The organism is Mycoplasma testudineum (assembly GCF_002245785.1).
In the GTDB taxonomy this organism is placed as follows: domain Bacteria; phylum Bacillota_I; class Bacilli_A; order Mycoplasmatales; family Metamycoplasmataceae; genus Mycoplasmopsis_B; species Mycoplasmopsis_B testudinea.
Window position 1 is genome coordinate 1 of the sequence record NZ_NNCE01000004.1, and the last position, 57,671, is coordinate 57,671.

Here is a 57,671-nt window from a genome sequence, read left to right on the forward strand (position 1 = left end):
AACACCTTTATCGATCATCTCGATTATTTTGATTTTGTCTTCATATGTTAGTTTCATAAGAAAAACCCCTTAAGTTTGGATCTGGTCCTACTTAAAGGGTTCTCTACAGTTTAACTTTTTTCAAATTTTCAACGTAGTTAAAATAGCTTTTAAACATAAAAAATGTTGCTTTGATTCAGCAAAAATTTCTTAAAGTTTTTGTAATTAAAATTTATTAAAGATTAGTTCTCTTCTTTTGTAGATTTTTCATGTGTTTGATCAATCAATTCATCAAGAGTTTTCTTAGGAGCAACTTTTTCTTTTACTGGTTTATCTTCAGGAAGTTTTAAATTCTTAGCAATGTAGTCAATTTCTTCGGCAACAATTGTTTCTTTTTGCAACAATGCTTCTTTAATTAATTCTAATAGTTCTTTATTTTCAGAAATAATTTTAAAAGCTGCTTCTTGAGATTTTTGAATTATATTTCGGACTTCAACATCTATTTCATGGGCAATTTTGTTAGAGAATGTTCCTTTTGCAATATCGCGACCTAAGAAAGGATTTTCTGAATTTTCTTCATACTTGATTGGTCCTAATGAGGACATACCTCATTCTGTAACCATTCTTCTAGCAATTTTAGTTGCTTTAGCAATATCGTCTGCCGCTCCAGTAGAAACGTTATTATCACCATAAATGATTTCTTCAGCAGCTCTTCCACCCATAAATGAGGCAATTGTTGCTAGTAATTCTTCTTTAGTGGCATTATATTTTTCTTTTTCAGGAAGCATTAAATTATATCCACCAGCATTACCACGAGGAATAATAGTAATTTTTTGAACTTTGTTACCACCAGGAATTTTTATCCCTGCAACTGCATGACCAGCTTCATGGTAAGCAACCATTGTAAGCTCTTCTTTTGAAATGACTCTATTTTTCTTCGCAGGTCCCGCCATTACTCTATCAATAGCTTCATCAATCTGACTTGAGATAATTACGCCTGATTTTTCACGTACCGAAAGTAAGGAAGCTTCATTAATAACGTTTTCTAGTTGAGCCCCTGAAAATCCAGGAGTCCTTTTAGCAACACGTGCTAAATCAATTTCTTTTGAAAGTCTTTTACCTTTAGCATGCAAAATTAAAATTTCTTCACGTTCTTTAACATCTGGTAAACCAACTGTGATATTTCTATCAAAACGCCCTGGTCTTAATAGAGCTGGATCAAGTACGTCTGAACGGTTAGTTGCGGCCATAATTAAAATTCCAGAATTTTCAGTAATCCCATCCATTTCAACTAGTATTTGGTTAAGTGTTTGTTCACGTTCATCGTTTCCACCACCAACACCAGAACCACGACTTCTACCAACAGCATCTAATTCATCAATAAAAATGATTGCTCTTCCAAGTTTACGCGCTTCTTTAAACATCTCTCTAACTCTTTTAGCACCTAGACCAACATATAATTCAACAAATGAAGATGCAGATATGAAAAAGAAAGGAACATTTGCTTCACCAGCAGTTGCTTTAGCTAGAAGTGTTTTACCAGTACCTGGAGGCCCGCCTAATAAAATTCCTTTTGGGAATCTTGCTCCACTAGCAGCATACTTTTTAGGGTTTTTTAAATAATCAACTAATTCAAAAATTTCTTCTTTAGCTTCAGCATTACCTGCAACATCTGAAAATTTCTTGTCAGATTTAACAACAACAGCTTGATTTTTGCCAATATTGAAAATTCCACTTGAACCGCCGCTTTGTGCTCTCATTTGGAAGTAGAAAATACCAACAAATAATAAAATTAGCAATAATGTTGGGCCGATTTGAATTAAGAAAGATAACGCTCTAGTAGCTGGTAAGTTAGCTACTGTTGTTAATTTACCTAATTGACTTGAATTAGGAATTACTAAAGCTTGTTCAATAGCAGCTAAATATGTTCCGCCAGCAAGAGCTCCTGTTGAATTACCCTGAACGGTAGCAGGAACTTGCATTGTGGTAATTAAATCATTGAATCAACTTACAGTAGCACCTACTTTATAAGATTGCTCAATACCGTTTTGAACAAATTTTACAACTATATTATTATATAAAGGTGTAAAAGAAATATCACTAATATAAGTGGTATCTGTTGTGCTTTGTGCTGCTCTAATAATGTCGTTTTGCAGTTCTAAAGTAGTTTTAATTGGCAGCGCATTTATCCCTGTGTATGTTTCTGCAAAAAATCAAATAAGTCAACCGGCTACAAGAATTAATAATATTGCATAAATCCAGTTGAATTTAAAACGCCTTCGTTTTTTGTTTTGGTTATCCATAGATGAATCCCTTTCATTTTTTGAATTGATAAAATCTATTATATTACTTTTTGAACACTTGAATAGTTTTATTTTTCTTGAGCAATGAGTAGTTTTCGTTAAGTAAATATTCTTTATTATTTTGCTTTTGAGAGTTTATAAAATTAACAATTTGTTCCAATTTATTTTCAGAAATTTTTACATTTGTCTTTTCACTTAATAAACTAAAAATAATTTCTTTTTGATATTTAAACTTATCAAAAGACGCAATTAAATAATTTGTGTTTTTTCACTTTTGAAATTCGGATTGAATTTTTTTTCTTTTTGGAAAATTAATGAAATTTAAGAAATTCAATTGGAACAACAATTTATATTTTAGAAAAGTGTTTCGCTTCAAAATTTTGTTATTTTTATTTCTAGTATATTTTTCATTTTCATTTGATTCGTCAATACCAAAGTCAATATTATTTTTAGACATATAGTTGATAATTTTTTGTTTTGATAATTTTAGTAAAGGTCTAATAACAAGCATATCTTGTATTACTGTGACTTTATTTATACCTTTATAAATCGGTTTTCTTTTTGAATTTTTTTGAAAAAGAAATGTAGCAATTTTATCGTCTAAATGATGTCCTGTCATTAAAACATCAAAGTTTCCAGAAGTGTAAATTTTACTAAAAAAATCATATCTTTTTTTTCTTGCTCAAGATTGAAAATTCACATTATCTTTTGGTGGATTTAATTTTAATAATCTGAATTTTATATTTCAAACATTACAAAAATTTTCAACAATTTTTTGATCTCTATATGCTGTGTCTCTCATGTTGTAATTTACATGTGCTACTTCAATATTTTGATTTTTAAATTTATTCAAAAGATACATTGAATCTGGACCGCCAGAAACAGCTAATAAAATTTTTTGTTTATTTTTTTTCAAGATGATTCACAGCAACTTTTATATCGTTAAAAATGTATGTTAAAACAGTTTCAGAAACACTGTCTAACACTAAGTTCATTTTAGTTTGTTGTTCTTCAGTAAATTTAGATAACACATAATTGGAAACATCATGATTTTCACCTGGTCTTCCAATACCTATTCTAATTCTTTTAATATCTTGTGTGCCCAAGTGTTTGATTATACTATCCATTCCTTTTTGACCTCCGCTTGAACCACTTCCTTTGATAACTGCTTTTCCAACCGGAAAATCCATGTCATCATAAACTACTAAAACATCATTAATATCAATGTTATAAAAATTACAAATTGCTTTTACAAATTTGCCTGAATTGTTCATATAAGTTTGTGGTTTAGCAAGAATTACATTGTGTCCTTTGTAATAAAGTCCTTCAAATTTTTCTTTATTTATTTCCACATTTAATTTTTTAGCAACTAAATCTAAAACATTGAACCCAACATTATGCTTTGTGTTTAAATATTCATTTCCTGGGTTACCTAATCCAATAACTAATTTCATATTTTTATTTTAACTATATTTATTTCAAATAAATAATTTTAAGTTTGTTTCTACTTTCTTATTTTTTAAATTAGGAATCAATTCATAAATAAAGTAATTCATATCCCCAACTATAATGAGCTTTTTCTTTGCTCTTGATATTGCAGTGTATATCATTTTCATTGTATTTAAATAATTATATTCTTTACTAATAACTACAATAATATAGTCATTTTCCGAACCCTGAAATTTATGTATTGTATTAGCATATGCTAAATCAATTTCGCTTCATTTATTAGTTTTAGTTTTTGTAATATTTACACTTTTATGTTTAAATTTTAAAAAAAGTTTTTCATCTTTTTCATCCTGATCTAAAATTGCTACTTGCCCATTAAAAATTTCATCTTCGTAATTATTTACAGTTTGATTTACTTTATCTCCAACATAAAATTTTTTATATTTTGTTTTTTTAATTGGCTCTTTATTTTTGAAAATTAATTCTTGTATTTTTTTATTTATTTCAAATACACCATAATCGCCACTTTTAATTGGAATTATAATATCTTTATCAAGAACATCAACAGTAGCTAAATTTTTTAAATAAACATTAATTATTGTTGCTTGTAAATTTTCAGTATTACTGTGAACTAGTTTTACGTTTTTAAAATTAGTAATTTCAGAATCATTTTTTAATACTTTGCTTATTGTTTCAAAAATGTCAGGCGCTAAAATTGCTCTATAATTTTTAGTTAAATTTGTGTTTTCAATAATACTTCATTCTGAAATGTCTGTAAGCAAATTCCCTGCACCGATTGCTGGTAATTGATTTATGTCACCAACTAAAATTAATTTTTCTAAATTGGTTAACTTAGTAATTACATCATAAAAAACTGATATATTTACCATTGAAAACTCATCAATTATCAACACTTTCAAATAGCTAAAATTTATGGGTTCTTCATCAATTTTAGCCAATAAATCAAAGTAGCTATGAATTGTTTTGCTTTCAAAATCAGTTTTTTGCATTAAATTTGATGCGGCCTTACCGGTAGGTGTAACTAGAGCAATATTTTTGCTATCGAATTTTTTTAATAAATTATTTACAATTTCTTTTACAACAAATGTTTTACCACTTCCTGGCAATCCTGTGACTAATGATACGGAATTTTGAAGAGCTTTTTTTACGGCTTCATTTTGTTCTTCTGAGCAAATATCCGATGGTTCAAAATTTATTTTCTTTTGTTTAACTGAATTCAATTTAAACAAAAAATCATAGATGTATCTTTCTTTTTTATATGTCGAAGATAGGGTTAATTTAGAGCCTATTTTTCTTAGTTTATCTGTGTCTAAAAGCTTGTTTAAATAATTTTCATACGTTAGGTCATCAATATGCAAATTTTTAGTAACTTTTCATTTAAGTATATTGGGTATTATCAGTGTTGAATTGGAGTTTTCCACTTTTTTCGTTTCATAGAGAATTAGGTTAGAAATTCTTAATTCAGATTCTTTATCGCCTTTCAAAAATTGCAAATAAAATTGATCGATTGATTCAAAGCTAATTGAAGTTTCATATTCTTCGAATAATAAATAAGGATTTTCTAAAAATTCATAGTTACTTACTATAGAAGGGCGAATAAGTGATTTGATCATTACTAATAATTCTAGAAAAAATGTTTTAAGTTTGTATTTTTCAAAAATTTCAAAATTAAACAATCTTAATAACTCTGTTTCTCAACTAGTTAACTTTTTTTCATCAATAGAATTTTTTATTGCCCGAGCAAGTTTAGATACAATAAGTTTTCACCCTCATGATTCTGATAATTCAGATGCAATAAGTTCATTTGTCATTATTGATTGAATTCATTTTTTAGGTTCTTTTTCAAAATAAGGAAACATTCATTTTATTGTTGCTTTATCATTGTTATCAAACTCTATATTTGCAAAATAATGTAAGTTATCAACAAAAATAAAATCTGTATCAACAATTTCGATAACTTTTTTTTCATTATTTTCAAAAGTCAATATTTCATATCAAAAACCGTTAGAATCACTATTTTTAATTAAATAAACTATATTTTTCATATTCTCTTTTGTTCATAATTGTGTTTATAAATACCACTTATTAACTTTTATTCTACATTTTATTGTTGATAGTTGATAATTAATTTATTATTTTGATATGGAAAATATTGAACTTCTTTCTCTTACATTAGATCAACAAACAAAAAAACTTAGAGCTGTTCTTGAAAAAAGCACAAATGATGGTTTTATTTTAAATACAATTTTGCCTGCTATAAGAATAACTGAGGTACATAATGATTTTGTTTTTTTGTCTTTTTATGAAGAGTCAACAATACACGATGATGTAAAAATTAACGATTATCGCAGTTGAATAAAGCCCGCAATAACTGAATTATATGGTCCTCAATATGATTTAGGTATTATGGCAACTGATCAAGATATAAAAACAGGCAGACGCAAAATATCAAGAAATTTAAGCGAAAATGATGAAATTGATCAAATTTTAAATAAATACCGAACTGCACATAGTTTTGATACATATTTAGCACTTTCTTATAATAATGAAGTAAGTGAAGCTGCAAATTCATTAATTGCAGAATCTTTTCCTTTTAGTTCACTTTATGTATATGGAGAAAGCGGATTGGGAAAAACGCATGCAATGGCTGCTGTTAAAAATTATTATTCAGATGTATTACCTGATAAAAATGCTTATTTTTTAGCGTCATCATTTTTTTCAAGTTATATTGCAAAAAGATTGCAAGAAAATAATCCCGAGTTTAAATTAGAGCTTCAAAATCGATTAATTGAAGCTGATTTAGTTATTTTTGATGATTTTCAACTTTATTTTGAAGGCGACAAAATTCAAACACTTAATTTTATTTTCGGGATCATAGATGCAAGGATAAGCGAAAATAGGAAAACTGTTTATATTTCAGATAAGAGAATAGAAAATTTGCCCCCTATGAGTGAAAGAATGCTAACTAGACTAATATCTGGTTTAAGTGTTGAAATAAAACATCCTACTCAAAAAGAAATAAAGCAACTTTATAAATTTAAAATTAAAAAATCTCAACTTAAAGATATAAAAATTGATGAAGATGCATTAGATTTTTTGACTAGAAACACAAAACACAGCATCAGAGAAATTGAAGGAAATTTAAACAAAATAATTTGAAGAATTTCTAAATTAAACAAAGATTTCTCAGGTGAATTTTCGCTATCACTTATGAAAGAAATTTTTTCAGGAAAAGAAATTGAAACTAAAGATATTACCCCTGAAAGAATTGTGAGCATTATTTCTTCACATTATGGTGTAAAAATTAGCGAAATGAAAAGCAATAACCGTGAGAAGAAAATTTTTTGGGCTAGAGCAATGGCAATGTATTTAATGAGAAGTATTTTAAGTGATATAACATTACAACAAATCGGGAATCATTTTGGGAAAAATCACTCAACAGTTAAACATTCACTTTCTAAGGTAAAAGAAGAAATAATTAGTAAAAGTGGTGAAAAAACATATCAACAATTGTTAGACAAAATAAGAACATTTAATTAACATTTTATCAGCGCTAAAATTGTTAGTAGAACCTTTATTAAATAGCATTTTCTAAAACTTATGAACATGTCAACAAGATATAATAATATTAATAGATAGGATATATATGAAAATAAACATTCAAAAAAACAAGTTTTTAAAAGCAATTGAAAACAATTTAAAAATTGTTGATCATGCTAGTATGACAATAGAATTAAGATGTCTTTTGTTTGATGTAAGGTTAAATAAAATTATCATTAAATCTTCGAATGGTGAAATTTCAATACAAAATGAATATGAATTAGATGGAATAAATAATAAAGCAGATTCAACAGGTGTATTTTTAGTTTCTGCAAAACAAATAAAAGGAGTACTGAATAGAACAGATGAAAATGTTGAAATCACTGTTGTAAAAGGAAATATTAAAATATCATCCAATTCTTATATAAGCGATTTTGCCACAATTGATTCAACGAACTTTCCTGACATCAATTTCACGCTTTCAAGTAACTATTTTAAATTAGGCAGTCATGATTTCTTTAAAGCCCTTAAAAACGTTGGATATATCGCTTTAAATAATCCAAGTAGAGAAGAAATCGCTTTAAATGTTGTGAGAATAGATTGTAAAGATAAAAAACTAGAATTTCTTTCAAGTGATAGAAAAAGAATAGCGCACGAAACAATTGATATTGACTATGATCATGTATTTGATTTATCTTTTCATTACAAAACATTGAAAGACTTATTATCCTTAAATTATGAAAAAGAAATTAATTTTTATCCTGGATCTTTTGAAGCAAAAATATTAACAGGTAAAATGGTTGTGACTGCAAAAATAGTTACATTAGCAACAATTAATTTATCTCAAAATAATCCGTTTACACAAGAATTTCATAGTTTCATAAAGATAGATAAATCAGAACTACTTGACTTAATTGACAAAGTAACTGTATTTACTGATTCGATGACTAAAAAAATCAGACTAAAAACATCTAGAAAAAATAATGAAGCATTTTTAAAATTAGAAACATATATTGATGATGCTGGTAATTCAGAAGCAAGTACTAATAACATAATTTTTGAAGGACCTGAATTCACTGCATTATACAATGCTAATTATGTAAAAGAAGCTATGTCTCCTTTTGGCGAAACAGTACATTTGTTTTTTGCCCCAAATAATGGACCGCTAATGATAAGAAGTGATGAATATCCAACAAACAAGCAACTTATAGCATCAATTAAGGACCACTAATGAATATAGAAATAACAGGCGAAGATATTAAAATTGGTCAACTTTTAAAAAAATTAGGACATATATCAACTGGCGGTAGAGCTTCAATTTTTTTAGAAAATCACGTAGTTAAAATTAACGGAAGTAGAATTACTACACGCTCAACTAAAGTAAAAATTGGCGATATTGTTTGAATAGATGAACAATTAATCAAGATAATATCTAAAAAAGAGTAAAATGTTTATAAGGGGTGCTGTAAAAGGCTGAGATTATACTCTAAAACTGATCTAGGTAATTCTAGCGTAGTGATAATAATTTTTTAAAACCCCTTATTTTATAAAAAGGGGTTTTTTTGTTTTTGAAAATAGATAACGTAACTAGTGAAACAAAAGATAGAAAAGTATTACTTTCAGATATTAATCTCAAATTTAAAGAAACAGATTTCATTGCAGTTATAGGTTCTTCCGGCGCTGGGAAAACTAGTTTAATTAATTTGATTTTAAAAGATAGTAATTTCAAAAATGGTTATATTTCCTTTCAAGGTAAAAAAATAGTAAGTAAAAAAGATAAAAAAGTTTTTTTGAAAAATGTTAGTTTATTATCACAAAACCCTAATCTTATTTATGACGATTCTGTATTTGATAATTTAAAAAGATTTGTAAAAGATAACAGCAAATGATATTTGAAAATCGTTAATTATTTCACTTTAAAAAAGGCTAATGAAATTTTGAAAGTTTTAAAAAAACTAGGGATTAATGATTACATATTTTCTTTAGTTAAAGAACTTTCAGGTGGTCAAATTCAAAGGGTTGAAATAGCAAAAAATTTGTTAATTAAAAAGCAAATTATTTTAGCTGATGAACCAACATCAAATCTTGATTTTAAAAATGCGGAAAACGTTCTTTATTTACTAAAAGAAATCGCAACAGAAAACAAATCATTAACATTAGTTAATATTCATGATGTTGGATTAATTGAAAATGAATTATTTAATAGAGTCATTGGTATAAAGAACGGAAAAATAGTTTTTGACAAGAAAACAATAACGAAAGAAGAAATAAAGCAAATTTATGAATAAAATAAAAAGAATATTATCATCAATGTTAGGAATTGGTATTTTAGTTACTTCAGCCACAGTGGCAATTTCATGTGCTCAGGAAGTACAAAGAAGTGATAATTTTGAATTATCAACAAAATGATTTGTTGCTAAATTAGGCACTGAAGCAATTACTAATTATGAAAAAGTATTTAATGAAAAATATGATCAATTAAAATCTGAAAATGCTTCAAAATACCCAAATGCAATAAACATATCTATGAAAGTAGTTTCTAATGATAATTCGGATGCTCGTTTACAAAATGTTTTGACTGGTAAAAGTGGAATGACAATAACTAATGTTGCAAATGTGATTAATTTAAATAATCCTAATATAACAGTAGGTGCGCAAATATTAACAAGAGCATTCAAAAATGACACAACTATAAAATATTACTCTGATTCAGATGGTCCAAAATATCTAAGTGAAACGGCAATTACTGAGACTAATGAACTTTTAAAAAACACTCCATTCCAAAGTTGAGACGATGTTAAACAAAAATGAGATGGTGCAAAATACGAATTTCTTTATTCAGACCCGAATGACAAAATAAATTTTTATAGAGGAATGATTTTGATAAGCGGAACTGATGCAATCATTAGAGATATAAAAGATGCTTGAAATACTAAGAATTTTGAAAAGTTCATAAGTTATGGAATTATTCACGGAAAAATAAGTAGTCAAGGAAAATACAAATTGCAAGACAAACTATTAAGAGACCATTTTGGAAAAGGGATAAATGAAATACCTGGAGATTTGAGAATTCAAGATTCTGAAAAATTAAATTTAATAGGTAGTGATAATAAATATAGAATTGCTTTTGATGACATGTATTCTTTTGCTTGACAAAATAATAGTGATGGGAATGTAAAGAAAGACATTTTCAAAACTAAAGATAATGAATACTTGCAAGTTCTTTCTCTTACCAATCCACTTCTATACGATGTACTAATATTCAATAATAAGATTTTAAATGCTGACACAATTAATTTAATAATAGACACATTTATATCTTTATCTATTGATAATACTACAGATACTTATGGTATTTATAACGGATACAACGGGTATAAAAAGATTGATAATTTTAATGACGAAATAGTAATACCTTTTAATAAGGCTTTGTAAATGAAATCTAAATTAATATATTGAGAAGCTAAAATTAGAGGTAAAAAAGTCAAAATTATTAACCCTAATTTTTACATAATATTATTAATTTTTATTTCGATTATAGCTATTGTATTTTTGGCTCTCAATAGTTCAATGTTTAATAATTTAGGAACAGAATTAACTAGAGAATATCTAAATAAAATGTTTGTTTTTAAAAGTAGTTCACAATCATTTGACACTGAAAATTTATGGACATTAAGTCTAATTTATTTGTGGAGTACAATTAAAATTGTCACATTAGGAACAACTATAGGTTTTTTATTAGCATTGTTAACTTCTTTCTTTGGTTCAAAAAAGATTTTTAATAATGTATTTTCAATCGTATTTAGAATTTTTATATTATTTTTACGAGCTTTGCCAATAATTTACATGATTAACCTTTTCAGAACAGGATTCGTAGGTAACGATTCAGCATTTTTAATATTTGCTTGATTTACTTGATTGTGGGTTCATAGGTATTTAATTGATTATATTAATTCATTAGATTTCAAATATTTTGATCAAGCACGAAAATTGAATAAAAATATTTTTTCACTTTATTACAGAGAAATCTTTTTAAGATTGAAAACTAAAATTATTTCTCTGTATTTTTATTCATTTGAATCAAATATAAGATGAGTCAGTTTACTTAGTGCCGTTGGGGTTATTGGAATTGGAACACTTTTTTATATACCCCTTAGTCAACCTTTTGTTATTGATATTAGCGAAGCCACTATACCCTTATTTGTTTATGTTATTTTTTTACTAATATTTGAAGCATTTAATTTTTGTCTAATAAATTTAATTTTCAAAAGTAGAAGCATTATTTTAAATAATAAAAAAAATTTAATACTTAAATACTGATGAAAAAAAATAGTAATATTTTGTTTACTATTAACCACTGCTTTTATTTCAATTGCTACATTATTTGATCTTGAATATAACTATGCAACAACACATGTAATGATTAATATGATCCAAAGATTATTTCAAATAGATTTAGCAAAAGTTTTTGCAAGCAATAGCACATCACCAATTGTTTCCCTTTTGAGCGTTATTGGTCAAGCGTTTTCAATTACATTTTTTGTTTTTATTATTGGACTTATCATAGGCATTTTATCTAATTCAAAAATTAATTCAAAAACAACGAGCATAATTTGAAAACTGCTTTCGGTTTTTATTAGATCTATTCCATTCATAGTTTTGTTTTATGTATTGAATCCTCTTTGAATTAGGCCTCATTCAACATTGTTTATTGTGTTGATTTTTCAAGGTTCTTTCACTTTTTCAAGAAAAGTATCAGAAGCAATAGATAAAATTGATTTGATAATTTATAACAATTTAAAAAGAAATGGATTTTCAAAAATTAAAATATTTTGACTTTATATTTATCCTCTGATTAGAAAAGAATTAATGTATCAGAACGCGTTAGAATTTGAGAGTCAAATTCGTTCATTAATATTTTTAGGTGTTTTTGGAATAAATCACTTAGGGCAAATTATTAACTCATTTTCTGAAAGACAAACTTATTCAGAACTTGCAAATTATATTTGACCAACTGCCGCATTTATAATTTTGTTAGAAATTGTTACTTATCAAATTTTTGAAAAAAATAAGGTTAACATTTTTATAAGATACAAGGAGAAATTAATTGCTTTATATAAAACGAAATTTACCAAAAAAATTATTTAAAAAATTAACAAACATAAAATTATTTTATATAGGTTTTCATAACAGAACTTACACTGCTAATTTAGATAACATCAAAGTTCAAATTAGAGTTGCAATAAATAAAATTGCAACACACAAAAGCGAGTATGTATTTCATTCTAGAATTAAAAATAATTACTTTTATATTTCGCCAATGATTTTAATTAAAAAATGAATTGAAGGTAAAACATATGAAGAAATTGAGCCAGATAAAAATATAGAATATAAAATTTTAGATGAACTAAAAAAAATATGATCGGTTGATATTAAAATTGAAAAAATGAATTGAAATTACTACAATAATGAAGACCCAAAATTTAATGAAATAGTTGCAAAATATTCACAAGATTTTAATGAAACAACACACGGAGATGTGAGGCCTAAAAACATAATTATAGATGAATTTATGAATCCACATTTAATTGATTTTGAATGAGTTAGAAAAGGATCTAAATATTTTGATATTGCATCATTTAAAAAATTTTCAATTTTGTCAGTTGAAGAAATAATCAAATATTTAGAAATTGATAAAAACAAATTAGATGACTATATGTATTTATCAAAAATATTTAACGATATGGCATACTCAAAAATTTACGACAAAATTAAAGACAGATATATAGGTAAGTTAGTAAAATAAAATTATGTTTGATGATATAGTAGCTATTTCTTCTGGTGGGAAAATAAATCAGCCTATTGGAATTGTAAGACTATCAGGTCCTACCGTTCTTGAAGTTGTTAAGAAGGTTTTTAGTAATCCAAAAATTGAACACTCAACGGCTTCATATGGATATATAAGAAATGGTAACCAAACAATTGATGAAGTGTTAGTTATTTATTTTAAAGGACCTAATTCATTTACAGGTGAAGACATAATTGAAATAAATGCACATGGCGGAATGGTAGTTTTACAAAATATTCTTGAGTTATTTTTTAGTTTAGGTTTACGCCAAGCTGAAAAAGGTGAATTCACAAGAAGAGCATTTTTAAATGGAAAAATAGATTTAATAAAAGCTGAAGCTATACATGATTTAATTTTTTCTAAAACTCAAAAGCAGGCGCAATTAAGTGTTAAGCAATTTGGTGGAAAAACATCTAAATTTATTTCAGAAATCAAAAATAAAATTTTATTAATTATTGGTCAATTAGAAGTTAATATTGATTATCCAGAATATGATGATGTTGAATTAAAAGATGATTTTGAATTGGCTAACGATCTTGAATTAATAAATGCAGAATTAGAAAAAAGTTTAATTGAAAGTAAAATTTCAGAAGCTGTATTCAATGGTATTAATGTAACTATTGTAGGCGCACCAAATGCTGGTAAATCGTCGTTATTAAATAAAATTGTGGGAGATGATAAAGCGATAGTAACTGATATTGCAGGTACTACGACTGACGTTATTGAAAGCAGTTTCCAATATCAGGGAATATTATTTAATTTAAAAGACACAGCAGGAATTAGAAATAATGCTTCAACAAAAATAGAAGAAATTGGAATTCAAAGAACTAAAAAAGCTATATCGGAAAGCGAAATAATCATCCATCTTATAGCATCAGATCAAAGCGAAACTTTAATTGATAAAGAAATTAAGGAATTGTCAAAAAACAAAAAATATATTCAAGTCATTAGTAAAAGCGATATTGCTAAAAAAGAGGGATTTATAAATGTTAGTGTTAAAAATGGAGACATTGATAATTTATTAAATAGGCTTGTAGATGATTATAAAGATGTAGATTGAAACAGTAGCAGGATAGTTAATAACGCAAGGCAATTATCTCTTATAAAAATGGCTGAAGAAAACATTAAGTCTGCACTAGATGCTTTGAAACAAGGCATGACGGCTGATGTTGTAATTGTTGATTTACACGAAGCCTGAAATAATCTTGAAAACATCACTGGTAAAGCTGATAATGAAAAATTATTAGATAGTATGTTTTCTAATTTTTGTCTTGGGAAATAATTTTTTTGTTAATTATTATTTTGTTTAGTAATTGCCCTCGGGCAATTTTTATTTGCTTTGATGTTGTTGGACTAATATCTATATAATTCAGACCTTGTAGCAATTTAGTAAATTCGTTTGATGCTAGCGAATATATTTTTTTGTCTTTTAAAAACTTATAAATTTCATCATTTCAAAAATCATATAAATTTACGGATAAATTTTGAGTATAAAAATCTAATCGATACGGATGAATAATATCAGTAGATTTTAACAAACCATATAAAGGGTCAAGAATTAAAACATGTTTATTAACTCACTCCATGTCAAATTTATCTAATTCTAATTGTTTAAAAAACAAGCCTGAATAAGCAAAAAAGGCCCGACAATAATTTTGACTATCATCATGAAAATAACTATATGTTAATTGAGATAGCTTGGTACTAATTTTCATGTTTTTGCTAAAATCATCTAATGTTCATGCGGAAATTTCTTTTCTTAGGAAACCACTTTTGTGGGCAAAAGTTGGTTGTGTAAAATTCCTTAAGCCATTACAATTTTTATTATTAAAATTCAAGGTTTTAGTTGAATTAATTAGTATTACAAAATTGTCATCATCAAACATATTACTATCTTACAAAAATATTTTTTTATAATTAAGATAAAGGACCGATGTTTTATAAAATTAACAATTTATAACTATAATTAATAAAATGAAGAAGAAAAATAATAACAAGTTAAATTACAGATTTTACAAAAATGCAAATCAGATGATTGAAGCATTTGAAAAAGCTAAAGCACATATTTTAGAAAAGTATAATTCAAATCCAGTTGAAGGATTCGAAACGTTTTATGATGTTTTAAATTCTAAGGACGCTGGTTATTTTGCCAAAATACGTGCCTTAAAAGCTAAAGAAGAAATTCAGCGTGATATCGAAAAAGATATTTACTCATATTTAGAAACATTACAACTAAAAGGCGACAGTGTTTGCCCGACAATTAATAGAGATGGGACAATTTCTCTTGATAAATGATTTTCATATTATTTACAACCAATCCAAACATTTAAATCTTTTGAATTAAGAGATTCTTACATTGAAAAATTTAATCCAGAATTGATTAAATTATTAAGATCTGATTACGACAAAATTTATGAGCTTTTTGATAAAAATTATCGTTCACAAAATTATAAAGAATTAAAAACACTATTAAATTTCAAGAAAATGAACACAACAACTAGTGAAGAAAATGAAGCACAAATTAAAGACTTGCAAGTTAAAGTTACAAATGAATTATTAATGATTATGAGAAAATATAAACTTGTATCAAAAGGTTTTGAATTTGAAATCAGTCTTAAAAAAACTTTTGGAATTCAGATCAATTCTTGACCTGCATATGATGCTTATAAACATGCTATAGAAGAATCAATTTTCACAAAAGATTCAACACTATTTAACAGTTTTGAATCAATATGAAAATTTATGAAAGAAAGAGGATTTTAAAGTGTTGATTGGCACACAAAAAGAAATCCTGGATGCAATTAGTAAACACGATAATATTGTTATTTTTCATCACATTAGACCTGATGGGGATTGTCTGGGTTCTCAAGCGGGTTTGTATTCAATAATAAAAAATAATTACCCATCAAAAAAAGTTTATTCAGTAGGTAATAATTACAATAGTTACCCGTTTCTTGATTGAAATTTTAACGATTTAAATTCAATAGACATGACTAATTCACTTGCAATTGCAGTTGATGTGAGTGATTTATCAAGAATTGAATTATCAGATTTTTTTGATAGCAATAAATTTACTTCAAGAGCTAGAATTGATCACCATAATGTTGAAAAAAATGATTATTTTCAATATTCATGAGTTGATTCTGAAGCTGCAGCTGCCGGAGAAATGGTTGCCCAATTTGCCAAGGACAACAATTTTAAAATAGATAATGATGCTGCTCAAAAATTATATTTAAGTGTAATGACAGACAGTGGTAGATATATGTACTCTGGCAACAGAGTCGAAACACAATTAATTGGTTCTTGATTGTTAAATTACAATTTTGATGCAACTAATCTTTATAACAACTTATACAAGAAATCATTATCAAGCATAAAATTTAACGGTTACATTACAAGTAATTTTGAAATTGATAAAAATGTTTTATATTTTGAAGTTAATCCTGAAAACTCAGCAAAATTTGGTTTGAATACTGAAGAAGCAACAAGGTTTATTAATTCATTAGCGAACATTGAAGATTATAGCATTTGAGTATTTTTTACAAAAATGGAAAATGGTGAGTCTAGAGTCGAAGTGCGTTCAAATGGTCCATCTGTTGTAGAAGTTTGTAAAGCATTTGGTGGCGGAGGTCATCCAAGAGCTTGCGGTGCTCCGATAAGCACATATTACAAGGAAAAACAAGAAATTCTTAAATCACTGAACAATTTAACAAAATAGTGTGGAAAATTCCCTAAAATGTGGAATTTTTTTAATATCTTTATTCCAATTTTATGCCACACATTATAATTAAATGTATGCAAAAAGAAAAAAGTATTGAAATCGGAGCAGCGAAAACTGATACCGCACTTATCGACCTATTGAAAGTTAGGTCAAATATTGATTTTGAAAGGAGTGCAGAAGAACCTGAAATTGATGTTGAAGATTTAGTAATTGATTTTGGTGAAACTTTAGCTGTAGACAAAGCTAGTTTCAAAATCAAAAAAGGAGAATTAGTAACTATATTAGGGCCATCCGGTTCAGGTAAGACTACAGCTATGAATGCTATCGCCGGTCTAATTACACCTACTTCAGGGAAAATTAGATTTAGAGGTAAAGATATAACCAAGCTAACACCGCAAAAAAGAAAGCTTGGATTTGTATTCCAAAACTATGCTTTATATCCGCACATGTCTGTTTTTACAAATATTGCTTATCCATTAAAAAATGATCAGCAATGACAAAACGGTCAACGCAATAAACAAAGAGTTCTTTTAAATAAAAAGAATAGAATAATTTTCAAGGCTAATGGTGCATCCATGGAGGAAATACTTGAATATAAAAGATTATTATTTTTATGAGTTGATGTGCCAGGGCAAATTCAAGCAGAAATGGATAAGCTTAGCATTGAAATGACAAGAAACTACGATAGAGAACTATCTAAATTAAGGTCATTAAAAGCTAATTACGCTAACAAAAGAAGCCAGCTTCAAAACGAAGCATTAAAAAAACTTGATCAGATAAAAAGGAACGAAGTTGCAAATAAAGGGGAAGCAACTACACAAGTTCGTAATATCTACAAATCAAAATCAGCTGAGTATGAAAAAGAGTTTAAACCTCAAATTGCAGAGCAGTCTAAAAAAGTCCGCAAGGAATGAATTTTGATGAAAAAATTCAAAGATGCTCAAGGCAACATTACTCCACTAAAGAAAATTTGGAATTTAAAATTACAAAGACACCAATCAGTTTGAAAAGTATTTAATGATTATAGAAAATACGAAAAACAATTGATAGCTAAATACGGTAAAGATACTTCTAAACTTAAACAAGAAGATAGAGATGCAATTAAAGAAATTGATTCAAAAATTTTACCACTAAAGAAAATTATTCAAAACGAAGTTTTTGAAGTGGCTAACCGTGTTGATATTGTTAAAAATTTAGCTAAAAAACCAACTAAATTATCAGGTGGACAGCAACAACGTGTTGCTATTGCTCGTGCCATTGTTAAAAAACCAAATATCATTTTGATGGATGAGCCTCTTTCAAATCTTGATGCTAAATTAAGACTTTCTACAAGACAATGAATTCGTGATATTCAAACACAATTAGGAATTACAACTGTATTTGTTACTCACGATCAAGAAGAAGCTATGTCGATTTCAGATACTATTATTTGTATGTCAACAGCTAAGGTTCAACAAATTGGTAGTCCGCTTGAGTTATATAATAAACCAGCTAATTTATTTGTTGCTAAATTCTTAGGTGTTCCAGAAATGAATATTTTTGATGGAAAAATCCAAGGTGGTAAAGTTTATTACAATAATATCGCCATTGCTCAAACAAAAGCAGCTGATAGAGAAAAAGTTTATATAGGAATTAGAGCTGAAAACTTATCTGAAAATTCTAAAAGTTTTATAACCGGTACTATCACTTCAGTTGAATATTTAGGTAAAGAAGTTAAAGCCAGAGTAAAACTAAAAGATTCTGAAAAAATAATTTATGTATTTTTAAGAAACAAAAGTTCTTATGTAGTTGGTGAAGAAGTTTCAATGGGAATTAGACACGATAAAATTAACTTGTTCGATCCAAAAACTGAATTGAGGATAGAACATGATTAAGCGTTATTTTTTTGATAAATATTTAATTTGAAAATCTTCAAGAATTCAAGGTCAGTCAATACTAATATTAAACAAAAGAGTGCCAATCTTAATTCCATTATTATTGATACTTCCAGCTGTCATTGTATTAGTTATGTTTACTATTATTCCTGGAATTATCACAGTTGATCAATCAACAAGGGTTTTGCCAGATGCTAGAATAAATGTTGATTTATTTACTAGAGGAATTGAAGCATATCAAAGAGTAGCAAATCATGAGTATTTCCAATTAGGAATTAGAAACTCAATATTGTATGCTTTTATTTCTTTACCAATTACAATGGTCATATCAATTTTGATTTCTACTGCCATTGCTCATGTTTATCGTAAATTAGCAAGAGGATTTTGACAAACTGTATTTTTCTTACCTTATGTTACAAATGCAGTTGCTGTTTCACTTTCATTTGTGTATCTATTTCAATTAGACGGAATATTTAATAACTGATTTGGATTAAGCACAAACTGATTAAACACAAATAACAGCAGCGATTTCTCAGCAATGTTTGTTATTTTAATTCAAGGTGTTTGAAGAAGTTTAGCTTTTAACATTTTGTTATTTACAACAGCAATGTTAAGTGTAGATAAAACAAATTATAAAGCCGCTTCAGTAGACGGAGCAAGCCCAAGAAAACAATTTTTCACAATTACATTACCATCAATTCAAAGAACTACTAATTTATTAATCACATTAGGAATCATTGGAGCAATAAAAGTTTTCCCTCTAGCATTATTTGATAATAATACTGGTTCAGCACAATTAAATGGTGGTGCAACAATGATGGTATATATTACCGACAGACTAAGAGCAAGTGATTTCCCTGCCAGTTCAGCTGCTTCAATAATCATGTTTGCAATCGGAATTGCTTTTACAATTGTATTAAGAGGTGGCTACGGCCAAGTTCTTAAATTTGCAGGATACAGAAAGGAAAAAAATGTTCACAACAAGATTAAAGATTGAAAAAAAATTAAACAAAATTAAAATCAATCGTATCGTTGAAAAAAACGCTAGACAAATAATTGACAAATCTGTATTTTCTGTAGTTTCAAGTTTTACTTTTAAAGCCATTATTTTAATATTTTTTGGTTTTATAATAATGTTTCCATTTTTACTAATGATTTCAGTAGCTTTAAAAAGTGATACTTTACTTTCATCTAACGAATCGGTAACTTTTGCTGATTTATTTCACAATAGTTTAAATTGAAGAAGTTTTGAAGATGCATTCCGTGATGGATATTGAAAAGCTGCTTTTTATTCAACAGTTATTGTTATAGCGTCAATTATTATTAAATTGTTTGTTACAACTTTATTAGCTTATGCATTTAGTTTTCCTAGATGAAGAGGGAAAAAAATAGCTTGATTAATGCTACTTTCTTTACTGATTCTTCCTGAATCAGCCTTACTAACAGGGCAATTAATTGTGGTTAACACCATTGGTTTAAAAGTCGGAGTAGCTGGCCTTTTATTCACTTTAGTTATTCCTTATGTTGCTTCAATTTTCCATGCTTTTTTATTAAAAGCTGCTTTTGAACAAATTCCTGATTCAATTAAGTTAGTTGCAAAAATTGACGGATTTAACGGTTTTAAATTCTTTATGAGAATCGCTTTACCAATGGTTAGTCCGACCACTTGGACAATAATTATTTTAACTGCTTTAGCAAGCTGAGATTCATTCTTGTGACCATCGATAATATTAGCTGGTTTAACAGGAAGTGAAGCAGACTTTGATAGAGTTTCTGTAATAAGTTTATGAACTATTTCATCAGGTCAAAGATTTAACGATTTAGGTGAAACTCAAGGATTCTTTATAAATATTAGACTAGCAGCAGCTATGCTCGCAATTGCTCCTGTGTTTATTTTCTATTTTATATTTAGAAGAAAAATTATGAACGCAATTTCAAAACAAGGATCTGCTATCAAAGGTTAGTTTAGCATAAATTATAATATGGAACGAAAATGTGGAATTATTTCTACATTTTTTTAATTATTTAATGTTTTTGTACTTCGGGCATTAAAATATAATCATGATCAAAAAAAGTAAAAGAAAAATTTTAGCCATTGCAGCTCTATCGACAGTGGCAGCAGGTACTGCAGCATTTGCAGTAGCTTGTGGGAGCACAACATCAAAATTTGACCAGGCAAACACAAAAACTGTTAGATTAGCGTCAACTTTTTCAGTTAACGGTCTACAAGAAAGAGCAATTAACGAAATTATTAAAAAGTATAATTCTTTGTATCAAGCTGGAGGGGAACTAGCTAATGATAACGAAAACTTTTTACCAGTTGAATACATTTCACTAACAGATGGATATAGTGGAGGAGCAAGAACGACTTTACAAAAAGTAGCAGGTAAAGACACAACTAATTTATACAACATCATTCTTAACTATCCGGGATTGGTTGCCCAACTTGCAACATATGGTATGAATCTTCCTTTAGAAGACAACGGACAAACTTTATTAGGCAACTATGAAACAGCTTTTACAACAGGTAATGCTGTTGGTGGAGTTGACGCAAAAAATGTTAACATTTTACCTTTTGGAGTTAGTTCAGTTGTTTCAGGAATTAACGGGCCGCTTTTTGCTTATTTTATTACAGAGGCACTAAAAGCTGGAGCAACAATTAAAGCAGAAGATAAAGCATGATTTGAATCAACAATTTTAACTGTTAGAAATACAGATGAAACGCAATTTAAATTCATTAGAGATGGACAAGCAGATGCAACAGGTGGTGCTTGAGGAAGTATTGAAGAAGCTGATAAAGGAATTTGAAGTAACTACGTATTTACTAAAGCAATGTTTGACAATGCAAAAGATCTTGTAGATTTTGGTTCAAAAGTAGTAAATTCATTTTCAAACGCTAAAGATGGACAAAAAAATAGAACAAATCAACGTGGGGTTATCGGAATTGATTCATTAATGAATTTTATTTCAATGTACTTATATGCAGATAATAATGCTGAAGAAGCTGGTTTCTTGCTTGATCGAGAAAACAGTAGTTTAGGATTCATAAATTATAATAATGTGTTTGACACTTCTTCAACTCAGTACGCTAAATTTAAGAAATTTTATGAAGAAGTTTTACGTCCAGGAATTAACAGTGGTGCAATTTGAATAGGTGGTAAATCAGGTGACTATGGTTCAAATATTTTTAAGGAACACAAATTAGCACTTTCATTAGGTTCAACTGCTGGTTATAAATTTAACTTTGTTGAAGGTTCATTTTTCTATAGATTCAATGTAGGTGATAAAACCGTAAGTTATACAACTACAGAATTATTACCAATTACTCTTCCAGCGACCGCAAACACATCGACATCAGCTAATTCAAGTGGCGGTGATTATAATTCAATTACTTACAATGGTCATGTCAATAATTACTATCCAAGTACAAAAGAAAGAGCAACTGATTTCACCGTTGACAAACAAAGATTTTATTTACAATCAGCTAATACAGATACTGATGCTAAAGTAACTGAAAAGCAATCAACAAGTGGGTTCATTGTATTTGAAACAGATATTGCGACAGATAAATTAGAAGAATTCAAAAATGAAACTGGAGTTACTGAGCTTGGTGATTTTTATCAAGATAGTACAGGTAAAGCGGTAACTAAAAAAGGTTATTTCGTAGTTTCAGAAAACAAAGTTCCAAGTGATACACTGTATGAAAAATATAAAATCGAAAAATTCATTACTCTAGAAGCAAATAACAAAATCAAAGCTTATGCTTTAAGAACTTTCAAAAACCTTTGAACAGATAAAGACGGTACAAAAGATAGAAATGGAACTCAATTTACAACTGCTGAAGGTGTAAGTGCACTGAAAGAAAAAATTTCTACAAAAGGATTTTTCATTATTGAATCTACAATAGATACTTCTAAAAAAGATACAGTTCTAAAAATGGAAAATGTAAGTCTAATCGGTCCTGTTACTACTGCTTCAGGTAATATTAAAACAAATTTATATTTTGTTGCTTCTGAAGACAAATTAACTCCATCAACACTAATTACTAAATATGGTGTACCAGGTTACTTCAATAGTTTCACTGTTAATTCTGCATCTACTGGTTCTACAACTGCCCCAGCAGATACAACACAAAAACAATTATTGGCAACTTTAAGAGTTACAAACCAACATAACAACCCACTATTTAGTTCAACTACTGCTGTTGCTGAAGATAAAAGTGTTACATATGATGGAAGAAAAACAGGTTATTATTTAATATCAAGTGGTGCAGAAGTTGATGCAAAAATTAAAGAAGTTTTAGCAAAATCAACTGCTGCTAAATCTGTTTTCATTGTTATACCAACTACAGATACTAGTGCTTTTGAAACTAAAATGGCTGGACAATTTGAAAAAGTAGGTCTAGTTCACGACCGTACAGTTAAAAATGAATCAACTGAAAAAATATTATATTATTTAGATAGTTCTAAATTTTCACTAGTTGATGGAGCAAGCACAACATTACAAGAAGAAGAATTAATAACATTAATGGCTCCTTCAAAATTCCAAGAAGGTAATAAGGTAGGATTAGTTTATCAACAAGGTCCTTCCGTTATCGGAATTCACTCAAACGAAATTGGTAACGCAGCTACAAGAAAATTCTTGAAGTGATTAGCTTCATCAAATAAATATACTTGAACAATTAATCAAAGAGACATTGAGGCAAGTCCGCAAGAATACTTTTTACAAGCGGCCTCATATGTTATTCCTTATAAAGGATTTACAACAAGCAGTACAGTTCAGTCTTTAATGGAAAGACAAAACCCTTATGTTAAAGCAACATTCGAAGCATTCAAAAAAGCCGTAGAAAATAATGGAGTATCATACAGAATTTTTAGTGAATCAATTGACGCTTTAAGCGATAGATTCCGAAATGATTTAGAAACAACAATTTCTAATGCAAAAGCTGGTGGTATACAAGAATTTGATAAATTTTTAGAATCATTTAGAATACAGTTTAAACAAGGATAAAAGTGAAAAAACTCTTTTTAACAGTAGGGTTACTATCAACATCACTTATATTTCCGATTGCTGCTATTTCATGCAATAACGATACACGGGGCGACAGCACAATTGATGAATCAAAAACAGTTATAAAACCTGTAGATTGGTCTAAATTTGAAGGTAAATATTATGATGGAACAATTGTCAGATGAGCAGATGGAGATACATTTAGATTCGTTGTAACAAGTGAAACCGATAATTCAATGGTGTTACGAAACGGTAAAGAATACAGTGTTAGAATTTCTAGTATAGATACACCAGAAAAAAATGTTCAAGGAACGCAGTCTGGAGAAATTGAATTTAGATTTGCTAACATGTCAAGCGATTTTGGCTTAAGTCAAATACCAGTTGGAAATGCAGTCAGAATTGTAACGGACGGTTCTAGATCGTTTGAAAGAATCGTTGGAGAAGTATTTTATGACAAAGACGGTTCAACTGGATTTGCATACAATTATTCTAATGAAATTGTAAAGGCTGGTCTTACATTTCCAAATGCTAGTGGAATTTTAACTAATTCTCAATTTAACCCAAACAGCATTGAATATTACACATATATCCCAATGGGCTATTCATTTATTTATGCACAGCAACAAAGAAAAGGTTTTTTCAATGAAGTTAGTGGCAATACAATTGAAGAAAGATATAATGCAGTTCGCAATATATACAAATTACGTGGAGAACCTAATCCAGGTTATTTCCTAGCAACAACAAGAAACAATGTTTTTGAATTTGAACAAGAACTAAAGTGAACAAATAAAAAAGACACTTAAGATTAGTATCGAAAAGCTGGCCTGCCAGCTTTTTTATTATAAAAGGACCAGTTGACATCAGCCTTAGCATATAATTAAATAATGATTAAATACACAGATATTCATTCCCATCCCTTAAAAGAATATTGGGATGACCCAATTTCAGAAATAAGAAAATGATTTGAAACACAAAAACTAGAATTAATTTTTTTTGTAGGTACGGAAGTTTCAGATTTTGAAGAAATTAAAATAGCTTGCAAAGAATTCCCTAAACAAGTTTATCCCGTTTTGGGAATTCATCCTGCAAATGCTGAAGAAGAAAATGCTATATCAGAATTAAATAAAGCAATGGATGATTCAATTGTTGCTATTGGAGAAGTCGGAATCGATTTATATTACGATGATAATCCAGCATTAGAAAAGCAACAGGAAATTTTCAAAGCACAATTATTGATTGCTAAAAAATGAAATATACCAGTAATTTTGCATGTTCGAGATGCATTTAATGAAGTTATAGAAATAATTACTAAAAATGAATTTAAAAACTTAACTTATATTTTCCACACTTATAGTGGAGATGCTGAAATTACAAAACAATTACTAAAACTAAAAATGGATTTATATTTTTCTTTTTCAGGAATTATTACATTCAAAAACGCTTTTGCAAACCGCGAATCATTACAATTAATACCTATTGAAAAAATATTTAGTGAAACAGATTCGCCATATTTAACACCTAATCCTTTTAGAGGAAAAACTAATACAAGTCCATACGTTGAACACGTAGTAGCTAAAATAGCTGAAGTAAAGGAACTGGAAGTTGAAGAAGTAGTTAAAATTATTAGAAGAAATATTAAAAAGGTTTTCAACATCTAATGGCAAAAAAGAAATGGGGACAAAACTTTTTGGTTAGCCAAAAGCACATAAACAAAATTGTTGAATCAGCTAATATTGAAAACAATAATGTTTTAGAAATAGGACCTGGCAAAGGTGCAATTACAAAAGAATTAGTTAAATCAGCTAAAAAAGTAATTGCATACGAAATTGACCCTGATATGATTAATGTTTTGAATTTATCAATACAAGCAGATAATTTCAAATTAATTAATCAAGATTTTTTAGAAGCTGATTTATCACAACTAGAAGGGTTGTGAGTAGTTGTTGCAAATTTACCTTATTACATCACAAGTGACATTATTTTTAAACTGATTGACAATTATGAAAAGTTTGATCAGATTACAATCATGGTTCAAAAAGAAGTGGGACAAAGAATATTGGCGCTTCCTGGGCAAAGCGAGTATTCTAAATTGTCTGTTTCCTTACAAATGTTATACGATGTTGAATTAATAACAAATGTTAGTGCTAAACATTTCAATCCAAGTCCAAAAGTTGATTCAATGGTAATACAATTAAACAAACTTGAATTAGATTTAGATTTTGACATAAAAGATGTTTTGGAATTTGTTAAAAACATTTTTCGGCAAAGAAGAAAGACTCTTTGAAATAACGTAAAAGATTTAATGAGTCAATCTTTATTTAGCCAATTTTGTCAAGATTTAAATTTATCTGAAAATGTAAGAGCACAAAATTTAGATGTAAACCAGATATATGATCTTTACATGTATATTAAAGGAGAAAAATATGAATAATAGAATAATCGGAAATAGCAAAATAATTTTTGAAGCAATTAAAAAACACGACAATATAGTTGTTTTTCATCATACTAGACCGGACGGTGATTGTTTAGGTTCTCAAGCGGGATTAGCACAAATGATAAGACTAAATTGACCAAATAAGAAAGTTTATGTTGTTGGTTCAAATTATGAAAATTTTCATTTCTTACAATGACATTTTGATCCTATTGAATCAATTGATTTCACTAATTCTTTGGCTATTGTAGTTGATGTAAGCCAACCAGATCGAATTGAAAATCAAGAACTATTTATGTCTGATAAATTTAATGCAAGAGCAAGAATTGATCACCACGAAGTTAAGGAAAATGAAATTTATAAATATTCATGAGTAGATCCAGATGCAGCAGCAGCTGGAGAAATGGTTGCCCAATTTGCTTATGAACAAAAATTGAAAATGGATTCAGAAGCAGCATTAAAAACATATCTTGCAATTATGACTGATAGTAATAGATATCAATATTCCGGCGCACGTCAAATGACACAAACCTACGGATCTTGATTATTGCAATTTGATTTTGATGTAAACAATTTGTATTTAAATCTTTATAAAAAGACTTTAAAAGGTATTCAATTTTCTGGGTATGTGCTTTCAAATTTTGAAGTGCATAATAAAATTTTAGTATTCAAAGCTTCAAGAGAATTACAAGAAAAATTTCAAATGAGCGAAACTGAAATTGCTAGTTACAATAACGTTTTAGCAAACATTGAAGATTACACCATCTGATTATTTTTAGTTGAACAAGAAGATAAATCATGAAGAGTGAGAATGCGTTCTACCGGACCTGAATTGCATGAAATTGCAGCTGAATTTAGAGGTGGCGGGCACGCAAAGGCAAGCGGTGCAACTTTAATTGATATTGAAACTGAATTACCGTTAATGATTAATAAATTAAGCAATATACAATAAATTTGAATTCAAAATAAACTTGGAATTTCGCTTTATTTTAACAATAACAAATTTCCACAAAATTTGCACATTTCAAAAATCCATAAATTTAAATTTTAAAATAAGTTAAAATATTTATGTTGAAACACTTGTAGATTAATTTGGCTATTTTGACAAATGATCTCAAATTAGACAACTAAATAGAAAATTAATTTTGGAAGGTGAATATGAAAATTAAATTCAAAAAAATGCTACTTATTGGAGTAGCTCCTATGGCAATGGCTGGTGTTGCAATTGCAGCAATAAGTTGTGGTCAAGGCAAAACCGACAGAGCGCAAATAATAAACTTAACTGAAACAATTACTGGTATTACTGGTTCAACCATTGAAACAGCTGCTAACAAAGTTCTTACTGATAATATTGCAAATCTAAAAACATTCCATATTGGAATTTTTACAGCAGGTGGAGCAGTTACTGATAAATCATTTAATCAATCATCATATGAAGCTGCTGTTTTGTTAAATAACAAAATTGTTGAACTTAATCCAGATGCAAAAATATCAGTGACTCCGCATGATGAACCTGCATCAGATGATACATCATTAGGTAATACATATACAGCTGGATTAAAAAACGGTGAAAATATTTGAGTTCTATCAGGATTCCAACACGGTTCAGCATTTGCAAATTGATATAAAATCGCTAGCAATAAAGCATCTTTTGATGCTGCAAAAATCACTGTTATAGGAATTGATTGATCTGCAGATCCTGCTGTTGCTCCTGGCCGTATAATTACACTTAATTATAAAACTCAAGAAGCAGGCTATATTGCCGGATATGCTTCAGGAAAATATTTAGCAGAAACATACCCTAGTGATGCTTCAAAAAGAGTTTTAGCAACTTTCGGGGGAGCCGAATTCCCTGGAGTAACTGACTTTATTGATGGTTATTTAGCGGGTGCAGCTAAATGAAATAGTGAAAATCCAACTCTAAAATCTACATGATATGCAAAAGGTGTTCGATTAGATACTGGGTTCAATCCAAGTGTTCAAGAAAATAGTACAAAAGTAAGAGGTGTTGTAAACGCAGCTTCAAAACCACAACTTATTTTCTCTGTATCAGGTCCGTTTACTGGGACAGTAATTGAAACAATTACTGCAAACAACTCAGAAGCTAAAGTTATTGGTGTTGATGCCGATCAATCTCTTTCATTTGCAGCAAGTAGAAACTTATTTTTCTCATCTGTAACTAAAAATATTGGACTTTCACTTTACCAAGTATTGGCTCCTTTAGCTGTAGGTTTTTATACTGATGAACTAATTAAAATTTCTGGATTTGTTGATGGCACAACAAACGGTGCTCTTAAAGAAGGAGTTTCTAGAGACTTCGTTGGAGTAACCAAAACTTATTTACCTTCAGCAGCTGACCAAGTTGCTCAAGCAGCTTTAGATGCCGGTAGAGCTAAATTCCTTGCTGATGCAGCAGCTTCTGGTGGTATTACTTATGCACAAAAAGGTACTGCTGAAGAAGTATTCTTCTACGTAGATTTTATTAAGGCTAACTTTTAAAAATAAAAAGTTTTAAAAATCTTTTAATATTAAAATTCGTGATTCATAGTCACGTTTTTTATTTATAATTGTAAATATAAATTTATAGGGGTATGCTAATATGAAAAATTACGCAATTGAATTCAAACATTTAACTAAAGAATTCCCTGGAATTAAAGCAAATGATAATATTTCTTTTGCTGTTGAAAAAGGAACTGTTCATTCATTAATTGGTGAAAATGGTGCTGGAAAATCAACACTAATGTCAATTTTATTTGGTTTGTATTCTCCAACAAGTGGAGAAATTTTAATCAACGGAAATCCAACTGCAATTAAAGGCCCAAATCAAGCAAATGATTTAGGTATTGCCATGGTTCACCAACATTTTAAATTGATAGACAATTACACAAATTTGCAAAACATAATTCTTGGAAATGAAACAACATTAGCTGGTGGAATTTTAACAACTAAATCAGCAGCAGATAAGATAAAAGCAATTCAAAATAAATATAATTTACATTTTGATTTAAACCAAAAAACTGGATCAGCAACAGTTGCTACACAACAAAAAGTTGAAATAATGAAAATGCTTTATCGAGATGCTGATATTTTAATTTTAGATGAACCTACTGCTGTTTTGACGCCCCAAGAAATTACCGGCTTACTAGAAACAATTAAAACATTTAGAGATGCTGGTAAAACAATTTTATTTATTAGTCATAAATTAAATGAAGTCAAAGAAGTTTCTGACCGAGCTACAGTAATTAGACATGGTAAAGTAATACAAACGTTTGATTCATTAGAATCAGTAAATCCTGAAGATATGTCGGCTGCTATGGTTGGCGAAAAAGTTGTATTACCTAAAAACAATTCATCAATTTTATTTGAAAAGAATCCAACAATTGTTGAATTCGAAAATGTTTTTGCAAAAGGCAATAAGGAATTGACTAATTTAAATTTTGAAATTAAAGCTGGAGAAATATTAGCTATAGCTGGCGTTGAAGGAAATGGTCAAGAAGAATTAGAATTTCTTGCAGGAGGTTTAATTAAACCTACTACTGGAAGAATTTCATTTAAAGATTATTATTCTTATTCTAAAGATAATGAAGTTGCTAAAAAGGTCATTAAAAGAGAAAAATCAGCTTTTAATAAAAAAATGTATGAAATACTTGAATTTATGAACTTTTGACTATCGCGAGATTATAAAAATTTTGTTCTAGATTTTTTTAGAAAAAACCATGATGGATCAAAAACAAGATACTCAATTTTAAAATCAACAAAAAAACTTTCAAAGGGACATTTTTCAAGACCTAAAACGCACACATCTCTTAAAGATGGAATGATTGACATTTCTCAATTATCAGTAAGTAAAAGAAAAAAATACGGCCTAAGTTACATACCTGGAGATAGACATAAATATGGATTGGTTTTAGATTTTAATATCCGAGATAATTCAGTTATTAGAAAACTATCAAATCCAGATACTGTTAAATTTGGAATCATTTTAAAGAAAAACGTAAGTGATTTTTTCAAACAAATTGAATCTAAATTTGATGTCAGAGGAGCTAGAAGTGGTGTTTCAATGGCTCGCTCACTTTCTGGGGGAAATCAACAAAAAGCAATTGTAGGTAGAGAAATATTAGATGAACATCAATTTATTGTTGTTGTTCAACCAACAAGAGGTTTAGATGTTGGAGCTATAAACAATATTCACAATTACATACTTGAAGAAAAAGCAAAAAATAAAGCTATTTTGTTAATTAGTTACGAACTAGATGAAGTCTTAGCTTTAGCTGATAATGTTGCCGTAATACATGAAGGTAAATTAAGTAAAAAAATTCCTATTTCGCAAGTAAATAGAACTGAAATAGGATTAATGATGGCGGGGGCTAAATAATGACTGAAAATAACCAAGTTTCTCAAAAAACTGGCAAGAGTTTTTACAATATTGTCAATAAAGTTTCGACTCACATTTTTAGTTTTGAAAATAAATCAGCTTCAAGAAAAATTGTCAATTCATTAATAGCTATTGTTTTAGGAATTGTAGCTACACTTATAATTATTTCATTAAGTGAATTTAGTGTAGATGCAATCATAGAAAGACTTATTGACAACTCCCTAAATATTTTTAGAGACAATTTTATAAAATTAATTGCAATTTATATTTTTGCAAGTTTAGCCATTGCAATTGGTTTTAAGGCAGGCTTGTTTAACATAGGTGTGCCAGGACAAATGATGATTTCTGGAGCATTAACATTTGTTATTATAACTTCTACAGGTGCAAATACATCTGGCGGAACAATTGTTGTGGCTTTCATTGTAAGTACATTAGCTGCTTCATTAATTGCTGCCACTTCTGCAGCGCTTAAAATATTTTTTAAAGTCCATGAAGTTGTTTCGACAATTATGTTTAACTGAATTATTTACTACTTTTCTCAATATCTTTTTAGAAATGCAACAAGCCCTGAAGGTAATACATTGTTTACTGCTACATCTGGAGTATCCACAGTTCAAATTACTAACATAATGGGAGTAGATAATTCAGTAACTTTATTTACAAATTCTTCATCAGCACTTGCATTACTTTTAAGTACAGCTTTAATTTGTGCAATACTATTTTTCTTTGTACTTAGATTTACTGCTACTGGTTACAAAATTAAAATGTTAGGAATAAATCCAAATGCTGCTAAATATGGTGGGACAAATGAAAAAATGATGACTATTTCATTATTTGCCATTTCAGGATTTTTAGCAGGAGTAGCTGGTTTCTATTATTTCCTTTTCTATAAATATTTATTTACCTTTGATGGTTCACCATTAATTACTGGGTTTAACTCTATATCTGTTGCATTAATTGCTTATAACAATCCAATTGGGATAATTTTTAGTTCAGTTCTATATGCATTTTTTGAAGTGGGTGTTCAAAACATTTTGGTTAGAAATGTTGGAACATCCCCTTCAGAATATTACTTTGTTCTTGTAGGTTTCTTGATGTTCTTCATTGCTATTGCTGTTGTTTTTGGAAATATTAGACCATATTATTGAATTCATAAAGAATATGTCAAGTATAAATACGGGGCTTGAACTAAGAAAAATTCTCAAGAAAAATATTTAAAAATTGTTAAAAAATTAGATTCTTATCTTGATGTAGATGAACACACGTTTATGAAAAATTTAGATAAAGCAGATATTGGCTTTGGTCAAAAAATTAAAATTCTAAAAATGTTTTATAAATTAAGATACAAGAAAAACAAATTAATGATTCAAGAAAAACTTAAACTTAATAGCGAACAAATTTCAGTTATTCAAAAACACAAAAAAGAAGCTCACGATAAATATGTATCATCTTCATCTAAAGTATCAAAAGAAGAAAAAATTGACAATTTAGAAAAATTTGGACAAATAATTAAAAAGCTAAATTTAGAACTAGATAATCTAGGAGCTAATGATCTAAAAGATTTAAAAACCGAAATGAAAACAAAACGAAAATTAGTTAGATCATTAATTAATTCACACAAAGATAACATGTTACATGCTCACAATAAAGCGTGATTAAAAAATGCCAAAAAATGAAATGTTTGATTCGCTAAAAATGAAACAAAAGCTGAATATAAAAACTGATGAAATGCCGAATTAGAACAACTTTCTAAATTGGGTAACGAAGCAAGGTTGGTGAAATAATGATTAGTCAAATTTTTGTTTTCGCGTTTGCAATTGTCACTGTTTTAGGAATAGCATCTATTTCTGGAATATTTAGTGAAAGAGTCGGAATCTTAAATATTGGTATTGACGGAATGATGGTTTTTGGAGCAACAATTTATGGTATGCTTGCCATGATAGTCAATTTTGAAGTAGGCACCAATAATTTATCAGGAATGATATTTATGCAATTGCCGCTGCTCTTTTTAGCTGCTATTTTAACCGCAATTTTATCAAGCATCCACGGCCTTATAACAATAAAACTAAAAGGTAATCATATTATTAGTGGTATAGCGATTAATTTATTAGCAACTGGATTTGCTTGAATTATTTTAATAACAGTTCCAACATTAGTAAGTACTACTTTAACACCTAAAACTTTCGGAACAACTGGATTAGTTGAATTAGCATTAGTTGTTTCATCTACTGGTTCGGATTTTGGGAATTTAGTTAGTTTAAAATTATTCTTATTTGTAATTATTGCAATTGCTTCATGATTTGTTTTAACAAAAACTAAATGAGGTTTAAGATTTAAATCAATCGGAGAAAATCCTCAAGCAGCTGATGTTGCTGGTATAAATGTTAATTCATATAAATGACAGGGAGTCCTTATAAGTGGATTCCTTGCTGGTATTGCAGGTTCAATTGCAATTCAATTATTTGGAATTTCAACTTTTAGTGGTGGAGTTAGAGGATTTGGTTTCTTAGCTTTAGCAATTATGATCATGTCACAATGAAAAATAAGCTGAAGTGTTGTAGTATCAATGGGATTTGCTATTATTTATTCACTTGCAAATTCTGCTTCAAGTAATTCAGCTACTGCAGGACCAATTTACTTAATGATTCCTTACATAATTTCAATATTTTTACTTGTATTTTTCAGTAGAAATACTAAAGCACCTAAAGCTGCCGGAATACCTTATGAAAAATCGGCCCGGTAAAATACAATTTTAGAGCAACATTTAGTTGTTCTTTTTTATTATAGATTTTACGTAAAACACTTATGAAAAAACAACTTATACTAATGAATTTATTATTTAAAACAAAACGGAATGAAATATATAATAAACACATGAAAAAGCGTTTAAAAAAGAAATTATTTTTGTCAAGTTTATTAACGATATCTACTGCAATTACAGCTGTTTCAAGCGTTTCTTGTATTACAGATTATAGACTTGGTAATTTTGAAATTGTTCATGGTCTAATTCAAATGGAACCCAATTTAGATGTTTTTAATTCTGAAAATAGAATTGAACTTACTAAAGAAAAATTTGAACTTTTAGTTAATTTTAATTCACAAACAGATAGTGTTTCAGATAGAAAAGCTTTGATTGAATCAATTTTTACTTTTCAATTTTTCAATGATACAATGACAAGCGAAGCAAACCTAGCTGATAATGCAGCAGCAGAATTGCAATTCGGTTACATTCACTATAAAGATTCATCAAACAATAATAAAACTATGTATAGAGTATTTTTAAAAAATAATAGTCTAAGTCAGAAATATTTCAAAAATATTACTGCGCAAAGCATAGGTGTTGAATTACCAGAAAATTATGATCCTACATTAACAATTGAATCTGCTAAATCTTTACTTACTATATATCAAAGCGATTACTACATTTTTAATGGTATAAAATTAACTAACGAAGAAATAAATACACTAATTAAATCTACTGACAATGAAGCTAAAGCAAGATTGTTAAATAGCATTTATTCGTTTAAATATTTATTAACGGCTGGTCAATCTATTAACATAAATGCTTCTGAACCATTAGGGTCTAGATTCGTTTTTAGTCCTGAAAATGTAAATAATTTCAAAACTGTTTTTTCATTAAGAATAAAGAGCTTTTTAAACATAATTGATGAATCATACTATATGTCTTTATTTGTTGTTGATGATAATTCTACTGCCATATACCCAGCAGGCCTGCCATCGGTAATTAAGTGAGGTGGATAATGCGTAAATTTAAAAAAATTGCTTTAGGAACAATTGCAACTTCAACAGTAGCAATCAGTGCAATAGCTGCAACGAGTTGTGGTCATTTATTTGGTTCATACGATTTCGATTTTGATGAATATCCTAATGCAGGTAAAGATTTAAATACTTGAAATTGAGATTCAAGTAGTGAACGTTTTAGAATAACTATTCCAAATCCAGATATTAGTTCTGAAAATAAATTAATTTGACCTTCTGTTTATCAAAGTTATTCTGACAGACCAAGGTTCCCAACTCAGAGCACTACTGAAGCTAATCAAGAATGATTTGCTCCAAATGAACACTATGCCAAAAACTTCAAAACAAGTTTTGCTTTAAGATTTGAGAACACATCAAATGAAGGTAATGCTGCTTCAAATTCAACGGTTTTAGGTACAGGTTGAATTTTGGATTACATCATTCCAAATGATGGCACATATCCAACAAAATGATATATAGCTACTAATTTGCACGTTGCTAATAATTTAAGAAATCCTGGAGATGAAAATGCAAGGCTTCTATTTACAAAAGAATTTGTAATGACAAAATGAGACATTGGTAAAAACACTTATAAAGATGAAGTTAAAGCTGGTGATTATTCTTTAGCTAAATCATATGTAACAGGAAATTACAATTCAAGTAATCAACTAGTTGGCGGTGCTCCTGCACTTTTAAAATCGATTCCTAAAACAGTTTACGCAGGTGTTGATTATTTAGTTGATAGTCCCAAAAATTGAAATCCATCTTTATATGAAGAGATGATTGATTTTGCTGTTATAGAAGTTGAATTTATTAATTCAGAAACCGCTCAAGAAGCAACAAGTGATTATGCAAATTTAGCACCAAGCGAACAAAATAAATTCTTACAAACACCGTATTTATCTGATCCTAATGCCAAAAATGTAAATTTCTATATTTCTGGATTCCCAAACGGAAGACCCGAAATTAACAGGAGTGTTTTTGGAGGAAATGACGGTTTAAAAAAATATGATACATCTTTAGCTCAAGGTGAATTAGATTCTATTGTTGACAATTACCAACTAGGTGATAAATTAACACAATCAGTAACATCTTATAACACCTTTGAATTAGACTCGCCTAAAGGTATTGGGGATGCATTGTTAATATTACCTTATTTTTCTACATCATATAAAGGAACACCATATACTCCATGAGCTTTAGTGTATTCTTTTTCTAATAGTGGTTTAGATGGTGGTTCAAGTGGAAGTAAAGTCACAAATGAAAATGATGAGATTGTAGCTATACATGCACTTGGTTCTTCTAGTTCAGAAAGTAATTTAGCTTTTGCTTTAAAGAGCAATGGTTATACACATGCCAACTATAATGGTTATGTTACACCAGCTTACGACATAATTATGGGTGGTTTTCAAGGTCAAAAAACTTCATATGCTCAAGCTATGAAAGAACTGTATTCTGGACAAGGAATAAATACCAAATTAATTGGAATTATCCAGTAAAATGAGAAACTAAAAAAATTAACGGTCATAATAGAAGTAACCGTTAATTTTTTTAATTTTCTGATTAATCTACAATACCAGATTCTGATCTAATTAGATCTTTACATAATTCTGTGACATAATAATGTAAAGTTTTTTTTGCTTTTTCTTCATTTATGAATAACAATGTAGTGTTTAATCAAAATATATATGTTCCCATTCTCAAATATTTTTTCTGAAAAGTTGGAGGTTTAATTCTAAAAAATGCATTTATCATTTTTAGGAACTCATTTTTAAATAAATATAATCTATATTTTTTTAAAAATTGGAATATTCGTTTTGAAATAAAAATATTTCCATAGGTAACTTTGGATTTACTGAATGAAACAGTTTTATTAATTAAATCTGAATCAGCCAATATTGTTTTTAATAGTGGTTTATGTTTTTTATAATGAACTATAGCAATTACAAAATTAATTATAAATAGTAACGCAACAAAACCACTTGCACCAGCAAAACCAAATGAAAGTAATTTTAATTGAAAATAAATGTCCGATTTTGATAATTCACCAAAATTTTGATTTATAAAAAAAATATATGTTAAGTATGTACAAAAACCGTAAAGTATTCCTATACCTCAATTAAAAAATAAAGTAGAGTTTATAAATCACCATTTAGATACTACGATTGTGATATTTCTCGGAAACAGTAATTGCCTATTGGCTGCATTATTTCTTTTGATAACTAAAAAGTAAAGCATATTGAAAATAGCAAGAACCAGGGCAACGATTATTAAATACGGAATCATCACAGGATATAAATATGCATTTCTTATTTCTAGTTGTGTCATTTTGTTCTCCTAATAATTGTGGTGATTTTTAACAAATTTTTAAATTGAATTGATATCCAAAATATTAACTTATTTATTTTAAATTTGCATAAATTTATAATTTGCTTAGTTTTTTTGTTGTGATGAGAATAAATTTCTTGCTGCCTCTGCTATAAAATAGTTTAAAGTGTTTTTAACTTTATTATCTTTTCGAAATATTAAATAAGTGTTCAATCAAAATGCATAATTTCCTAATTTCATGTACTTTTTATTAAAGGAGACATCTTTTCTGTAAAGCAAAAATTTGTTATATTTAGATAATAATCAAAAAAGTGTTCATGATCTTTTCAAATTGTTTGGATCAAATTTTTGTTCACTAAAGTTTTTTACTTTGCTTACCAGTTGATGATCTGAAAGAATGGCGTTTTGTATATTAAGGTATTTTTTGTAATCTAAATAGCCGATGATGTAATTTATTATCATAATTAAAACAATAAAACTAGCTACACTAACAAGAGAATAAACCAATAAAGAAAATTGTTCGTTTTTATCTGAATTTTGAATTATAAATTTGTCAACAACTTCATAGCTCTCTCCGTAAACAAGATAGGAAGATCAAAAATAATGAAGTAAAAATTGACAATGTAAATATGTTGGAGTTATGTAAAAATAGCTTTTTGAAACAACAATTTTTGGCTCAACTGGGAATCTATTTTGTCTGTTCGTTCTATTTCTATTTCTGAAATAAAAAACATACAATAAATTAAAGAGACCAATAATTAAAAAAGCAAACACTAAATAAGGAATAATTATTTTGTTTATATTCATGAATTTAAACCTTGGCTCTTAATTCTATTTGTTAATACTATTAATTATTGAATGTATGTTATCTTGGAATAGTCCCATTGTTATTGTAAATGTCCCTAAAGCAACCATTAAAACCACTAACGCAGGTTGTGCTCAAACCGCTGCAGCCGCTAAAGGTTGTAGACCAATTGACGCTTGACCAAGACTAATTGCTATCCCCAATAGTCCATTCACAGCTTCCAATAATTCAATTGATGTGTTTGTGATTTTTGTTGCGTTATCTAATAGCTTATTTAAATTGTCCTGTAAATTATTATATTCATTTTTTATCACCACTAGTGCCGCAGTTGCTCCTGTTGCAAACGCGCTTACAGCGACCGCAGCAGGAATTGATAAGCCAAAAAATCACGCAGCAGCTCAATAACCCGCCGCAACTGTTCATGATATTGCTACCGCACCTACTAAGACATCAATAAATTTATTAATTTCATATTTTGCATCATTTAGATCTTTAGCCTTAGAACGAAATAATATACTTTTCTCAATTTCCACCGAATTAGTTAATTGAATAGGGATTTCTCTCTTTTCGTTAGCGGAATATTCATTTATAGAGTTTCTGATTTCGTTTTCATCAATATTTAAATTCATACTCTTAGCAATATTGATAAATTTATCAATGCCAAAATCATTCGATTCACTTGCCACCATTATATTTGACATAAAATCAATTATTTTTGTTTCTTGTTCTCTTGATGCATTTATAATTATTTTATTGTCGGCAACTTTGTTGAAATTCGAATTAATAGTAGCTTGTGAATTGCCATAATTGTTTATAAACATATCATTATAAATGTTTTTTGCTTTTTCAAAATTTACATTATTTTGAATATTTAAATTATTACTGTAACTTGTAATTACTGGGACAGCGACTGAAGTTCCAATTCCTGCCAATACTGCTCCAGATATTAAAGATGATATAATTAAAATTTTTCTTTTCATAATTTACCTTTTTTATCGATAGGAATGCAAATACCTATCAAATATATTTTATATATTTTGAAAATGAAAGACATATTTTAAAATTTGTATATGGAAATTTTCCACAAATTTATTTAAATTTTTACAAACATTTTCTTTTAATCAATCGTTCCAAAAGATTTTGATATAGTGATAAAAGTTAATTTAATATTTGAAATTTAAAATTATCACGCTTTTTTTGAAATTGAAAAATTTAGCTACTTAAAAAATGTAAATTGCCAAAAAAAATTCTATTAAAATAATTTAATAAGAGATCAATTTAAAAAATTCTAATTCTCAATAAGATCAATTTTCAAATACAAGATTATCATGAAAAAAATATTCATTTATTTCCATTTTTGTTCCACATATTGTCCAAACAACAACAATAAAAAATCGATATGTTAAAATATATTTGAACTAAATTTAATATGTTTTGAAGTGTATTTACGTTATGTAAATTCAAATTTAAATTATTTTTAGTTTATTTATATTTAAGGAGAAAGAATGAATCATACAATTAAAAGTAAAAAGGTGGCCGTAATAGGAACAGGGCTTGTTGGTACATCTTTTATGGCTGCTGCACACTTAATGGGATTAGCTGCAGAATACGGAATTATTGACATTAACGAGCAAAAAGCCGGTGCTAATGCAATGGATTTAGAAGACTCATTATCAGTAATGGATTCTGGTAGAACCACAAAATTATATAACTATAGTGACCTTAAAGATGCTGATGTTATTGTTATAACAGCTGGAAGACCACAAAAACACGGAGAAACAAGATTAGAATTATTAGTAGATAATGCAAAAATCATGAAAAGCATTGCTGAATCAGTTAAAAAATCAGGTTTCAATGGAGTTACAGTTATTAACTCTAACCCAGTTGATGTAATGACAGGTATTTATGCTAAAGTAACTGGTTTTGATAAAAACAAAGTTATTAGTTCAGGTACAGCACTTGAAGCTTCAAGATTTGTACAAGAAGTTGCATCTAGATTTAATTTAAATCCAGCTACTGTTAAAGGTGCTGTATTAGGTGAACATGGTGATTCATCAGTATCAGTATTTGAATCAATCAATGCTGGTGGAGTTCCATATGCAGATTTAAATAAAAACAAAATTATTTCTAAAGCAGATGAAGATATTATCCAAGAAAACGTTAGAAGAAAAGCATACAAAATTATTGAAGGTAAAGGTTCAACATTTTACGGTGTTGGAGCAGTTACTGCAAAACTTGTAAGAGCTATTATTAATGATGAACACAGTGTACATTGTGTTGGTGCTTATTTAACTGGTCAATACGGAGTTAAAGATATCTACTTTGGTACACCAGCTGTTTTAGGATCAAACGGAATTCAACAAATTTTAGAAGTAAGTCTAACTGACGAAAAAATGAAACTTGTTAAAAAATCGGCAGAAATCGTTAAAACTGCTTTCGAATCTGTAGCGAAACACATTTAATTACGAATATTAAAAACCTTTCAGTCAAAATTTTAAAACTGAAAGGTTTTTTATTTATGTGTTGTCCTTTAGTAGTTCAACGGTTTTCTTAGAAAATGTCTTTATTGAAATTAAATAATAAATTACTAGTAATAGCAAGCCCAGAATAACCCAGCTTGCAAATAAGTATGTAATTGAAAGTCCTTGATTTATATTTGAAATTGCAAATTCAGGCATAAAAGCTTGAACTATTAATAGAGAAGGATAATACAAAATTAATGATAAAACAATAGAACCAATTAGAATAAACATAAATGTACTAATGTGATAAAAATAAGTTAAGTTTTTAGAACTTCCTAAAACTTTTAAAATACCGATTTCTTTTTGTTTGCTTTCTAGTAATATCCTTGAATAAAATATTGTCATCACAATTGAAATAATAGAAATTACCAAAATCAATAAAACTAAAACAATGTTAATGATTGAACTAAGAAGGGCAAAATTCTGAAATGTGCCCTGGTTATTTTCTATAAGAGAGAAGTTATTAGTTCCAGAATAATTTGTGTTTGCAAAATTTCTTGCTCGATCTGCATTTTCAACACTATTGAAATAATATTGGATGTATTCAAGATCAAGAGTTTTCATTTTTTCGATTGCCGATGATTTAAAGTAAATTTTCCCGGTGCTATTATTATCTAAATCTACAATTTTAAAATCCCATTTTTTTTGAAAAGATGAACCATCTGTTTGCCAGTTTGTGTTAATTAAATTTTGTCCATTTGCTAAATCACTAGAAATAATAACGTCAAATTCATTGACTAGAGTAGCTTCCAAATTTGGTGGAACAATCTCAAACACTGCTTTAATGTCGTATATTTGTTTTGAGTCATCAAGAATAACTCTAGGTTTTTCTCTACTGGCCAAAAGAGTAGGATAATTTTGCTCGATATTATTTTTCGCCAGCTCATTTAATAATCTACTAGATATAAAATTTTGCTCAATTCCTTGCCAATTAGTAAAACTAGTATAGCCAACTACATTTAATTGAATGCTTTGAGAAGATCCAAATAAAGAAAGTTGCACGCTATTTCTATTTTCCAAATTCATTGACAAATCTTTAAAAAGCCTTTCTGATATGACTATAGAATTGTCGTCAGGATTTGGCCATATACCAACAAATTTCTCGCCAAATTTGTTGGTAAAAAACTGATTGTATTCAATGGGTGTATATGCATTTGCATCTATTCTTCTAACTGCACCCAAGGAACTGATACTTAAGTCATTCGGCAATGAATAAAGTTCGATTTTTTCTTCAAGACCAAATTGTGAATAGTTATTGTCAATGTCATTTTTAATATTATTGTTACTAATTTGTGCGGTAACAACGTCTCTTTGAAAATTAGAAATACTTGAATTGTTTACAAATATGTTTGCATTTAAATTAATCGACAAAATTAATGAAAGCGATAACAAACATAATGTAGTAATGATAATTAAAAAAAATGCATGCCATTTTTTTCCAACTAAATCTTTTATAGCAAGCATTTTGAACTGTCTAAGTTTAGTCATTAAATTTGATTCTAAATTTTTTTTGTTACCTAAAAGCACTTCGCTATTATCTACTGATTCAAATAAATTGTTTTTGTGTTCTGTTGATATAACAACACCATCTTCAATGTTTATCACACTATCTGCATATTTGATTGCCTGATTATAGTCATGAGAAACTAGAATAACCATTTTGTCTTTAGATAAATCTTTTAATAGATTATAAATAATTTCACTGTTCTGATTATCTAAATTACCGGTTGGTTCATCTGCTAAAATAATGTCAGGATCTCTCAACAAAATTCTTAAAATTGCAATTCTTTGTCGTTCACCGCCTGATAAATCTTTCACTTTACTTTTCAATTGATTTTCTGCGATATTTAAAATTTTTGCTTTTTCCATTATTTGGTCACCGGAAATATTTATCCCTAAAACACCTAATGATAATTTGAGATTGTTTAATGCACTAAGGTTTTCAATAAGGTTGAAATTTTGAAAAATATAATCCACTTTCACATCGCCAGATTTACCCTTTTTATCAATTGTGAGTTTTTTATTTCCTATGTTAATGAAAATTTCACCGCTGTCTGGAAATTCTGTTCCCCCAAGTAAATTAAGAATTGTAGATTTTCCACTACCAGATCTACCACTTATCAAAATTAATCCAGTGTCACTTTTAAACTCAAGATTCATATTATTAAACAACTCGCGATTTTTAAAATTTTTGTTTACATTTTTAATAATAATCATTAAAACCCCTTCATTTTTCTTTGCTTTAACTTCAAAATAGAGAAATTGTTCGGATATTTGTCTGAACTAATATCCGCAGCATAAAGTAATTTTTCATGTACCTATTTTAATTTTATGATCACATTTTATTATAAATGTAGAGTGCAAATTAAAATTTTCTCGCGGTTTTATAGTAATAAAAAAACTTCTGTACAAAATTACCAATTAAACAATTTAAATTTATTATCTATTTCCAAATTTTTCAACAATGACTTTTGCTGCATCTTTTGAAATTACCTTTTCTAATTCTTCAAATGTAGCATTATAAATATTTGCATAATTTCCAAAATGCTTCAGAAGCTTCTGAGCTCTTTTAGGACCAATTTTGTCTAACTTAAGTAAATCCCCTTCAAGAGAAAATAGTGCTTTTCTTTTCCGATAATGACTTTTTGCAAAGCGATCAACTTCTTCTTGCATTTCAGATAAAAAACTTAATAAATTTTTATCTGAAATTTTAATTTGTCTTTCATCTAAATCTATTAAATATTTTGTTTTATGATTTTCATCTTTTGATAAAGCAATAATGTCTATATTTAAATTTAATTCTAAAGCAACTTTTTTTACTTCATGCAGTTGAGCATATGAACCATCAACTATGAATAAATCTGGAACAATATTATTTTCAATTGCATGTATTAAAAATCTTTTGCTTCCTTCTTTCATGTATTCAACATCTGCTTCTCGCTCAGCATTTTCTGATAAGTTAAATTTCCGATATTCATTTTTATTTTTAATACCATTTAAATAAGATACTGTTGCTGAAACAGGATTTATATTTGATTCGTGCGAATTATCAATTAAAGCAATTCTATAAATATCATTTTTGCCTAATATATCCTTTAAGGAAGTTAATCTTTTTTCAATTAATTTACTTTGTGCAAGAATAATTGCACTTCTATTTTTTATTAAATCATCTGTGTTTAATTGTGCGTTTGTTAATACAGTTTTATAAATTCCTTTGATTGGAAAAATTAAGTTAGTTGATTCATCAAAGTCAAAATCTAAATGTTCAAATTTTTTATCCATGACAATATTGTCTTCAATTTTGTGGATGTCATAAAATTGATTCAAATATTCAAGATAAGTATTTTCAACATTAGTTTTTATAGCTAATATTTCTTCAATTTTATTTATTAATATTCCATAGCGATATAGCAATACTGTCACAAATAAATAGCCGTCATGTTCTTGGGCATTTATTACATCTATATTGGCAATTGTTTCTAACTGAACAACTTGCTTTTCTTTTAAATTTTTAAGAAATTTTATTGCCTCTTTTAATTCTTGTGCAATTTCAAAATTTAATGCTTCAGCTTGCGCAAACATTTCTTTTTCTAACTTTTTTAGATATGCATTGTCATTGAATTTCAATGTTTTTTTAATTTCATCAAACTTGCTTTTTCAATAACTAAAAGGCATATTTTTTACAGGTAAGCCGTTTTCAAAAAAGCTGTCTCTTTGTAAAAGACGCAAAATCATATTAGCACCATAACCAGTAGGGAAAGGACCATAATAGATTGAATTAGCACCTTTATTTTTTATCAATCTTTGATAACTAATTTCAAGTCCTTTTTCATCTAATGAAATTTTAATATAAGGGTATTTTTTATCATCTGTTAAAAGTATGTTGTAATACGGTTTGTGTTTTTGTATTAAATTTCTTTCAAGTAATAAAGCTTCCTTATTTGTGGAAACAATAATTGCATCAAAATCAAAAACATTACTCATTAATGCATTTGTTTTATACGAATTTATTGCCCCTTTAAAATACTGCAGCATTCTAGTACGTAAATTTTTAGCTTTACCGATATATAAAACGTGTCCATGTTTATTCTTTCACAAATAAACACCAGGTTTTGTACTTACCTTTTGGACACGTTCTTGCAGATTCATTTTTATTTTTCTCCTAAAGCATCTGTAATTCACTTTTCAAGATAACTTGAAGGAATATATTCGATTGCTCTATTTAATATCTTTCCATCTTTAATTAACAAATGAGTTGGGATTCTTTCAATTTTAAATTTAGAATTTTCATTTTTGTATTGTTGAGCTTCTTCGGCGTTTATTTTAATAAATTCAATTCTATCATCACCAACATATTTATCTCTAATTGCAGTTACAATTGGTTTCATAACTCTACAATCACCACATCAGTCAGTGTAGAATTCAACAAACTTTAATCCCTTTTCTAAACTTGCTTCAACTTCTTTATATTTTGATGGTTTTCATTCTTGCATATTTTCCTAACTAAAAGGATCATCAAACGGAATTGTTTCAGTTTTATCCTTTTTATTTATTTCAGTTGTAGTTTTAAATAAATCTTTATTTATTGAGCGATCAACTGGTTCAATATTATTGGATTGCTCTTTTTGAATTGTAATACCGTTTTCATTATTTTTGTCAAAAAAAGCATTATTTTGTGGTTTTTGAATAGTAATATCATTTTTTTTATCAACGACATCATTATCAATTTGATCGTTTATAACACTAGATTTATCAAAATTTTCACTATTGCCAACGACATCAAATTCGCTTTCTATACTAGATTCAAATTCGCTACCTGTAATTGAATTTTTATTTTCAACATCAAATTCATATGAAATTGCAACTTCTTTTGTTGCATTATCTGCAATGTCATCTTGTAGATTATTTCCAATTATGTCGAAATCACTAGTCACAAATTTATTTTCATTGTACATTTGTGATCCGATTGCTTTATCGCTTGGGAATGTTTCAATTTTCAGTTTTTTATTGGGCTCGTTATTGGGCAGCAAATCAAACGTTGACGTCATTGACTTAATTTTAGCTGTGTGATTAGAATCGCTAAAAACTAATTGAGTAACGCTCGAAACAGGAAATGATAATTTTTCGTGTGGATTATCATACTTATTATTTAAATCTTCAATTGATTCATCTTCTTTGCCAAATTGAAGTTGCTTTAAATCTTTTTTTGATAATTTTTCAAGTCTAGGCACACTTTGCTCAAATTGTTTATTTAGTTTACTTGATTTTTTTTCTTGATTTGCCTTTTTAAATTTAGTTATTATGTAACTTCTTGAAAATCAAATTGCTACAGATCCAAGTGCAAGGAAAGCAAATAAATAAAGCAATAAATGATTATAAATTGCACCAATTGCTGTAACAATTCCCGCACCTAGTAAACCAAAATTATTATAATTAGGTAAAGCTGCCCCAATAGCACTAGTTTCTTGATTATTCATTCAATTTAAATATTGGTAATTAGTGAATTCATTCATTCATCAATTGAAATAATATGTATTTTCATATTTTGAATTCCCAAATAATACGTGCGATTGTATTGCTAAAGTAAATAAAATCACAACAATAGCTACTAAAATATAATTACTTAATTTAGCATAGTTTCAATATTTTCTAAATTTAGAACCTTGTTTATAGTATGCACTTTGAATTTGTCGATAAAACAAATTCTTAATACCAATAAATAATCATCAAATGAAAATAATTAATCCAAATTGTCCAAAAAGAAAACCAAAAGTATAACCATATGCAGTTGAAATTACGACTGCGCTAGGCAAAAAACTAACTATTGCTAAAAACGCGGCAAACAGTAAAACAATTGTGCCTTTTAGATATGAATCTTGTGCTACGAATTTTATTAATCATTTACCAAAACTGAAAGCGCTTTTTTTTCTTTTCATATTTTAATTATAGTGACTATTTCTTAAATTCTATAAAGCGTAATTACGATAGAAGGTTCTTTTTGTGTTTTCTTAAAAATTCTTTTTCGTATTCTATTTCTAAGAGTTTTTTGAAGATCATTATATTTTTGATCAAGATTATCATAGTATTGTTCAGCAAACGTAGTTTTAATTAACTCATCTAATTCACTACGTTCTTCTTTATCTGCCAAACCAGCATAATCAACATGAATTTTACCAAGTAGATTTTTTTCTTTATCTACTAAAGCAGCAATTGAAATTACACCATCTCTAGCTAATTTTTCTCTTTCAAAAATTACTTCACTCGAAACATCACCTAGACCAAAACCATCTACAATTTGATCACCAATTTCTTTAATCTTTTTATCCCTTGATTTTAATGTTGATTTAATAAATTCAGCTATTTTACCGTTTTGTAAAACAATTGAAGTGCTCTCGTTATAACCTAAATCCTTAATAGCGTTTGTAACATTTATCATGTTTCTAAAAAGTCCTTGAACTGGGATAACATATTTTGGTTTTAAGGCACTTACAACTTCTCTAATATCATTGTAAGCTGGTCTGTGCTGATGTCTTTGGCTTTCAGATACGACAGTTAATTTTCTGGTGATGTGTGCAACTTTATCTAATAAAGAAGCTGCTTGTGATTCAATTCCATTAATTGGTGGGGCAATAAAAAAGATGTTATCACTACTTTTTAATTTTAATGTGGTGTCTTGATCATCAACAATTCTAAAGAAGCGTTCATATAAAACTTCAACAGTTGAAGTAACAAAAACAATTGCATTATCAATTTCGTTCATCTTTTTATAGTTGACTAAATTTATTTTTCCTAAAAATGGTTGCTTTTTAACAAAGTATTCGTTTTTAAGTAAATTTAATTGTGAAAATAAACTTCTAGAATAAACAATTATTGGTCTAGAAGTTTCAGTAGCTATTTCTAATACTTCTAAAAGAGTTGTCATTTCTTCTTCATAAGCAGCAATAACAATTCTTTCATTTGGATTAACTTTTTTAATTTTTTCTTTTATTTCTGTAGGTAAAAATATTTTATCTATTGCAGAACCTTGATATTTTACATTTCCAGAATCAATTACTAATGCTAGTAAATTTTTTGAAATTGATTTTTTAATTCAAGCTAAATTTGTTGGACCGAAAATAGGACTTTCAGCAACAACAAAATTGTTCATAAAAATAATTGAACCTTGTTTTGTTTCAAAATTAAATCCTAAACTACCAGGTATAGAACCAAATAAATTAAATGGTTTTACAACAGTATCTTTAAATTTAACTTCTTTAGTTAATGTTTGAAGCTCAACTTTTGATAAATCTAACTGATATTTACTAATTCTTTCTTGAACAATTGAATAGTTAAAAGGACTAGTAAAAATTTTAATTTCTGGTATCTGCATTAAAAATCAAGGTAATGCAGAAAACGAATCATTCTTTGTATCTGTAATAAATAAACCAGCAATTTTACTTTTGTTTTTAATTAAATAAGTAATATCCGGGGTAATTGTGTCAACCCCATAACTAGTTGAAATTGGTACTTTTGCTCCGATGTTTACAATAAAAATTTGATTATCATTTTCGATAATATAACAATTTTTACCATTTTCATCAAGACCTCCAAGGGCGAAGAATTTTACACTCATGTGTCTCCTTAAATATGTGTGAAATAATAATTTGGTAAATAAAAAATATTGCTTTAATGATATCAAAAAGCAATATTGCTAAGTGGATTTTAATTTATAAAAAATCGAGTAATTTATCTGCTGGTTTGGACATAAAACAAACCTGATATAAAGAAAATAAAAGTGGGTATTTATTAATTTCTGAACCAAGCTTTTTAACAATTTTTTCTAATGTATGATAACCTTCGGTAGTTATATTGTTATGTTTTTTTAATGCTTTTGCTAAACCAATTTTTCCGATTTCGTATCCAAAAGTATAGTTTCTTGATTTAAATGATGTACCAGTTAAAACAAAATCTCCAAATGATGCAAAATCTACTTCTGCATGTGCTCTAGATTGAGTTTCTAATACATATCTAGTGGTTTCTTTAAATGCTAAAGCAAGTACTGATGTTAAGGTATTATATGATTCATAAACTGCATTAACTATACCTGTTGCCAAAGCATAAACATTTTTCATAATTGAATATGTCTGAAGTTCATCCATAGTTGAAGATTTAATAATTTTGAAATTTTCACTTTGTAAACTTCTTGCAACTTTATTGCTGAATTCATCGTTTTTAGAAGCAATATTTACCATTGTTAAAAAACCATCAAATACTTCTTGGGCAAAGCTTGGACCAGCTAAAATTGCATAATTAGCAACTGAATCTCTAAAATCTCTTAACAATGTCTTGCTTAATAAATCACCCGTAAATGGGTCGCAACCTTTTGCTAAATTAACTATATTTACTTTACTATTTCTTTGTACCCCAACAATTTGCTGCAAAACATTATGACAAGCAGCAGCAGGAACTCCTAAAATGATGTAATCAACACCAGTAATTGCTTCAGCGATTTTATTTGTTACTAAATCTGGTTTACGATGTAATTTAGCACCATCAAAATATTTTGTATTGTATCCGGCTTTTAAATCACTTATTTCCTTTTGATCAACTCCGTAAAAATGAACTTTATGTCCATTTTTTAATAACACATTACCAATTGCTGTACCAAATGCTCCGGTACCCACTATTGCTATTTTCATTCTAAATCCTTCCATAAATTTATAGTTTTATTATCAATTGCAACACTATTGCGGGTTGCATCAAACTGTGTTTGTATACCATTTTCACTTATATTTATGATACTAAATTGGTCAGCTAAAACATCACTTAAATTTTTGCTTTCAATAAAAATTGTCGAATTATTTGACACTGATTTAAGTAAATTTGAAATTGAATTTCTTTCTTCGTCATTTATTAGCTCTTTATTTAAAGTTGGAATAAACAAAATTTGTGAAAAACTAAGAAGTGAAAATGTTAAAAAAATCTTTAATTTTTGTGCAAATGTCAAATTTGAAATTTTGGTAGATTCTAAAGATTCCAGTTTATTGATTTTAAAATATTCATTTATTAATGATTCACGATATTCTTTTCAATTAACAATTTTATTTTCTAAAGCAGTTAGCAATTCTATATTGCCTTTATCTTTATTGAAATTGTGTCCATATTTTGAAAATAACACTTTTTCCATGTCTAAAAGTTCTGCTTCAATCTTTTTATAATTTAGTTTTGCATGATTTATTTGATTGCGCTGTGAAAGTAATAATTCCGATTTAAGCAATGTGTTTCTATATTTTTTTATCGAAAGCTTTAAAGTATCAAGATTATCAGATTGATACAGTTTGATCCCTTTATTTTGCTTTGCAAATAAATAATATCTACTTGTGAAATCATAATCATCAAATATGTAATTGTGTCTAGAATAAACTTCTTCAAGATGATGAAATAGAGGATCCATATATTTTGTAAACTTAATACTATAATTTCTTAGTTCTTCTTCTGATGCACCGTTAGATTTTAAAATCAATTCATTAATTTGAAAATTTATTAATTCTTGAGACTGTAAGAAAACCGATTTAATTTTTTTATTTTTAAAAATAGATTGAGAAATAAATTGAGTAACATTTTTCAAATCATTGTTATTAAAAAAAGTTTCGAAATCTAACATTCCAAATCTTGAAGGATCAAAATCTAAAATAGAAATATTGTTTACTTTTATTAAAGAAGGGTAATTTAAATTGTTTATAAATGCATATTTAAAATTGTTTCTTAAATTTTCAAAATCAGAAATAATATAGTAAAGTCGATTCGGTTTAATTTCTATGCTATTAACCATCAAATTTGACCCTAAATAGGCCTTAATAATTTCTATTTTTTTTACTAAAAGCATCAGTTCTCCTTTTAATCAAAATAAATAATTTTGCTTTGATATAATAATGTATATTAATTTAAATTTTAATATTTCTATATACATTTAAAGCGAGGAATTATGGCTATAAAAACAATTGATAAAAACGGAACAATGGTTGCTATTGGAGATAAAATTGATGTTATAGTTGGAATAAAAAGTGAAGAATCTACAGTTGATTATGACGTATACGAACAAGAAATTTACGAATTAGAAATCCAAAAACAAAAAAATAAGCAAATGTATTTAGAACTTTTACAAATGGAAGCTCCAAAACTAAAAGAAAAAGATTTAGTGACTTCACGAGAAGTGCAATTCTTACAAAATCAAGAACAAAAATATATTGATTTATATACTGATGCTAAAAAATATTCTGCAAAGAAACTTGTTGAATTTATTGATTTTTATAGAATGAATATAAATGATGTAAAAGCATTTCACTTTGTAATTTCAAACCACCCTGATTTTAATTCATGGTTTAAATATGTAAGTGAATACACACTATTAAAACGTGCTTCAGAAGTATTTCACATTATGGCAGATAAATTATCTACACAAAGAGGATTTGACATTTTTGAAAAGTGATTGTTAGATGCATTAAGTGTTTTCAGAAATTTCTTAAGAGAAAATTACATTCAAGATGTTCACGACAATTATCTTGAAGATTGAAAACAAGCCAAAATTAAATACACTAAATTCTTAGAAGATGGTGGAATTGCTACTTTTAGATTTAAAAGTAAGTAAAATATTTACGCTATTTGTAGAAGATCAATTCCCTATTTATGCAATATAATTTCAAAAAATATTTAACAAATAATCAGTCTAAATTTTTAGTTTTGATTATGAAATTAGTGTTAAATATTTTTTTTATTTAACAAATTATAATTACATCCTAAAAAAATAAAACCGTAAAATTACCTTATAAGAATTTGTATAGAGGTAATATGTTTATCAGCAAAGAACAAATATTAAATGAGTACAGTAAAGAAAGTGATTCTACTGAGTTTTACAATTCATATTATTTTGGTAAAAAAATTCCTGAAACTCAGAATCGCTGGATGATTAATATTAGTTCCTTTCCACAAAATGATTTATTTGTGCTTGAAAAAGTAATTGAATTTTGTTTACAAAACAGAATTTCTTTCCAAATGATTAGAAATAGAAAACAATTTTTAAATAGTTTTAAAAAAGATTACAATCCTTGATTTTCAGGAAATTTAATTACTCTTTTTATTGTTGAAAAAAATGAACTTCAAAATATTTTAAAATCACTAAATAACATTTTACTGAACGTTAATCACCCTAAGCTGTATATTGGAGAACAATATAATAAATTTTCTCCATTACATTTTGAATATGGTTCACTTCATTTTAGAAATGATTTACATACATTTAATAAAGAAGTTGTAGAAAATTATTACAAAAATATTTTTTTAAGCAAAAGGATAAAGACTATTGTTTGGCAGTGGATAACAAAATTTATAAATTAGTAAATTTTATAGATATTGACAACCACGGATTTAGCGCTAAATTAGTAAATGATAATCAATATTTTTTTATAAAAGTTTTACGTAATTTAACAGTTACTAATGACGGTAGAATTTCAATTAATTTTTCAGAAAAATATTTTTTAAATTCAGAATTACTATCAAGAAGTAACTTGCACCCAGAATATTTATTCAAAATGAATACAAATAATTTTCTAGTAGGAATTACCAAAAATATTGATGGATATAGTTACAGCGATCTTTGCTATTTGTATAATTGAAAAATAACAAGTAAAAATTTACACGACAGCCTTATATTGTTAAGTAAATTATTTGACTTTACTAATGAACTATTTAGTTCTGGATTTTATTTTGATGACTTAAATGTAAAAGATCTAATTCTTGATAAAAATACTTTAAATTTCAAATTAACTAATGTAGAAAAAATTCATAAATATAACCCAAGTACACACAGTAAAGTTCTGAATGAAATTCAAAACAACATGAGACAAACGGCTGCAAATCTTTATAATTACTATGTTTCATTAATAAGTGATAATTATCATAAATATAATAATCTTGAAATATTGTGACTTAGAACTATGACAATGGCATTTGATCTTGATGAAAGTAATTTTGATAAATATACAAACTTATTAGAAACAATATTGAATAAAAATAAATTCTCTCTCGATTTAAGAAAATTAAAAAATAAAATACTAAAAGAAAAATATTTGATGTTGCAAAACGAGAATATACCCTTAGAAATTATGGAATTATTAAAAAACGAGTTTCATAAATCTATTTATAAAGATTTACTCAATCTAGTTTTTATAGAATCAAATAATTTCAATATTAATCACTTTGTAAAAATAGTTCATGACTTAAAAACAAATTATGGAATCGCAAATTTGTGACTTGAAAATTTTTATATTTTAATTAAAAATAACGCGCCTGAATTTATACCTAAAATAGTTAATATTTTTTTAAGTGGTATAACAAAAAATATTGGAGATAATTACTTTATTTATGATGCTAACACATCTTTGAATGACTTGACATTGAAAAGCGGGAACAGTCTATTTGTTCTTTTACTAGTTGCTTTCAATAAAATTATCAAAAGTGACATATTTGAATCATGAATAAAAAAATTAGCAACACCACTTTCTGATTTTACCAATTCAAACATCTCGTTAACTACAGGTAAAGCTGGATATTTAATTGCACTTGTAGCTTCAAATTATGTAAAAAAAATACAACCATATTCAAAGTTGTATAAACATATTGTATTTTCGTTATTGAATGAAAGAGTAATATTAGATTCTCATAATGGTTATTTAGATAATTCATTTGATATTGGTATAGCAGGATTAATTTATAGTGTAAAAATGTTTAACGACATTAAAAAATAAATTATTTTAAGTGTTTATCTAATCTAGATTGTAACGATTTAATCAATTCATCAATAGCATTCGAACTTTTCAAATAATTATCTTTAAGAAGCTCTTTTTGCAAAATGTAACCATTAGATTCAATGATTGATTTTATAGAATCTAAATCATCTTTTTTATCACTTAGCGAATCACATTCATCAATGTGCTTATTTTTTAAATTAGATTTGTCATTTTGATATTTAGTTGTTAATTCTTCTTTCTTTTTAGTTCATAAAGATATTTGTTTTTCTAATTCGGTAACTATCTGATCATCGATGTCATTATGTTTTCTTTTTTTAGATGCGTTTTTAAATTTACTTAAAAGATTTTGCATATACACTTCCTTAAATGGTTGATGAATTATTTAATATTATCACTACAACAAAAATTTATTAAATAATTATTCAAGTGGAAAAATAATGTTCCTTTAATTAGAAATAATTGTTAATTTTATATATTCTTTTGCAATATAAAAAACTAACACGACATAAAACGCGTGTTAGTTCTATTTTTAGTTAATTAATATTTTAAACCTAATGCTGTAAGAATAGGTGTAATAATAAAGTTAAATGGTTTATTTAAGTGAGGCAAGAAGTAGTAATCTAATAATGCTAAGTCTAGTAATGTTAGTCCTTTTTGAATTGCAAGCGCAAACATGTAAACAACTTCTGTATGAACGTGTTCACTTCATGAACCAACTTGTGCACCGATTAGTCTTAAAGTTTCTTTATCGTAAACAATCTTAATTCCAACTTCTGATTTTTCTTTCATGAATTCAGGTCTATCGCTATCAATGTATAAAGGTGTTGATACTGCATTTTTTAGACCTAATGCTTTAGCACTTTCTTCAGTAAATCCAGTTGATGAATAATGACATCCGAATACTGAAATAGCATTTGTTCCAGCAACACCAGGGAATTTCATAGGTTTTTTAGCCAAACTAAATGCTGCAATTAATCCTGTTTTAACAGCGTTAGTTGCTAAAGCAACGTGCATGTAATCTTTTAATGCTGTGTGATATAAAGCAACTGAATCACCAATACCATAAATATCTTCAACTGCTTTTCCGTTTTTTAGTAATTGTTGATATTCATTAACTTTTAAAGCTCCGTTAGGTACTTTGTCAAATCCTTCAAATAATTCTGTATTTGGTTTAAATCCAACAGACATAATTACTAAGTCAACTGGGTATGAACCTTTGTCAGTTACAACTTCTGAAACATTTTTTCCATCTTTAGATGTAAACTTAACAAGTTTTTCTCCAAGGTGTAATTTAAGACCTTGTTTTTTCATTTGATCTTGCATTTTTTCAGTAAATTCAGGATCGAAGTAGCGGTTTACAACTCTATCAGCTAAATCAATTAAATAAACTGATTCTTTTCCATGTTTGATAAATGCTTCTGCAAGTTCAACACCAATATAACCTGCACCAATAACCGCTACTTTTTTAACTGATGATTTTTCAGCTTCTTCTTTAATTTTTTGAGCATGTTGGAAAGTTTTTGAAATAACAATTCCATCGTAATCAATACCTTCAAATTTAGGTAAAATAGGTCATGTTCCACCAGCAAATACTAGTTTGTCAAATGTGTCCTTAAATTCTTTTCCAGTAGTTAAATCTTTAACAGTAACTTCTTTTTTAGCATAATCAATATGTGTTACATCGTGTTTTACATTAACGTCACAACGTCCAGCTAATTTTGCTAATTTGTCTGGACTTGAATAAAACAATCCATCTGGATTTTCAAACTCTCCTCCAACTCAAAGGGCAATTCCACATCCAAGGAAACTTGTGTTGTCATTACGTTCATAAATCACAACGTCTGCAGAAGGGTCTAATTGCTTAAACGTTCTTACAAATGAAGTTCCGGCGTGGTTTGCTCCAACTAAAATTATTTTCATATATTTCTCCTTTATAAACTGAATATGTGAATTTTTTTACTTATAAATTTTATCTTAAAAAACATTAATTTATTTAAATGGTGGCAAAATCTAACTTTAAAATTTCCATTTTTAAGCTAATTTAAAAATAAAATTCAAGTACTTAAAACTAAATTTTCGACTAAATTTGCCAAGCAAATTCATAAATGTAATAAAACAATTTAAATTAAATAAAATTCACCTTTTTCACAAATAAATATTTTACACAAACAATAAAAATTGTGAATTTTCACCAATTATTACGGTTTAAAAGTGAAAAAATTCCACATTCTTATTAAATTAGTGCAATTGAGATTTAAAGGCTTAGGAAAAGTATTATAATTAAGATTGCAACGAAAAGTTGCGATATCGGAGATTAATGTTAGTTAAATTAAAAAATTATGTCCAGAAAAGAATGGTGACCGAGTTAAGTTTTGGTCGCGGAATGCTGATGTGGGCTACCTTACTTTTAGGTTACTTTTTATTCGTAACTGCTTGGTTTTCTGCAGGAAATACAGCAGGAAACGGAACAGCTGCAAGTGGAGGTTGACAAAATTTCTTCTTTGGAGGACCAGTAGATACAGTTGTTAATGAAGCTGTTAATTACGGGATAACTTTCTTTAGGGGAATTGGTTCATTTTTAGTAGGATGAGCCGTTGTGAAAATAACACATAGATATACTTCACTTGTAGCCATGATTTTACTTGCTATGGCTATACCGTCAGTTGCAATTGGTTATGCAGTAGGCGGAACTGCTGGGTTCGTTATATTTATTATATTTAGAGCTATGCTTGCAGTTGGTGGAACAACTTTAATTGTATTGCTGCAACCTGTAGCTGCAAAAAGTATTAAAAATCCAACTACAAAAGGGATTATTTCAACAATAAATCCATATGGATTCAATACAGCATTTATATTAATGGCTGCTTTATTTACTGATTCATCAGTAGCAAGAACTTTAAGAGAAAACTGATTTGTTTTTTCACTAGTATTTGCATTGTTAACTCTAATTCCATTAACAATATACGTATTTACAGGAAAAAACTTTACAACATCTAAACCAGTCGATGCAAAAGATAAAGGACCAAAAATCACAATGATGAGTGTCCTAAAAGAAAAAAACACTTGAAAATGAGTTGCTGTTTATTCAGTTTGACTTGTAGCAGCTGTTATTCCTATTTTAGGTGGATTAAACAATCCTGCATTCTTTGGATCAACAAAAACTACAGGAATTTCTCAAGGTTCAGTAGTTAGTGCACAGTGACTTGCACTTGGCGGAAACTTGACAAATAACACACTTACATCAATTTGATCAATCTTATTTGTTGGTGGAGTATATGTAGGTTCATTAACAATTGGTAGATGAAATAAAACTTCATTCAAAAGAAAACCTTTCATGGTTTTAGTTACAGCATTAATGGTATTTTTCTTTATTATGTCAATAATATCACTTGCTTACATCCACTGATCTGTTTACTTAATTTTTGGTTTTTTATTTGGTGTTTTATTATGAGGAATTCAAGGAGTATTATTAAATAGTCCGCATGAAGCACCACAAAATACACCAGAAAAAGTCGGATTATTTTTCGGAGTAATATGAGGAATGGGTTACATTGTATTTACACTTGTTAACGTTGTTTTAGCTTTAATTGTTGATGTTAGCCCAATAGCTTACTTTGTTGTACTAGTCTTAATAATTGCTTTACTACCAATATTATTAATGTTTGTAGATGAAACAAAACCAGAAGGTGCTTTATATCCTTCAAAAAAGAGAAAAGCAGCTAAATTAGCATAATTTAGACTTATAAAATTATTATCTTGATTTATTTTCAAAGATTGATTCAAAATCAATATAAAGCAAGATAGTAATTTTATTTATCAACTTAAATTATTTCATTATTCTAAGCAAATTGATTCTAAATAGAGCGCAAGGTATATAATGAAAATATGAACTTAAATATAGAAATTGGAGATTTTTATGAACAAAAATTTTAAATATGTTAACCCAGAAAAAGTTATGGATAAAGAAACTGATTTAGTTCGTTATCTAGACAAAGATGGTAATTTAACTCCTGAGGGTAAAAAAAATAAAACAACTCTAAGTAATGAAGAATTAATTAGAGGATATGAGTTCATGGTTCGTTCACGTGAAATGGACAAATACATGACCCAATTGCAAAAACAAGGTAGAATGCTAACATTTGCACCTAACTTTGGTGAAGAAGGATTACAAGTTGCTACTGCAATGGCTATGGACCCAAAAATTGACTGAATGGTTCCAGCTTTTAGATCAAATGCGACAATGTTAATGTTAGGTGTTCCTATGGTTCACAACATGGTTTACTGAAATGGTAGTGAAGAAGGAAGTAGAATTCCTGAAGGAGTTAACGTTACTCCTATTGCTATTACAATTGGTGCTCAATATTCACATGCAGCAGGTATTTCTTACGGGATGAAATTAGAAAAAAAAGCTAATCCTAAATCAAAACAAGCTGTAGCTGTAACTATTGTTGGTAACGGTGGAACAGCTGAAGGTGAAACTTATGAAGCAATGAACATGGCTTCAATTCAAGAATGACCAGCTATTTTTACTGTAAATAACAACCAATGAGCTATTTCTACACCTGGACACTTAGAATCTAAAGCTGTTATTGCTGCTAAAGCACACGCAGCTGGTATTGCCGGAGTAAGAGTTGACGGAAACGATTTACTTGCTTCATACGAAGTTATGAAAGAAGCAATTGACTATGCTAGAGAAACAAGTAAACCAGTTTTAGTTGAATTTGTTACTTGAAGACAAGGTGTTCATACTTCAAGTGATAACCCTAGAGTTTATCGTACAGAAGAAGTTGAGAAAAAAATGGAAGAGTGAGAACCATTCCACAGAATTGAAAAATATTTAATTGACAACAAAATCTACTCTAAAAAACAACAAGAAGAATTTTTACTAAAAGCTCAAGAAGAAGTTAAAGCAGCTTACGAA

At 28.0% G+C, this 57,671-nt stretch carries 47 protein-coding genes (1 of these 47 running past the window's edge); 30 read left to right on the forward strand and 17 right to left on the reverse strand.

The features are described from left to right. Positions 1 to 221: 221 nt before the first annotated feature. Genes ftsH through CG473_RS02115 form a run of 4 tightly spaced genes read right to left on the reverse strand, consistent with a single transcriptional unit; the run spans position 222 to position 5,797 of the window. Complete coding sequence (gene ftsH, locus CG473_RS02100) at positions 222 to 2,282, reverse strand: ATP-dependent zinc metalloprotease FtsH (RefSeq protein ID WP_094254662.1); 2,061 nt, start codon at positions 2,280 to 2,282, stop codon at positions 222 to 224. Between the two features lie 43 nt (positions 2,283 to 2,325). Next, a complete protein-coding gene (gene tilS / locus CG473_RS02105) occupies positions 2,326 to 3,198 on the reverse strand; it encodes a tRNA lysidine(34) synthetase TilS (RefSeq protein ID WP_094254663.1) in 873 nt (290 codons plus the stop codon). Further along, positions 3,185 to 3,736: an aminoacyl-tRNA hydrolase gene (gene pth / locus CG473_RS02110; RefSeq protein WP_094254664.1), complete on the reverse strand. Its 552-nt coding sequence runs from the start codon at positions 3,734 to 3,736 to the stop codon at positions 3,185 to 3,187. Before pth ends, tilS begins: the two co-directional genes overlap by 14 nt. Before the next feature lie 9 nt (positions 3,737 to 3,745). Further along, positions 3,746 to 5,797 (reverse strand): AAA family ATPase, encoded by a 2,052-nt coding sequence (locus CG473_RS02115; RefSeq protein ID WP_094254665.1) that lies wholly within the window; start codon positions 5,795 to 5,797, stop codon positions 3,746 to 3,748. Between the two features lie 97 nt (positions 5,798 to 5,894). Here CG473_RS02115 and CG473_RS02120 point away from each other — a divergent pair, with 97 nt between their 5' ends. The 8 genes from CG473_RS02120 to mnmE all read left to right on the forward strand — a co-directional run bounded on the left by CG473_RS02120 (position 5,895) and on the right by mnmE (position 14,422). Further along, positions 5,895 to 7,292: a helix-turn-helix domain-containing protein gene (locus CG473_RS02120; protein WP_094254666.1), complete on the forward strand. Its 1,398-nt coding sequence runs from the start codon at positions 5,895 to 5,897 to the stop codon at positions 7,290 to 7,292. Between the two features lie 106 nt (positions 7,293 to 7,398). Further along, positions 7,399 to 8,523, forward strand: a complete 1,125-nt coding sequence (locus CG473_RS02125) for a beta clamp domain-containing protein (protein ID WP_094254667.1) — start codon at positions 7,399 to 7,401, stop codon at positions 8,521 to 8,523. Next, the gene (locus tag CG473_RS02130; protein WP_094254668.1) at positions 8,523 to 8,738 is read left to right on the forward strand and encodes an RNA-binding S4 domain-containing protein; all 216 of its coding nucleotides are present in this window, start codon (positions 8,523 to 8,525) and stop codon (positions 8,736 to 8,738) included. The genes CG473_RS02125 and CG473_RS02130 overlap by 1 nt, the downstream gene beginning before the upstream one ends. A 122-nt stretch (positions 8,739 to 8,860) precedes the next feature. Continuing rightward, the gene (locus CG473_RS02135) at positions 8,861 to 9,580 is read left to right on the forward strand and encodes an ATP-binding cassette domain-containing protein (RefSeq protein ID WP_166623190.1); all 720 of its coding nucleotides are present in this window, start codon (positions 8,861 to 8,863) and stop codon (positions 9,578 to 9,580) included. After that, positions 9,573 to 10,727 (forward strand): ABC transporter thiamine pyrophosphate-binding lipoprotein p37/Cypl, encoded by a 1,155-nt coding sequence (gene cypl, locus CG473_RS02140; RefSeq protein ID WP_094254670.1) that lies wholly within the window; start codon positions 9,573 to 9,575, stop codon positions 10,725 to 10,727. The genes CG473_RS02135 and cypl overlap by 8 nt, the downstream gene beginning before the upstream one ends. Next, entirely contained in the window at positions 10,728 to 12,440 is a 1,713-nt protein-coding gene (locus CG473_RS02145; RefSeq protein WP_094254671.1) for a hypothetical protein, read from the forward strand. Further along, complete coding sequence (locus tag CG473_RS02150) at positions 12,400 to 13,098, forward strand: hypothetical protein (protein ID WP_094254672.1); 699 nt, start codon at positions 12,400 to 12,402, stop codon at positions 13,096 to 13,098. Before CG473_RS02145 ends, CG473_RS02150 begins: the two co-directional genes overlap by 41 nt. Before the next feature lie 4 nt (positions 13,099 to 13,102). Next, a complete protein-coding gene (gene mnmE / locus CG473_RS02155) occupies positions 13,103 to 14,422 on the forward strand; it encodes a tRNA uridine-5-carboxymethylaminomethyl(34) synthesis GTPase MnmE (protein WP_094254673.1) in 1,320 nt (439 codons plus the stop codon). Here the strand turns inward: mnmE and yaaA are convergent. After that, positions 14,400 to 15,026, reverse strand: coding sequence for a peroxide stress protein YaaA (yaaA, locus tag CG473_RS02160; protein ID WP_094254674.1), 627 nt, complete (start codon positions 15,024 to 15,026; stop codon positions 14,400 to 14,402). The two genes, mnmE and yaaA, sit on opposite strands and share 23 nt — an antisense overlap. Before the next feature lie 88 nt (positions 15,027 to 15,114). On the opposite strand from yaaA, the gene CG473_RS02165 reads away from it, so the two are divergent. The 16 genes from CG473_RS02165 to CG473_RS02240 all read left to right on the forward strand — a co-directional run bounded on the left by CG473_RS02165 (position 15,115) and on the right by CG473_RS02240 (position 35,809). After that, positions 15,115 to 15,903: a hypothetical protein gene (locus CG473_RS02165; RefSeq protein ID WP_133509976.1), complete on the forward strand. Its 789-nt coding sequence runs from the start codon at positions 15,115 to 15,117 to the stop codon at positions 15,901 to 15,903. 1 nt (position 15,904) lies between these two features. Then, complete coding sequence (locus tag CG473_RS02170) at positions 15,905 to 16,858, forward strand: DHH family phosphoesterase (protein WP_133509977.1); 954 nt, start codon at positions 15,905 to 15,907, stop codon at positions 16,856 to 16,858. A gap of 77 nt (positions 16,859 to 16,935) precedes the next feature. Then, positions 16,936 to 18,735, forward strand: coding sequence for an ABC transporter ATP-binding protein (locus CG473_RS04250; protein WP_094254677.1), 1,800 nt, complete (start codon positions 16,936 to 16,938; stop codon positions 18,733 to 18,735). Further along, complete coding sequence (locus CG473_RS02180) at positions 18,728 to 19,753, forward strand: carbohydrate ABC transporter permease (protein ID WP_094254678.1); 1,026 nt, start codon at positions 18,728 to 18,730, stop codon at positions 19,751 to 19,753. Before CG473_RS04250 ends, CG473_RS02180 begins: the two co-directional genes overlap by 8 nt. Further along, on the forward strand, positions 19,707 to 20,699 hold the full coding sequence (locus tag CG473_RS02185) for a carbohydrate ABC transporter permease (protein ID WP_094254679.1): 993 nt from the start codon (positions 19,707 to 19,709) through the stop codon (positions 20,697 to 20,699). Before CG473_RS02180 ends, CG473_RS02185 begins: the two co-directional genes overlap by 47 nt. A 97-nt stretch (positions 20,700 to 20,796) precedes the next feature. Beyond that, positions 20,797 to 23,745: a P68 family surface lipoprotein gene (locus tag CG473_RS02190; RefSeq protein WP_094254680.1), complete on the forward strand. Its 2,949-nt coding sequence runs from the start codon at positions 20,797 to 20,799 to the stop codon at positions 23,743 to 23,745. Positions 23,746 to 23,747: 2 nt separating this feature from the next. Then, on the forward strand, positions 23,748 to 24,548 hold the full coding sequence (locus tag CG473_RS02195; RefSeq protein ID WP_094254681.1) for a hypothetical protein: 801 nt from the start codon (positions 23,748 to 23,750) through the stop codon (positions 24,546 to 24,548). Between the two features lie 81 nt (positions 24,549 to 24,629). Then, complete coding sequence (locus tag CG473_RS02200; protein WP_094254682.1) at positions 24,630 to 25,403, forward strand: TatD family hydrolase; 774 nt, start codon at positions 24,630 to 24,632, stop codon at positions 25,401 to 25,403. Next, complete coding sequence (gene rsmA, locus CG473_RS02205) at positions 25,403 to 26,176, forward strand: 16S rRNA (adenine(1518)-N(6)/adenine(1519)-N(6))-dimethyltransferase RsmA (RefSeq protein WP_094254683.1); 774 nt, start codon at positions 25,403 to 25,405, stop codon at positions 26,174 to 26,176. The genes CG473_RS02200 and rsmA overlap by 1 nt, the downstream gene beginning before the upstream one ends. After that, positions 26,169 to 27,128 carry a DHH family phosphoesterase gene (locus tag CG473_RS02210; RefSeq protein ID WP_094254684.1) on the forward strand — a complete coding sequence of 320 codons (960 nt, stop codon included), beginning with the start codon at positions 26,169 to 26,171 and terminating at the stop codon, positions 27,126 to 27,128. The genes rsmA and CG473_RS02210 overlap by 8 nt, the downstream gene beginning before the upstream one ends. Positions 27,129 to 27,334: 206 nt before the next feature. Then, positions 27,335 to 28,675 (forward strand): BMP family ABC transporter substrate-binding protein, encoded by a 1,341-nt coding sequence (locus tag CG473_RS02215; protein WP_094254685.1) that lies wholly within the window; start codon positions 27,335 to 27,337, stop codon positions 28,673 to 28,675. Between the two features lie 100 nt (positions 28,676 to 28,775). Then, positions 28,776 to 30,551, forward strand: coding sequence for an ABC transporter ATP-binding protein (locus tag CG473_RS02220; RefSeq protein ID WP_094254686.1), 1,776 nt, complete (start codon positions 28,776 to 28,778; stop codon positions 30,549 to 30,551). Further along, positions 30,551 to 32,335, forward strand: a complete 1,785-nt coding sequence (locus tag CG473_RS02225) for an ABC transporter permease (RefSeq protein ID WP_094254687.1) — start codon at positions 30,551 to 30,553, stop codon at positions 32,333 to 32,335. Before CG473_RS02220 ends, CG473_RS02225 begins: the two co-directional genes overlap by 1 nt. After that, on the forward strand, positions 32,335 to 33,294 hold the full coding sequence (locus CG473_RS02230) for an ABC transporter permease (RefSeq protein ID WP_094254688.1): 960 nt from the start codon (positions 32,335 to 32,337) through the stop codon (positions 33,292 to 33,294). Before CG473_RS02225 ends, CG473_RS02230 begins: the two co-directional genes overlap by 1 nt. 131 nt (positions 33,295 to 33,425) lie before the next feature. After that, positions 33,426 to 34,313: a hypothetical protein gene (locus tag CG473_RS02235; protein WP_094254689.1), complete on the forward strand. Its 888-nt coding sequence runs from the start codon at positions 33,426 to 33,428 to the stop codon at positions 34,311 to 34,313. Then, complete coding sequence (locus CG473_RS02240) at positions 34,313 to 35,809, forward strand: MIP family Ig-specific serine endopeptidase (protein WP_094254690.1); 1,497 nt, start codon at positions 34,313 to 34,315, stop codon at positions 35,807 to 35,809. Before CG473_RS02235 ends, CG473_RS02240 begins: the two co-directional genes overlap by 1 nt. A 64-nt stretch (positions 35,810 to 35,873) precedes the next feature. Here the strand turns inward: CG473_RS02240 and CG473_RS02245 are convergent, their stop codons facing one another. The 3 genes from CG473_RS02245 to CG473_RS02255 form a co-directional block, all read right to left on the reverse strand. After that, complete coding sequence (locus CG473_RS02245) at positions 35,874 to 36,638, reverse strand: hypothetical protein (RefSeq protein ID WP_094254691.1); 765 nt, start codon at positions 36,636 to 36,638, stop codon at positions 35,874 to 35,876. Positions 36,639 to 36,743: 105 nt separating this feature from the next. Then, positions 36,744 to 37,445, reverse strand: a complete 702-nt coding sequence (locus tag CG473_RS02250; protein WP_094254692.1) for a hypothetical protein — start codon at positions 37,443 to 37,445, stop codon at positions 36,744 to 36,746. Between the two features lie 24 nt (positions 37,446 to 37,469). Then, the gene (locus tag CG473_RS02255) at positions 37,470 to 38,423 is read right to left on the reverse strand and encodes a hypothetical protein (RefSeq protein WP_094254693.1); all 954 of its coding nucleotides are present in this window, start codon (positions 38,421 to 38,423) and stop codon (positions 37,470 to 37,472) included. A gap of 525 nt (positions 38,424 to 38,948) precedes the next feature. Between CG473_RS02255 and CG473_RS02260 the strand changes: the two genes are divergently transcribed. Further along, complete coding sequence (locus CG473_RS02260; RefSeq protein WP_094254694.1) at positions 38,949 to 39,905, forward strand: L-lactate dehydrogenase; 957 nt, start codon at positions 38,949 to 38,951, stop codon at positions 39,903 to 39,905. 54 nt (positions 39,906 to 39,959) lie between these two features. Here the strand turns inward: CG473_RS02260 and CG473_RS02265 are convergent, their stop codons facing one another. The 7 genes from CG473_RS02265 to CG473_RS02295 form a co-directional block, all read right to left on the reverse strand. After that, positions 39,960 to 42,182: an ABC transporter ATP-binding protein gene (locus CG473_RS02265; RefSeq protein ID WP_094254695.1), complete on the reverse strand. Its 2,223-nt coding sequence runs from the start codon at positions 42,180 to 42,182 to the stop codon at positions 39,960 to 39,962. A gap of 222 nt (positions 42,183 to 42,404) precedes the next feature. Continuing rightward, positions 42,405 to 44,114, reverse strand: coding sequence for a GIY-YIG nuclease family protein (locus tag CG473_RS02270; protein WP_094254696.1), 1,710 nt, complete (start codon positions 44,112 to 44,114; stop codon positions 42,405 to 42,407). Positions 44,115 to 44,116: 2 nt separating this feature from the next. Further along, positions 44,117 to 44,458 (reverse strand): thioredoxin family protein, encoded by a 342-nt coding sequence (locus CG473_RS02275; RefSeq protein WP_094254697.1) that lies wholly within the window; start codon positions 44,456 to 44,458, stop codon positions 44,117 to 44,119. Positions 44,459 to 44,464: 6 nt separating this feature from the next. Next, entirely contained in the window at positions 44,465 to 45,901 is a 1,437-nt protein-coding gene (locus tag CG473_RS02280) for a YjgN family protein (protein WP_094254698.1), read from the reverse strand. A gap of 23 nt (positions 45,902 to 45,924) precedes the next feature. Next, complete coding sequence (locus CG473_RS02285; RefSeq protein ID WP_094254699.1) at positions 45,925 to 47,577, reverse strand: ribonuclease J; 1,653 nt, start codon at positions 47,575 to 47,577, stop codon at positions 45,925 to 45,927. A gap of 94 nt (positions 47,578 to 47,671) precedes the next feature. After that, complete coding sequence (locus CG473_RS02290; protein WP_166623191.1) at positions 47,672 to 48,643, reverse strand: NAD(P)H-dependent glycerol-3-phosphate dehydrogenase; 972 nt, start codon at positions 48,641 to 48,643, stop codon at positions 47,672 to 47,674. Continuing rightward, on the reverse strand, positions 48,634 to 49,830 hold the full coding sequence (locus CG473_RS02295) for a hypothetical protein (RefSeq protein ID WP_094254701.1): 1,197 nt from the start codon (positions 49,828 to 49,830) through the stop codon (positions 48,634 to 48,636). Before CG473_RS02295 ends, CG473_RS02290 begins: the two co-directional genes overlap by 10 nt. A 99-nt stretch (positions 49,831 to 49,929) precedes the next feature. On the opposite strand from CG473_RS02295, the gene CG473_RS02300 reads away from it, so the two are divergent. The 3 genes from CG473_RS02300 to CG473_RS02310 all read left to right on the forward strand — a co-directional run bounded on the left by CG473_RS02300 (position 49,930) and on the right by CG473_RS02310 (position 52,747). Next, a complete protein-coding gene (locus CG473_RS02300) occupies positions 49,930 to 50,592 on the forward strand; it encodes a hypothetical protein (RefSeq protein WP_094254702.1) in 663 nt (220 codons plus the stop codon). 200 nt (positions 50,593 to 50,792) lie between these two features. Continuing rightward, complete coding sequence (locus tag CG473_RS02305) at positions 50,793 to 51,338, forward strand: class III lanthionine synthetase LanKC N-terminal domain-containing protein (RefSeq protein ID WP_094254703.1); 546 nt, start codon at positions 50,793 to 50,795, stop codon at positions 51,336 to 51,338. Then, positions 51,314 to 52,747, forward strand: a complete 1,434-nt coding sequence (locus tag CG473_RS02310) for a hypothetical protein (protein WP_094254704.1) — start codon at positions 51,314 to 51,316, stop codon at positions 52,745 to 52,747. The genes CG473_RS02305 and CG473_RS02310 overlap by 25 nt, the downstream gene beginning before the upstream one ends. A gap of 1 nt (position 52,748) precedes the next feature. Here CG473_RS02310 and CG473_RS02315 read toward each other — a convergent pair whose 3' ends face one another. Then, positions 52,749 to 53,102, reverse strand: coding sequence for a hypothetical protein (locus tag CG473_RS02315; RefSeq protein ID WP_094254705.1), 354 nt, complete (start codon positions 53,100 to 53,102; stop codon positions 52,749 to 52,751). Positions 53,103 to 53,287: 185 nt separating this feature from the next. Then, a complete protein-coding gene (locus tag CG473_RS02320; RefSeq protein ID WP_094254706.1) occupies positions 53,288 to 54,670 on the reverse strand; it encodes an FAD-dependent oxidoreductase in 1,383 nt (460 codons plus the stop codon). Positions 54,671 to 55,067: 397 nt separating this feature from the next. On the opposite strand from CG473_RS02320, the gene CG473_RS02325 reads away from it, so the two are divergent. Both CG473_RS02325 and pdhA read left to right on the forward strand, forming a co-directional pair. Next, positions 55,068 to 56,483 carry a hexose phosphate transporter gene (locus tag CG473_RS02325; RefSeq protein WP_094254707.1) on the forward strand — a complete coding sequence of 472 codons (1,416 nt, stop codon included), beginning with the start codon at positions 55,068 to 55,070 and terminating at the stop codon, positions 56,481 to 56,483. A 183-nt stretch (positions 56,484 to 56,666) separates the two neighbouring features. After that, on the forward strand, positions 56,667 to 57,671 hold the 5' portion of the coding sequence (gene pdhA, locus CG473_RS02330) for a pyruvate dehydrogenase (acetyl-transferring) E1 component subunit alpha (protein WP_094254708.1). 126 nt of this gene lie beyond the right edge of the window; 1,005 of the gene's 1,131 nt are visible here — the first part of the coding sequence; its start codon is at positions 56,667 to 56,669; its stop codon lies beyond the right edge, outside the window.